Origin of the sequence: Staphylococcus sp. LKG4-2 (assembly GCF_050955665.1) — a bacterium.
GTDB classification, from domain to species: domain Bacteria; phylum Bacillota; class Bacilli; order Staphylococcales; family Staphylococcaceae; genus Staphylococcus; species Staphylococcus saprophyticus.
This window is the reverse complement of the sequence record NZ_CP194532.1, coordinates 2306857-2364527: the sequence shown is the minus strand read 5'-3', so window position 1 is coordinate 2364527 and position 57671 is coordinate 2306857. Positions and strand designations below refer to the sequence as shown.

Here is a 57671-nt window from a genome sequence, read left to right as displayed (position 1 = left end):
CAAAATAAAGCGAGTAGTGTGATAAAAATTAAAAATTTCCGCAAAGAAGTCACCTCTTGATGTTTTGATAACCCTATTATACTGCGGTGTAGCATTGCTTTTCTATAAAAAAATAGCGTCATTTACCAAAAGTTTAAAGTAAATAACGCTACGATACATTTTTAGAATAATCTCAATAAAATAATACCAATCATTATCGCAATGATGCCAATGATTTTTCGCGTAGTGATTTTATTAATGCGCGTACCTAATAAACCAAAATGATCAATGATTACACCCATTAGCATTTGACCTAACATAACGATAATCGTCGTTAGTGCAGCACCAAGATGTGGCATTAATATGATATTTGTAGTTACGAATACAACCCCCAGTATACCACCGATAAAATAGATTGGTTTGAGTTTACCTTGTTTTGCATCGACTGTCTTGAGTTTAAGACTTCTATTAAATATCAATGTAAGTATGAATAGGACAATGGTACCAACCGCGAATGAAATCAATGAGGCCATAACAGATGAGTGTATTTGTTGACCTAAAGCACTATTGATAGCTGTTTGGATTGGAGGACAAAAACCAAAGATAAATCCAATCACTAACCAGATATAAACGGGTGATGACTTATTTGTTTCAATGGGTGTTCTTTTTACATAGTTCATAAGTATGATGCCGAAAATTAAAACAATGATACCTAGTACTTTAAAGATAATAAAAGGTTCTTGATTTGCACCAAACCAGCCAAAGGTATCAATCATGACGCCCATAATAATTTGACCAGATACAGTCATAACAACGGTTAATGACGCGCCTAAACGAGGTAATAGCAATAGATTACCAGTAAGGAAAATAACACCAAGCATACCACCGACAAACCATATGTAACTGAAAGATTGATTATTGTAAAACTGTGCTGTAAATACATGAGGATTGGTAATAAGATTAATTAAAATTAAAAAAATAGTTCCGGTTGCAAATGAGATTGTAGACGCATAGAATGAAGATTTCGTATAAAGACTTAATCTAGAGTTGATTGAAGTTTGAAAAGGAACCACCATACCTGCGACAATCCCGATTATATATAAGAGGATCATTAAATCACGCTTTCTTTCAAGATATATATACATTATATAGGAAAGAGAAAAATATGCATACATTTAAATTCAATCAAGAAATATTTGTATATTACAGAAAATAATGTACACAATACACAAAATGTAATAAAATATGTATGTTGATAAATTTAGAATTTTAAAAATTAGCAAAATTAATCAATTTTAAATAACAGAAGTAATACAAGAAGTGAGTGACTATAGATAGTGAAACGGCTTTCCATAATTCGACTTTTAGATCAAGAAACTTTTTTCTTGGGTGTAGGTAGAAATGATAATATAAAAAAACATCAATTTTTAGAAGTGTTGAATTCAAGGCATTCTTATAAAAATTTAGCCCAAGTCGTCGAAGTATATGATCAGTATGCGATATGTAAAAAATTAGGTAAGAAAAAGATATTTTTTGGCGATACTGTTAGATTACGACCACATAGAGATTAAGCCACCTTCAAAAATAAAGGAGAACTAGTCCGTTCATGGATCAGTTCTCCTTTATTTTTAAAATCAATTATTAGATATCGACAATTCTGTAGGTGCTTATGAATACTGTTCTAAGCGTAGCATAACGTAACCAACTCATTACATTATGTATAAGTATATTCAAATACAAGGTTTATTGGTCTATTAACAATAATAGTTTAGTGAATTATCAATTTTCATAATAATGAAGAAAACGGCAATTTCTATTTGAATTAAATAGAAATTACCGTTGTTTTATTAATCTAAGATGTTTATGACCTATGCACCAGTTACTTTATAGCAATTGTAGGCGACCAACGTAATTAGATTTATAACTTACTTTCGTTCAAGTAAATGACATAGTCTGATTGTAGGGCATAGGTATCTACTTTAGCTAACTTTTTAAATCTTCTATATTTTGATTTAATAGTGTGACTAGGAAGTCCGTTATAAAAGTTTCTACCATTAAGTTAAATAGTTTAGTTTTCAAATATGAGTTTAGTAGATTTGTCTATAATCTGTGCTGAATGAATAGACGTTGGAATACCAGATTTAGGTCGTAAAATATCTAAATCTATGATTTTAGTCATACCTTCTTTAACTGCTGATTCGTTTACGAAGTGTTCAATTTTGGGTAATGGTAATTTGATTGCTTTATTTACTGCATCATTGAATATAAGCTCTAGGGTTTGTGACATTGTTTAGTGCCTCCTCATTTAGTTAATAGCTTCGGTCTTAATGACTTCTAGCTTGTCAAAACGTTCTCCAGTGATTTGTTCGATAATTGATTTAAAGCTTTTGAGTTGTTCTGGTGTCGCTTCAGTATTTAAATTAGTAAAGTGACGTTTGACCTGACTGGCTTTTCCATCTTTATCGTACAGTGTGCGTGACATTGTTACTGCAAGTTGACTAATTGTACTCATCTGTTTCAACCTCCTTTCACTATATATATCGAAATTAAATAGTGAATTGGCCAAAAATAATTTGAGAAATTTAAGTTAATCCCTTTCATGTGACATAAATATCATATATCATTAAATAAGAAACATTTATGGTTGAGAGGTGAATATATGAACCAAGTAGATCCAATTAGGGATATTAATGAGATAAAGGCAATGTATAAAGTACTTAGTTGTAAATCAAAACGTGATTATTTATTTTTTAAATTTGCGATACATACAGGTGTGAAACTGTCCGAATTATTAAACCTTTGTGTGAGTGATGTAAAAGGTGAAGAAAATAAAATTAAATATTATTGGCTTGAAGAACATGCATCGAATATTCATATTAGATTGCCAGATAAATTAAGAAATGAATTGGCACAATATATAGAAGAAGAGCATTTAGAGGATAGCCAATTATTATTTCAATCCAATAGAACATTGAAAGGTTTGTCACGTCAGCAGGCGTATAGAATTATACATGCTGCAGCAGTAGAACTAGGCATGTTACATATAGGTTTAACTACGCTTAGGAAAACATTTGCGTATCATGCGTATCAATCAGGTATTTCAATTTCTATTATTCAAAAGTATCTAGGTCATCAAACCACGTATGAAACGATGAAATTTATTGGTATTTCAACTAAAGCAAGTAAAACAACAATAGCTTTAAATTTATAAAATAATAACTAAAGGGGGGATACGATGAGTTTAGTATATCTACTAAGCACTTTAATATTAATAATGGTCATTCTATTATTTACACTGACAAATATAAAATTCCAGAAATATGCTGGACATATAGCACTTTTAGCACCCATAGTTGCTTCGGTTTACTTTTTGTATCAGCTACCATCTGTGATGCAAGGAAACTTTGTATCAGTTAAAATACCTTGGCTCACATTATTAGATATCAATATAGACTTTCGACTTGATGGTTTAAGTTTATTTTTTAGTTTATTAATTTCTCTTATTGGATTAGCCGTTGTTTATTATGCAACACAATACTTATCTAAAGAACATGATAATTTACCACGTTTTTATGTGTATTTATTATTATTTATGTTCAGTATGTTAGGCATTGTAACAGCTAACAATACAATTTTAATGTATGTATTCTGGGAATTAACAAGTGTTTCCTCATTTTTACTTATTGTTTATTGGTACAGTAAGGGTGATAGTCAGTTCGGTGCAATACAATCGTTTATGATTACAGTATTTGGTGGACTGGCATTATTGGCAGGTTTCATCATGATCTACATTGTAACTGGTACGAATTCAATCACTTCTATTATTGAACAGAGTGATAAAATTGCACAAAGTCATTTATTTATACCAATTATCATCCTGCTACTACTTGGCGCATTTACTAAATCTGCCCAATTTCCTTTCCATATATGGTTACCAAAAGCCATGGCAGCACCGACACCTGTGAGTGCGTATCTACATTCAGCTACTATGGTAAAAGCAGGTATCTTTTTACTATTTAGATTTACACCTGTATTAGGATTAAGTGATTTTTACATTTATAGTGTCACATTTGTTGGTTTAATTACGATGATTTTTGGTGCAGTGAATGCCACAAGACAATTTGATATGAAAGCAATATTAGCTTACTCAACCATTAGTCAATTAGGAATGATTGTTTCTATGGTAGGCCTTGGAGGTGGCTTTGCACAACATCCAACAGGTGAGTTGTCAAAAATTTATGGCATGATTTTATTTGCAGCACTATTCCATCTGATGAATCACGCATTATATAAAGGTGCCTTATTTATGGGCGTAGGTATTATCGACCATGAAACGGGTACAAGGGATATTCGCCGTTTATCTGGTTTGAAAAAAGTATTTCCAATCACACACATTGTGATGTTACTATCTGCTTTATCTATGGCAGGTATACCGTTTTTAAATGGCTTTTTAAGTAAAGAGATGTTCTTTGATGGATTAGTAAGTACATTTGAATTACCTCAATTTAATCTCACGCTTACAGTTATCATTACTGTAATCGGTGTGATCGCAAGTATATTCACATTGGTTTATGGTGTTTATATGATCAAAGAAGTATTCTGGGGAGACTATCAACAAGCAGACTTACCAAAAAAATCACCGCATGAACCATTTTTATTCACGCTACCTTCTGCAATTATGATGATTTTGTTACCGGTCATATTCTTTATTCCTAATCTATTTGGACATAATATCATTTTACCGGCATTACGAAGTATCACAATTGGAGAAAAAGTAGATCAAGTTGCACCGCATGTATCACAATGGCATGGCTTTAACTTACCGTTAATCTTAAGCTTAATTGTGATAGTAGTCGGATTTATCATGGCACTTAGAATTAATTGGAAAAAGTATGCAAATCAAGTGAAAGTAAAAACGATTACTGATTTATATTTAGGTTCATATAAACAATTTGAACATTATTCTGGTTATGGTATTCGCTCATTAATGAATAACCGTTTGAATCATTATATTACGATTACCTTGCTCATTTTTAGTATGGTTGTCATCTACGGTATGATTCAAGCTGGTTTCCCAGAAGTACATCAAATTCATGTAAGTGATTTCGGTCCGATAGAGGTCATTACGTTAATTGTTGTATTCGTCCTGGGTATTGCACTCACCTTTATTAGACAACGTTTAACTATGGTTGTCCTTAATGGGATTATTGGTTATTGTGTAACGATATTCTTTATCTTAATGAAAGCACCAGATTTAGCGTTAACGCAATTAGTAGTAGAAACAATAACAACAATTCTATTTATTGTTAGTTTCTCTAGACTGCCTAACGTACCACGTGCGAAAGTTAATAAAAAACGTGAAGCAGTCAAAATTATTGTTTCATTATTGATGGCAGTCATTGTTGTTACACTTGTATTTATTGCACAACAAGGTGATTCGATGCCAACAATTTCAACATTCTATCATGATGCATATAAATTAACAGGTGGTAAAAATATCGTGAATGCAATTCTTGGGGATTTTCGTGCCATAGATACATTGTTTGAAGGTATGGTACTCATTATTGCCGGATTAGGTATTTATACGCTACTTAACTTTAAAGAACGGAGGGGTCAAGATGAAAGAGAATGATGTTGTATTAAAAACCGTAACGAAGATCGTTGTGTTTATTTTGTTAACATTTGGATTCTACTTGTTTTTGGCAGGTCATAATAATCCAGGTGGCGGATTTATCGGCGGTCTCGTGTTTAGTTCAGCGTTTTTACTAATGTTCTTGGCTTTTGATGTTAAACAAGTATTAGTAGCGTTACCGCTTGATTTTAGAATTCTAATGATTTGTGGTTCATTACTATCATTTCTCACTGCTGTTGTACCTATGTTCTTTGGTAAACCGTTCCTTTACCAAACAGATGCTTATGTACAATTACCGTTATTAGGGGAAGTGCACTTAACGACAGTTACCGTATTTGAAGCGGGAATCGTATTAGCCGTTGTGGGTGTTGTTGTGACCGTTATGTTGTCTATCAGTGGTGGTCGTTCATGAATCTGATATTATTAATGGTCATTGGCTTCTTAATATTTATAGGGACGTATATGATATTATCAGTCAATTTAATCCGTATTGTTATAGGCATTTCGATTTATACACACGCAGGTAATTTAATTATTATGAGTATGGGTAATTATAGTAAAAATAAAGTGGAACCTTTAATAGGTGAAGGAAGTCAAAATTTTGTCGATCCTTTATTACAAGCCATTGTTTTAACGGCGATTGTTATTGGTTTTGCTATGACGGCTTTCCTTCTTGTATTAGTTTACAGAACCTATCGTGTGACAAAAGAAGATGAAATTGATGTATTGAGAGGTGATGACGACGATGCTAATGAGTAATTTATTGATTTTACCATTACTTCTGCCAGCTGTATGTGCTTTAGGCCTTGTGTTTATACGTACACACAGTAGATTATCTAGAATATTTTCTATCGGTACAATGGCAGTAACGACAGTTGTTTCATTGCTTCTACTAATTTATGTTATGTACCATAAGCCGATTGCTTTAGATTTTGGTGGTTGGCAAGCACCTTTTGGTATACAGTTTGTCGGTGACTCACTAAGTCTCTTATTGGTTACAACATCAAGTTTTGTTGTCACACTGATTATGGCATATGGATTTGGTAGAACTGAAAAACGTGCCATTCGTTATTATCTACCAAGTTTTATTTTGTTTTTAACAGTGGGTGTCATCGGTTCGTTCTTAACGGCAGATTTATTTAACATCTATGTTATGTTCGAAGTGATGTTACTAGCGTCATTTGTACTTATCACTTTGGGACAATCAGTTGAGCAGTTACGTGCAGCCATTATCTATGTAGTATTGAATATATTAGGTTCATGGTTACTCTTGCTCGGTGTTGGTTTGTTATACAAACTGACTGGTACACTAAACTTTACGCTTGTTGCACAAAGATTAAATGAAATGGATGATAAGAGTTCAATTGTCATTGTCTCTATGGTCTTCTTGATTGCATTCAGTGCCAAAGCAGCACTTGTGCTATTTATGTGGTTACCTAAGGCATATGCCGTATTAAATACTGAACTGGCTGCATTGTTTGCTGCTTTAATGACTAAAGTCGGTGCATATGCATTAATTCGTTTCTTCACATTAATATTTGATGAACATAGAGGTATTACACATCCATTATTAGTCTTTTTATCTTGTATTACGATGTTGATTGGTGCATTTGGTGTACTTGCTTATAGGGATATTAAGAAAATTGCTGCCTATCAAGTTATTCTATCGATTGGTTTCATAATTTTAGGATTAGGTACGAATACAATCGCTGGCGTAAACGGCGCGATCTTTTATTTAGCAAATGATATTGTAGTGAAAACATTGCTTTTCTTTATTATTGGTAGTTTGGTATACATTACTGGTCTTAGACAATATAAAAGTTTATATGGGCTTGCCAAACAAGAACCCTTCTTTGGTGTAGCTTTTGTAGTCATGATATTAGCAATCGGCGGCGTGCCACCATTTAGTGGTTTTCCAGGTAAAGTATTTATTTTTAAAGGTGCGATTGAAAATGGAAATTACATTGGTTTAGCATTAATGATTATAACGAGTTTAATTGCTATGTTTAGTTTATTTAGAATTTTCTTTGTGATGTACCTTGGTAATGAAAACAAAGGAGAGGCAATTGTATTTAATAAAATACCTACTTATCGTAAAAATTTAATCGGCGTACTGGTTGCTATGATCATCGTAATGGGCTTAGCCGCACCATTACTATTTAAAGTGACAGATAATGCGACACATTTAAATATGGATGATGGATTATATGAAAAAATGGTAAATCCTCATTTAATAAAGGGGGATAAATAATGAGACAAGTCTTACTTAATATTGTCATCGCATTTTTATGGGTATTATTTCAAGATGAAGACTCTTTTAAATTATCCACCTTCTTTGCAGGTTATCTCATTGGTATATTAGTTATCTATATTTTACACCGCTTTTTCGGCCAACAATTTTATTTAAAAAAAGTTTGGGTTGGTATTAAATTTTTAGCCGTGTATCTTTACCAATTAATAACATCAAGTATGACAATAATCAATTATATTTTATTTAAGACCAAAGATTTAAATCCAGGATTAGTGACTTATGAAACAACATTAGATAATGATTGGGAAGTCACATTCTTAACTATATTGATCATCATCACGCCAGGATCAACCGTAATTAGAATATCTAAAGAAAAGAAAAAGTTCTTTATACATGCAATTGACGTTTCCGACAAAGAGAAGCAAAAATTGTTGAAAAGTATTAGACAATATGAAGGACTCATATTGGAGGTGGCAGAATGATCGGCACACTAACAGATTTTTTCATAACAAGCGCACTGATTTTATTTGGTATTGCTTTATTATTAACTTTATTTAGATTAATTAAAGGACCGACCACTGCGGATAGAGTTGTCACATTCGATGCTGCTAGTGCTATATTGATGTCTATGGTTGGTTTGTTAAGTATTGTATTTGGAACTTTTTCGTTCTTGGATTCAATCTTACTTATCGCTATCATTTCATTCGTAAGTACGGTGTCAATTTCTAGATTTATAGAAGGGGGACACGTCTTCAATGCAAATAACAAGCGAAATCGTTAATCTAATCGCAGCAATTATGATTTTCTTAGGAAGTATCATTGCTTTAATAAGTTCTATTGGATTAATCAAATTCCAGGATGTTTTTTTACGAAGTCATGCAGCGACTAAAAGTTCTACGCTATCTGTATTATTAACGTTAGTGGGTGTTATCATATTCTTTATTTCTTCACAAGGCTATTTAAGTGTAAGACTAATATTAGCACTGGTGTTTATTAATTTAACATCTCCAGTTGGTGGACATTTGATTTCACGTGCCGCTTATCGAACTGGCGCTTATATGTATAGAAAAAGTGATGCACCAAGACAAACGAATATTTTACTGAGTTCCTCTGAAAACAATACGTTTGAGCAACTGAAACAACGTGCGCATGAACGTGAAGAACGAAGACGTAAAACTTATGAAAAAGAGCATGATTATTAATGAACGAATATAATCGCAGGAAGTAGGATGATGAGACCCGTTTCGGCTGGGTTTCCATGCTACTTCTTTTTTTGTTGTTAAGTACATGATGATAAAATATGATTGCTGCACAATGAATTTAATTGCTTAAATAAAAAGTTTTGTAGCAATAGAATGATATAAGAGTGAATAAATAAAAAATATGTATGAAATATTTTATTTTCAAGTGCAATACGTTTAAGTGATGGGGCATAAAATGATAAAATAAAATATATTTGTAATTGTGTTTATTTTTAAGTTCATTATCAAATTGGGGAATGAAATTAATTTGATAATTTGTGATTAAGAGTTTGGGACGCAATATATTCATGTAAAGACGATGTTATTTTTTGTTTCAACCTCAACAATTATGAAAGAATAATGACGTTTAAAAGAGGTGAAACCTTGCAAATATTTGAAACTATACTTATATTTTTAGCACTAGTCATATTAAGTTCATTCTTACACACTTTTCTTCCAAAAATACCTTTAGCTTTCATTCAAATTATATTAGGTATGCTATTGTATGTCACACCTATTCCAGTACAATTTAATTTTGATTCAGAATTATTTATGGTGGCTTTAATTGCTCCGTTACTTTTCGTAGAGGGTGTTAAAGTCTCTCGTGTTCATTTAAGGCGATATATTAAACCTGTGTTAATGATGGCATTAGGGTTGGTAGTGACAACTGTGATTGTAGTAGGTTTATTTGTGCATTGGATTTGGCCTGAGTTACCTATGGCAGCTGCTTTCGCACTCGCTGCAATATTGTGTCCAACGGATGCCGTTGCAGTCCAAGCAATCACGAATGGCAAAATACTTCCTAAAGGTTCTATGACAATTTTAGAGGGTGAGTCTTTATTAAATGATGCAGCAGGTATCATATCTTTTAAAATTGCCGTAGCAGCATTGATTACAGGTGGATTTTCAATGGTGAATGCAGTTGAACAATTTTTAATTTCTTCAATTGGTGGATTTATTGTTGGGTTATTAATTGGTGTCGCACTTGTTCGTTTCCGTGTGACGTTATCAAGACGTGGCATTGAAAATATTAATATGTTTACATTTATCCAACTTGTAACACCATTTATCACATATATCGTTGCCGAAATGTTCCATGCTTCTGGTATTATTGCAGCAGTTGTTGCAGGTTTAGTACATGGTTTTGAACGTGATCGAATTGCTCAAGCACGTACTAGGTTGCAGATGAGCTATAATCACACATGGAATATATTAGGATATGCATTAAATGGATTTGTGTTTTCTATCTTAGGATTTTTAATTCCTGAAGTTGTAGGGAGAATTATTGAGAACGAACCGCATAACTTAATATTCTTAATTACTGTGACATGTCTTATTGCATTAGCTATTTATCTGTTCAGATTTTTATGGGTTTTTGTTTTATATCCTTATTTTTATTTACCGGTGAGCCCGTTCCAAAAAATGATTTCACATAATGAGGATGATCAGAAAACTGCAGAAACCCCGCCAAAAAGAGGCATGTATGCGTTTATAATGACGTTGTGTGGGGTGCATGGTACGATTTCCTTAGCAATCGCACTGACATTGCCATATATGTTAGCAGATCATCATTCATTTATTTTTAGAGATGACCTATTATTTATTGCCTCAGGTATGGTTATTATCAGTTTAATTGTGGCACAGATGATTTTACCAGTCGTTACACCGAATGCTAAAAAACCTAAAATCGTTGGTATGAACTTTAAGCAGGCACGTGTTTATATTTTAGAAAAAGTTATCGATTCATTAAATCAGCAATCGTCAGTTACGTCTAGTTTCCAATATGGTAATGTTATAAAAGATTATCATGATAAGCTAGCATTTTTAAGAACGGTTGAAAATGAAGATGAAAATACTAAAGAGCTTCAGAGACTTCAAAAATTAGCATTTGATGTAGAAAATCAAACATTAAATGGTCTTGTTGAAAATGGCGATATTACTACAAACGTGTTGGATAACTACATGCGTTATACAGAACGAACACAAGTATATAAACAAGCTTCGTTATTACAACGTATCAAAGTTGAAGTAAGAGCAATGATTTTAAAGAGAAGAATACGTACGAAAGTGAAAACGAATGCGGCCTCTCCATTATCTGTTGTAGATAACTTACGTGAGATTTCCAACATTATGCGTACAGTACATTATCGTGTAGTGAGTCGATTAGGCAAAGAAACAACGGAAAACAATAAATTAGAAGTTGGTATGATTTGTGATAGTTATCTTATTCGTATCGATAATTTAACACCTTCCAATTTCTTTAATCCTAAAAATGAGAACTCTATCACGAAAATTAAATTAAGCGCATTAAAAGAGCAACGTCGTATTTTAAATCAACTTGTAGAAGATGAAGAAGTAAGTGAAGTAACAGCTTTAAAAATTCGTGAAGCAATTAATTATGATGAGATGATTATTGTAGATAGTTCAACGGATTGATAAGGTAATAAATAACACTAGATTCCATTTTGGAAGATAGTTATAAACTGCCAACAAAGTATCCAACTTTGTTGGCAGTTTTTTTTTGAACACTTTTAGCAGGTACTGTCTTAACCTGTAGTTTTTGGCTAGTATTTTCCCGTAAGAGTCAGTCGAATATGATATGTAAAAGATGAATACTTGAGCTAAAGCGCATGCATAAGTGCCACTAAGTCAATGACTAAGTGGCACTAAAAAACTCCATCAATGGGGGGAGGAGCCACCATTGATGGAGTGTAAGGGAGATGATTTAAGGCTTGAATACCACCATGCCGTACGTTTAATTAGGAGGGAAGTCGTACGACATGGGACTATTCACCTATGACTAGGTTAATAGCCCGCACCATCTATTCCATGCTGCCGTGTACAGTTTCTATATTCGATTTCATCATATTGTAATATGAATCACCTTTAGAACCTTCTTGTCCGATTGAATCGGTAAATACTTCACCGTATATATCTTTCTTCGTTTCTTCACTTAAACTTTGCATACTCTTCTTATCGACACTTGTCTCGACAAGTAAGTGTTTAAGTTGATTATCTTTCACGAATTCAATTGCTTGTTTCATTTGTTCAGGAGTACCTTGTTTTTCAGTATTAATTTCCCAAATATAACCTGGCTTAATGTCATATTGTTTAGAGAAATATTTAAAAGCACCTTCACTTGTAATCATTGCTCTGCGATCTTTTGGAATATCATTGAATTTTTCGTGACTCTCTTTATTTAATGATTCTAATTTAGCAATATAGTCTTTACTATGAGATTCGATATCTTCTTTGTGTTTTTCATCATGTTTTAATAAGGTATCACGTATCGTTTCAACATATTTAATCCCATTTTCTAAACTTAGCCATGCATGAGGATCTTGTTTAGATTCATCGCCTTCAGCACCATTTAAATAAAAAGGTTTTACTTTTTCAGATACTTTAACCACACTGTCATCTTTAGTTGATTTATTAGCTTGAGATAACGCTTTGTCGAACCAACCATTACCAGTTTCTAAATTTAAGCCATTATAGAAAACAATATCTGCATCTGTTAATGCTTTGATGTCTTTTGGTTTTACTTCATATTCATGAGGATCTTGACCAACAGGGACAATACTGTGAATTTCGACATTATCACCACCGGCATTTTTCACCATATCGTATAAAATAGAGTTAGTCGTAACGACTTTTAGTTTTTCATTTGAATTTGAGTTTGAATCACTTTTTCCATTACTACATGCTGCTAAAAATAATAGTAGGATAAGTGCAATCGATATTAACTTTTTCATATTTGTTGTCCTTTCTTATTGAAAATATTGAATTTGTTTAAAATGAATATCACAACATAAATTATAAATGCACAGAATACAATTGTGGCACCACTTGGAATGTTATAAACATAACTAATATACAAACCAACAATTGCACTAATCGTACTTATAATACTTGAAATAATCATCATAGTATGTAATTTTTTGGCGATTAAAAATGCTGCAGAAGCAGGTGTAATCAATAGTGCTACTACTAAGATAATGCCAACGGTTTGAATACTTGCGACAGTTACGAGAGATAATAACAACATTACAAAATAATGAAATACAGTTGTATTTAATCCGCTCATTCTACTGAAAACTGGATCAAATGTAGATACCATTAATGGTCTATAAAAAATGATGATTAACACCATTACAATGATACCTACAATAATAGTTGACCAAAATGTAGATTGTGTAACAGCAAGTAAATTACCGAATAATATATGATATAAATCAGTGGTACTGTTAATCAAACTGATTAAAATAACACCTGTGGCTAAAAATGCTGTAAAACTAATCCCAATGGCAGCATCTGGTTTGGTTTTACTATTTTTAGTAATGAAGCCAATGAAAATACTTGCAATCATACCTGTAATTAATGCACCAATAAACATTGGTATACCAAATAAAAATGATAATGCAACACCAGGTAATACGGCATGACTCATTGCATCACCCATAAGTGAAAGTCCCCTTAAAACAATAAGACAGCCAACAGTACCACATACAATCCCAACAACAATTGAAATGATTAGGGCGTTGCTCAAAAATTTATAGTCTAGCAAATGCTGTAAAAATTCCATAATAAGTTAAGTCCTTTCTAAAAAATTAAGTCGTTCCGCTTTGTACTGTGGCATTTAAAAACGTTTTGTTTAGATTTTCTGGTTGCATAGCGGTAATGCTATCCCCAAAATAGCGAATATTTCTATTTAATAGAATGACACGATCAAAGTATTCTTCGGTTTTAGATAGATCATGATGGACAATGAGTAATAATTTGCCTTCCTCTTTTAACTTGCGTAATTGATGCATAATGATTTGTTCACTATGGAAATCAATCCCTACAAAAGGTTCATCTAATAAGTACAAGGTACTTTCAGACATTAAAGCACGTGCTACAAGTACACGTTGTAATTGACCGCCACTTAATTCTGAAATTTGACGGTGACGCAAGTCTTCTAATTCCAAAGTTTGCATTAATTGATTTAAGCGCTGTTTCGTAGTTGGCGTCACCCACCTAAACCAACCGATATCTTTGTAAGCTCCTGATAAGACTACATGCTCCACATTTATAGGAAAATCTAAATCTATGTGCGCTTTTTGAGGGATATAAGTGACATGCTTCAAATTATTTTGTATGGAATCATCATTTAACTGAGCAGAACCTGTTGGTTTGAATTCACCAATCAGTGATTTAATAAATGAGGATTTTCCGGCACCATTAGGCCCCATAATACCTATGATTTCGCCCTGAATAGGTATGGATAAATTAATATCTTGAAGTACATGTTTATTCCCAAGTGTAAGATTTAAGTTTTCTACCTTTAACATTTTAAACCTCCTTAATAATATTTTTAGGCTAACCTAATTTAATTTATAATATACCATGAACTTTTAGCGTGTCAAGTTGATTCGTGATACAATAAGGTGAATGATTTGAGAGGTGAGATAATGCTAACTGAAGAAAAAGAAGACTATTTAAAAGCAATTTTAACGCATGATGGTGACCATTCTTTTGTTTCGAATAAGACGCTATCCCAATATTTAACTATTAAGCCACCATCTGTAAGTGAGATGGTTAATCGTTTGGAGAAGTCAGGGTATGTTGAAACAAAACCATATAAAGGTGTAAAGCTTTCAAAGGAAGGTTTAACATATACATTAGATATCATTAAACGTCATAGATTATTAGAATTATTTTTAATAAAAATTTTGCAATATAATTGGGAAGAGGTACATCAAGAAGCAGAAGTACTGGAACACAAAGTATCTCACTTATTTGTGGAGCGTTTAGATAAGTTATTAGATTATCCAATCACATGTCCACATGGCGGTATTATCCCGAGAGATAATCAATATAAAGAATTATATACAACCAATTTATTAGCGTTTGATACTGGTGATACAGTGACAATCAAACGTGTACGTGATAGAACGGACTTATTAATCTACTTATCAAGTAAAGATATATTGATTGATGAACGTATTGAAATCTTGAGTAAAGATGATACAAATAAAGTTATTATTGTAAAGAAAGATGAGCAAATTACAGTATTAAGTTATGACAATGCCGCGCATATATACGCTGAAATTTAAATTTACTAATAGCCGTGTATAACATAGTTGAAAAACATAAAAAAGCAACCGCCTAAAAATTGAGCGGTTGCTTTTTGCATGATAGAAACCATTTTACTGTCAGAATGAAAAATAGGATTGTAGTAGATGATAAATTGTAAATAGATTAATGGCAATCCATATTAAACTAAATAAGGCCGTTGGCAAATGCGTGAGTTCTTTGAGTGTCGTGCCATCCCATGAGACATTTTGAAGTGAAAATGTTAGCTTAAAAATCGTCCAAGATGATTGGAGTACTTCGCCAAGTAGCACACCTAAAATAAAATGATAGCTAATAGAGACGATATAAAGCATCATTTGTTGATTATCACTTTGGAATAAAAAATATAATAAAGCGATGAGTAATAAGACAATTAAAATAGGGACTAATTTTCTTGATGTTAATGCTAGAAAATAAATGAAAATGATTAAGTAAGCAGTAATAAATAAACTAGGGTATTGATTTTCTAGCGCTAAAAAACCTAAAAGCAACATTAATGGTGGCATGATGTAACCGCCAAATGTTGTGATAGCTTGACCTAACGATGATTTAGATTGAGTAATCGCAAATCCTTGTTGAGAAGTTTCTATACGTTCTGAAGGTTTAGCAACAATAACTAAATCTTTTGCTTTACCACCACTTATTTTATTGAATAAGATATGGCCAAATTCATGCGTTAGTACTGGGATATAATTTAAATAAATATCGAGTATCTGATTTACAGATTTATATCTGTAAGTATGAATGATGATATAAATTAATGCGATAATCAGAACCCAAATTAAGTTGAGTTGTATTGTAGAACTAAAAAATGCTTGTATTTTTGTCATAATGTAACCTCGGTTTAGAATTCCTACAATCTCTTTTATAATTGAGATTGTTATAGCATAAACTTAATTATAAAGTAATTTAATATAGAAAGCATTTGGACTTTTGACGTAGATTGTGGTTAAAGTTGAATATTAAAAGCATGCGCATATAACGTTTAGAGTTGAATTTATGCTTATGATAATAAATTTAGATCAGTATAGGTTACAAAATCGTTTAATTTATAGTCACGTGTACTTATTGAATATGTTACTATAACAATAATAAATTGATAAGATGTATTTGAGTGAGGAGATTCTAAATCATGATGGAAAACAACCATATAGATAAAATAGATGTGTTATCTGTCTATTTTGATAATGTGACATTATTGGAAATGCGCAACAATATTAAGCGATTTTTTCTGGCAGATGAAGGGGAAAATTTATTTATCGTTACTGCAAATCCTGAAATTGTGGACTATGCTACAGAAAACGAAGCATATCGTAAATTAATTAATAGTGCAGATTATGTTATTCCAGATGGAACTGGTATAGTCAAAGCGGCAAGTATACTGAAGACACCATTGAAGACGCGAGTACCTGGAATTGAATTAATGGAAGAATGTTTAAAAATTGCAAATGCTAATAACCAAAAAGTTTTTTTATTAGGTGCTAAAAATGATGTTGTGATGAAGGCAGAACAGAAACTTACTGAGAAATATCCTGATATAAACTTTGATTTTCATCATGGTTTCTTTGATTTAACAGATGAAATGGTGTTAAAACAAGTCACATCATTTAATCCGGATTATATCTTTGTTGGTATGGGTTATCCGAGACAAGAGCAATGGATAGAGCGACATGCACACCGTTTTAATAAAACGGTACTCATGGGTGTAGGTGGCTCAATTGAAGTGTTTAGTGGAACGAAAAAAAGAGCGCCTGTATTATTTAGAAAAATGAATTTAGAATGGGTATATCGCTTACTTATTGATTGGAAACGTATCGGTAGAATCAAAGCAATTCCCAAATTTTTGTATAAAGTATTTAAATTGAGATTAAAGAAATAACATTAGAAAGCACAGTGATTGTAATCTGTTATTCATAAAACAGGTTGTAGTTTTAAGTTAGTGTCATAAGCAAAAAGTGTTACTTGAGCTGAATTTTACTTAAGTACATATAAATTAGGAGTCCGAGACATAAGTTTATTGATGTCTCGGACTCCTATTTAAATTTAAGTCATTTATTTTACAACAAATCTTGAACTATCTAAGTCATTTCTGAATTTCTTTTGTTCTCCTTTAGAACGCTTTTTAAAGTCGTTTAAGAATTTTTCATATTCAGGGAGAACGTCATCTAATTCACCGAATTGTTTAAGTTTGCCTGCTTCAATCCAAGCAATTTTAGTACAGAATTCACGTACTTGTTTCATATTATGACTAACAAAGAATATCGTTTTACCTTGTTCTTTATATTCAAATATCTTATCTAAACATTTTTGCGCAAAGGTTTGGTCACCTACAGATAATGCTTCGTCGATGACGAGAATGTCAGGGTTAGTTGTGATGTTGATAGAGAAACCAAGCTTAGCACGCATACCACTTGAATATTTTTTTACAGGTTGATATATAAATTCTCCTAGTTCACTAAATTCAATGATTTCAGGTGTGAGCTTTTTAATTTGCTTACGCGTAAAGCCCATACAAAGCATTTTGAATTCAATGTTTTCGATACCTGTTAATTGACCATTTAATCCTGCATTAATCGCAATGACACTTACATCACCATCACGTTTGATATCGCCTTCAGTAGGAGACAGAGAGCCACCAATCATATTACTCAAAGTAGATTTACCCGAGCCATTTATACCTACTAAACCGATGACATCACCTTCATAAGCCGTTAATGACAAATCATTTAATGCATAGAACGTTTTATTTTTATGAAAAGGAACAATGACATCCTTTAAACGTTCTTTATTATTACGATAAATACGATATTCTTTAGTTACATGTTCAATGTTAACCGATACGTTCATATTTTTACCTTCCTTGTTTACAGTTAATACCATTATATTATACATTATATTAGTTGTTAAATTTATTAACCTATTGTAAAGTAAGTGAGTACAATTTAACATAATTATTACTTATACAGTTGTTAAATTTTACTGAATATACATTATAAAATCAACTATTAATGATAAAGTTAAAAAATAATATAGATACGAAACGCTTTTATCTGAATTTATAATAACTATTTTTCATTATTTTAATATATAACATGCTAACTTAATAACACTTTTCAAAATGAGTCATATGCGAATAGAATGAAAGTTGTTATGTAACGACATAAAGCGTATATTGGAATTGAATACAATAAATAGCGTCATGAATAAATGATGATAAGCAAATCGATTGAAAGTGTGGTTTATTTAAATGAATGCAGTGTGGATAGTATTTAGAGAGCATTTTAAAAATTTCTATCTTATACAAAGGCTTGCGCAGTTCCAAGTGAAAATTACGAATACGAATAATTATTTAGGTATGGCTTGGGAATTAATTAATCCAGCGATGCAAATTATGGTTTATTGGTTTGTCTTTGGTCTGGGGATTAGAAGTAATAATCCTATAGACGGCGTGCCATTTATTTATTGGTTACTCGTAGGTATAAGTATGTGGTTCTTTGTTAACCAAGGTATTTTAGAAGGAACAAAGTCAATAGCAACGAAGTATAATCATGTAGCGAAAATGAATTTTCCGTTATCCATCATCCCTTCCTATATTGTAATGAGTAGATTCTACGGTCATCTAGCATTACTCGTTGTTGTTATATTCATATGTATGTTAGCTGGCTATTATCCAACAATTTATACATTACAACTGTTTTTATACGTACCATTTGCACTAATCCTTACAACAGCGATTGCTTTGTTCACCTCTACATTAGGTGTACTCGTTAAAGATACGCAACAGGCAATTCAAGCTTTAATGAGAATGGTATTCTTTGCTTCATCTATTTTAATTGTACCGCCAGAAGGTATTGTAAAAGATGTAATGAAATTAAATCCGATTTATTATTTAGCAGAGGCATATCGTTCTGCTGTGTTACACAAAGAGTGGTACTTTATTACACATTGGGAATTAACGTTGTATAACATGTTTATTATTATACTTCTGTTTATACTCGGTTCAATACTTCATATGCGTTATCGAGATCATTTTGCAGATTTCATGTAAATAAGTAGATATTTAAAGTATAGAGAATGCTGAATCAATGAATTTAGCGCGTAATATATTGAAATCAAAGTCTGGGACATAATGATATGTCTCAGACTTTTTTACACTCAACATAATTGCTTACTACGCTTTAGAACTACTGTGATTTGCGTGAAATGAGCCGTATAAATGCACGAATATAAGTGCATGTAATCCTATTAAAATGTTGGCGGTTATTATAAAGGCGTTTCAACATTTGTATTAAGTATGAAATGCGAGGGATCTAAGGATTTGCATTGGTTCAATAAAATTGAGTATTTCAAATGGATAAAAAGGATTTTTCTATAATTTTCTATTTATGATAGATATAATATAAACAAGCGCATTGAAAAAATAATTGGCGGTGAACGTAGTGAGACAACTTATTAAAAAATTATATATGGGTATAATTCGCTTTTTGAATTTAATATATAAAAAGAAGAAAGTACAAAGTAAGCATATTGTTATCATGATGACATTTGCTGAAGACGTGTGTCCAATCGTTGAAGCATTATACCCAAAAGGGTACGCAATCACTGTGATTGGAAATGAAGCAAATCGTAAATATTTACAACAATTTGAAACAATAAACTTTTTACCAGCGGGTAATAAGCGTGTATTTAAACATATCAAAGCACTTAGTTCTGCAAAAGTCATCGTTATTGATACGTATTATTTAATGCTTGGAGGATTAAAGAAAAAACCGAATCAAACCATTATTCAAACATGGCATGCAGCAGGTGCATTGAAACAATTTGGATTAACGGATCATCAAGTGGATTTATCCAATGCTAAAATGGTGAGTCAGTATAGAAAAGTCTATAATGCGACAGATAAGTATTTGGTAGGCGGTGAGCCAATGGTTGAGTGTTTCAAAGCATCTTTTGAAGCGACAGACGACCAATTTTTAAGAACTGGACTACCAAGGTTGGTTCCTTATACAAGACTCGATGTAGTAAAAAGGCAGAATGAATTGAAAAAACAATATGGTATAGAAGGAAAGGTAGCAATATACGTCCCCACTTATCGTGAACATAAGCAAGCCAATCGTCAAATTGATAAAAGCCAATTTGAAGCAGCATTACCAGAGTATACGCTACTTAGCAAGTTACATCCTTCTATCGCAACAGAAGACCAAACAGCGATTAATTTACAATCAATGATGATTTTAGCGGATGTGATCATAAGTGATTATAGCTCATTAGCGATTGAAGCTAGTATTTTAGATAAGCCATCATTATTTTATGTCTATGATGAAGCACAGTATGAGGAAGAGCGAGGATTAAATACATTTTATAAAGCTATTCCTGAAGCATATAAAGCCTATACAGAAACAGAATTAATAGAAAAGCTAAAAGATCATGATGTACAATTAACCCCTTTATTTAATGATTGGCACGAGTATAATGCCAAAGACAGTTTGACTAAAGTTATTAATGAGATAGAGAAAATGGTGAAAATATGAAAATTTCAATTATCATTCCTGTATTTAATGCAGTGAATACAATTCGTAGAGCAATTGCATCTGTTGATACGAAACAAAATTATGAAATTATATGTATAAATGATGGCTCAACAGATGATAGTAAAATAGAACTCGAAAAACTTCAAAATGAATACAAGCATGTCATTATTATTAATCAAGAGAATCAAGGTGCGGCAGCTAGTAGAAATGTTGGGCTTGCTAATATGACAGGTGATGTATTTATGTTTTTAGATGCAGATGATGAATTTTTGCCAAGCAGAATTGATTTTATGGCAGATTATTATCAGCAAGATGACAATGTGGATATTGTAATTGGTCAAATTGGTCGTGAAAAAGATGGCGATTGGCAAACGATTTATTCGCATCAAGCTATTCAAAAAATTGATAAAGTCAATCTCGCACAATGTCCAGATATGATGCAATCTATCGGTCCGGGCGCTAAAATGTTTAACGCCAAATTTGCAGACTTACGCTTCGATGAAGATGTGGTGTTCTGTGAAGAACATACGTTTATTGTTAATGCATATATAAAAGCACATGATATTCAACTATTACCTGATATTGTGTATGGTTATAACGAGCAAGAAGGGTCCGTAACAGATCAACGTGCAGATCAATTTGCTTCGTATATGCAAGATGCAGTTAAAGTAAGAGCGCGTGTTATGGATACGTTATTACTTAGAGAATCAAGAATTTATTATAGCTACCGCATGGATGAGTTGATTGTCAGTTATTTATTGCAATCATATATTGAAAAGCATGACATAATAACACAACAATTATTAGATTTAGTTATTGCATACATGATGGAAATGCAGAAAACAGATTACGATGGTGCAGCGATGTTTAGAATTGTAAAAGTGATTGAGCAAGGCAGTAAAAAGTGGAATAAAACGCTGTATCAACAATGGAGAGATACATTGTTAAAGGTTGGTATTGGTAGACCGAATTATTATCGCTTTAAAGCGGAAATTTTACCCAAACGCGCTCGATTCAGAGGAAGAATGAAATTGAAACAAATTTTAAACCGATAAAAACAGTCGATATTCGTAAACTTGTATGGAATATGCTATAATTTTTTAAAATGTAAAATTTAAGTAAATTTTTTGTTAAGGAGTATAGTTTATGAAACGAGTAATTACCTATGGCACATATGATTTATTACATTATGGTCATATTGAATTGTTAAGAAGAGCAAGAGAAATGGGTGACTATTTAATAGTTGCTTTATCAACAGATGAGTTTAATCGCATTAAAAATAAAAAATCTTATTATAACTTTGAACAACGTAAAATGATGTTAGAATCCATACGTTATGTTGACCTTGTTATCCCAGAAAGTGGTTGGGGCCAAAAAGAAATTGACGTTGATCGCTATGAAGTGGATACTTTTGTAATGGGCCATGATTGGGAAGGCGAATTTGATTTCTTAAAAGACAAATGTGAAGTGATATATCTTAATCGTACAGAGGGTATATCTACAACTAAAATTAAAAAAGAATTATATGGTGATAGTGAAAAGTAAAATGTGCTATATAAATGGAACTTGTTTTGAAAAAATTAAATAACACATAAAAAGGTTGTTGAGGTGAACTGACTTCAACAACCTTTTTATGTGTAAAAAAATGGAAGTGGTACAGAAATCAAATTTTTTATTGAGATTTCGTAGTCCCGCTCCCATCGGGTAATATTATTTTTTATTACGTGATTTTTTTCTGAATAAGTCGATAATAAGATAAATAACAATGGCTATGGCTACAATGATTAAAATGGTACCTAATAATGTTAAGATTGGATGTTCATCCCAAGATGATTTTACAATTGTTGTTGCTTGATGTACAAGTGGTTTATTAACATTAACTGATGGTGGACCATATTTATCTGAAATAAATTCACGGTCATAGTCGATATGTGCTTTGTCATCTTCAATAACGACTTTGTAGTCGTTTTTATCGAAGTCTTTTGGTAATACATCGTAAAGATCTTTTTCAACAAAATACGTTTTACCGTTAATTTTTTGTTCGCCTTTTGATAATATTTTTGTATATTTATATTGATCAAAGGACATGTTCATCAATCCATTACCTATCATATTACGTTGTTTTTCGCCGCCAAGGTTTTTATAGTCGCCGGCGCCCATGATAACTTGATTAATTCGGAAACCATCACGTTTGGTTGTAATGGTATGGTTGTAATCGGCGATATCACTTGAACCTGTTTTTAATCCGTCAGTACCTTCTAGGCTCATATCGGCACCTTCAAGTGAATGGTTAAATGTATAATAAGTTACACCGTGTTGGGTTGGCGCAAGTTGTTTAGTAAAATCTAAAATTTTTGGTGTATCTTGTACAGCATGTTGTGATAAAATGCCAAAGTCTTTAGCAGTTGACGTATTATTGTCTTCGTTTTTGTATTTTTTAGGTGCGAAATCTTTTAATTGTTTATTTTCAGCACCAGTAGGGTTTACAAAATGCGTATCTTTCATGCCTAATGATTTTGCTTTTGAATTCATCTTGTCTGTAAAGTCTGAAAGATTCCCAGAAACTTCTTTAGCTAAAATAAGCGCAGCAGCATTACTAGAGTTAGACACCGTAATTTGTAATAACTCTTTGATCGTATATGTTTCACCTGGATAAAGTTTTGTATTACTTAGTTCAGGAAGTGTAGACATTCTATAGTGTTCATCTGTGATTTTAACCTTATCATTTAAAGACAAATCACCTTTATTTACTGCTTCGAGTGTTAAATACATGGTCATTAATTTAGTCATCGAAGCGGGATACCATGTTTTATTGATATTGTATTGATATAATAGTTGCCCTGTTTGCGAAACATTAATGGCGCCTTCTGGTTGATATGAATCTGTGACATTATAGCCATATTGATTAGCAGCCTGAGTTGGCGTAATGCTTTCAGCTTGTGCAAAAGGTGTTATAATTGTACCAACGAAGAGTACAGTTATAATAGTTAGTATAAACTTTCTCATAATGACATTCCCTCTTAATATATTCAGTTTTGGTGCAATAGAAATATTTTAGCATATTGTAAACTTATAATAAAATATAACCCTATTAGTTTAGGGTATTTGTGGAATGGAAAAGAGTTGTGTAAAATAGAATCAGTTGAATTGTAATTCATTTAATGAAATTTTTAAATATCTGCTCAATTATCGTATAAAAGAAATAAAAATTTTATGAAGAGGTAAAAAGCATGAAGCAAGAGAATCCATTATTCTACTTATTCAAAAAATTATCATGGCCGGTAGGGCTGATTATTATTGCCGTATTGATTTCTTCATTAGGTAGTATTACAGGACTACTCGTACCATTTTTCACAGGTAAGCTTGTGGACAAATTTTCATTTGAAAATATGAATTGGATGTTTGTCGCTGGATTCATTTCTATTTTTATAGTAAATGCATTATTGAGTGGGATTGGTTTATATTTACTAAGCAAAATTGGAGAAAAAATTATTTATGCCATTCGTTCTGTGTTATGGCGCCATATCATTCATTTGAAAATGCCATTCTTTGATCAAAACGAAAGTGGGCAATTAATGAGTCGTTTAACAGATGATACGAAAGTAATTAATGAATTTATTTCTCAGAAATTACCCAATCTCTTACCTTCTGTGTTAACGATCATTGGATCTATGATTATGTTATTTGTCATGGATTGGCAGATGACGTTATTAACATTTATTACGATACCTATTTTTGTATTGATTATGATACCACTCGGTAAAGTAATGCAAAACATTTCTAAAAAAACTCAGTCAGAAATCGCGAATTTCAGTGGTTTGTTAGGACGTGTTTTAACAGAAATGCGTTTAGTAAAGGTTTCTCATACTGAAGATTTAGAATTGGATAATGCACATAAAAATTTAAAAGAAATATACTTTTTAGGATTGAAACAGGCTAAAATTACTGCCATCATCCAACCGATATCAGGTGTGATTATGCTACTCACGATTGCCATTATATTAGGTTTTGGTGCAATCAGAATTTCGACAGGGGCAATAACAGCCGGTACGTTAATTGCCATGATATTTTATGTAATCCAACTGTCATCCCCATTAATTAATTTATCAACTTTAGTTACAGACTATAAAAAGGCAGTTGGTGCCAGTAGTCGTATCTATGAAATTATGGAAGAACCAACGGAACTTTTAAATGTTACTCAAGCATCAGAAATTAATGATGGCAGCTTAATATTTGAAAACGTTGATTTTAAGTATGGTACGAAACCCATACTTTCGGATGTTAATTTTGAAATACCTCCAAGTATAGTCACAGCATTTGTAGGTCCCTCAGGATCAGGTAAGAGTACAATCTTTAATATTATAGAGCGTATGTACGATATTGAAGATGGCGATATTACATATGGTGGTAATTCAATTTACGATATTGCATTAGGTCAATGGCGTGAAAAAATAGGCTATGTCATGCAATCCAATTCAATGATGAACGGTACTATTAAGGATAATATTTTATATGGTATTAATCGGGAAGTCACTGATGAAGAATTGATTCATTACGCGAAGTTAGCAAATTGTCATGAATTTATTGAAAAGTTTGAAGATGGTTACGATACGGTCGTCGGTGAACGTGGATTGAAACTATCAGGTGGCCAACGTCAACGTATCGATATTGCCCGAAGTTTTGTTAAAAATCCAGATATCTTATTACTTGATGAAGCTACTGCTAATTTAGATAGTGAGAGCGAACGGAAAATACAAGACGCATTAGAGGAATTAATGGAAAATCGTACGACGGTTGTTATCGCACATAGACTTTCTACTATTAAAAAAGCGGAGCAAATTATCTTTATTGATGCTGGGAAAGTAACAGGTAGAGGTACACATCAAGAACTAATTACTAATCATGAAAAATATCAACAATTTGTAAACACACAGAACTTAACAAAATAAAAAGAACAGAAACGGCTTCATTTGTTTATCAAATGAAGCCGTTTTCATAATTAAATACGAATATTTTAGGAAGTCAATGACTGATTTTTCGAAATAAAACGAACTATAAAATAGTTATTTTATAAAAAGTACATGCGTGCTATAATTATTAAGTAGATTCAAAGTAATGTCTTATGAAAGTATAACTCATTTATTATGATGATTGAACAAACTAAAAATTAGAAGAAAAAAGGATAAATGGAAAGTTGAAACTTAATAATTAATGCATGCGTTATTAAGGATGGAGACAATTTGTTTATTTATATTTTCAAAATACATAGCAACAGGTGTACTTTCAAACATACATTGATAACAATGATTTAAATTAGAAATGGTGGGTGTAGTGATGTTCTTAGTGATAAACATAATAGGATTGTTTGTATTTTTAGGGATTGCAGTCTTATTTTCTAGAAACAAAAAGCATATTCAATGGAAATCTATTGCTATTTTAGTATTAATAAATTTATTCTTAGCATGGTTTTTAATGTACTTTCCTTGGGGGAAAACAGCAGTACAATCGTTAGCGAATGGTATTTCTTGGGTGATTGATTCTGCACATGCTGGGACAGGCTTTGCATTTGCAAGTTGGGTGAAACCAGGTGCAATGGACATGGCAGTAAGTGCTTTATTCCCAATTTTATTAGTTGTACCATTATTCGATATTTTAATGTACTTTAATATATTACCAAAAGTCATTGGTGGTATAGGTTGGGTATTAGCGAAAGTTACAAGACAACCTAAGTTCGAGTCATTCTTCAGTATCGAAATGATGTTCTTAGGTAATACAGAAGCTTTAGCTGTTTCAAATGAACAATTGAAGCGTATGAAAGAAACACGTGTGTTAACTGTTGCAATGATGGCAATGAGTTCGATATCTGGCGCCATTGTTGGTGCATATGTCTCTATGGTTCCAGGTGATTTGGTACTAACTGCTATTCCATTAAATATTATTAATGCAATTATTGTTTCATCAATATTAAATCCAGTCACTCTTGAAGAAAAAGAAGATATTATTTACAGTATTCAAAATGATGAAGTGGAACGCCAACCGTTCTTCTCATTCTTAGGTGACTCTGTACTTAATGCTGGTAAATTGATTCTAATAATTGTGGCGTTTGTTATTAGTTTTGTAGCTTTATCAGACTTAATTGATCGATTAATTAACTTAATAACTGGCATCGTGGGAAGTTGGGCAGGTATTAAAGGTAGTTTCGGTCTAGATCAAATACTCGGTGCGTTCATGTATCCATTCGCACTACTATTAGGTTTACCATGGGGCGAAGCATGGATTGTAGCACAACAAATGGCTAAAAAAATTGTTACAAATGAGTTCGTTGTGATGGGGCAAATTAAAGACGTCGTTGATTCCTATTCACCACATAGACGTGCAGTAATCACAACATTTTTAATCTCATTTGCTAACTTCTCAACAATCGGTATGATTGTAGGTACTTTGAAAGGAATCGTGGATAAGAAAACATCCGATTTTGTCTCACAATATGTGCCAATGTTATTACTTGCTGGTATTTTAGTATCATTAATGACTGCAGGTTTCGTTGGATTATTTGCTTGGTAAGTTGAATGAGATTTCATTTTAAAATGCATAATAAATTCATATTGATGTGAAGCATGCGAAGTATACTTATATACAGGATTTAAAATGCTTATATGTTTTTTATCTCGAACCCATGTTGGAGTGTATAGGGAACTTAATTTTTTCTAAATTAGGTTTCTGTACACTCTTTTTTTATTGTTTAAAAGCGTGGCATCGTTTTGTTGAAGAAGTCCTATCACATAAGTACTGTATTGATAAGGCTAGGTATCAAAAAACACAATAAAAAACCAAGTAATTGAAGTGAGGAGACACATTCATCATTACTTGGTTTTTACGGGAAATGAATTAATTGTACATAATTAGTAAGGACTAGGTACTAAAAATATACTCGAGCAAAAATTGTTTTGTTTGTTACTATAAACAACACAAAGGAGATGGCTTCTTATTGGCTATCAATAAGAAGATAGATTTTATTATAGCAAACAGAGATGTATAAGTAAACAGAAATTTCAGAATTTTTAAACTTTAAAAAGTTGAGATATAAAGTATCGGCAGTATCATAGCGATTTAGGCCGATGAATTCGGCTTTTGCGACAATATAGATGTTGTGGTATTGACGATTATTTGCTAACATTCAATTGATTGAAGCAAATCGAAGGGGGTCGTGTGGGTGAATAAAACAGTACGTGATTTAATATTAGTCGTTTTTGGATCATTTATATTTTCAGCTGGCGTAAATACATTTATCATATCTGCTGATTTAGGTGAAGGAGGCGTAACTGGTATAGCGATTGTTCTGTACTATGCCTTTCACATTTCTCCAGGTATCACAAACTTTGTCTTTAACGCATTGCTAATTGCGATAGGCTATAAATTTTTAAGCAAGAGAAGTATGTACTTAACGATAGTTGCAACCATACTTATCTCTATATTCTTAGAGTTTACCGAAAGCTGGAAGATTGAAACCGGTAATATTTTAGTGAATGCAGTATTTGGCGGTACATGTGTCGGACTCGGTATCGGGATTATTGTACTTGCCGGTGGCACAACAGCGGGAACAACGATTTTAGCGCGCATTGCCAATAAATATTTAGATGTCAGTACACCGTATGCATTGCTATTCTTTGACTTGATTGTCGTAGCGATTTCATTATCGGTTATTCCAATTTCTAGCGCACTCGTAACAGTGATTTCGCTATACATTGGTACCAAAGTGATGGATTATGTAATAGAAGGTTTGAATACGAAAAAAGCAATGACCATTATTTCAAGCCAGCCAGATGAAATTGCTAAAGTAATAGATGAGCAAGTAGGACGTGGACTTACCATTTTAAATGGACGTGGCTATTTTTCTAAACAAGAAAAAGATATCTTGTATGTTGTAATAACTAAGACACAGGTCACACGTGCAAAACGCTTAATTAGAAAAATAGATAGCGACGCCTTTTTAGTGATACATGATGTACGAGATGTATATGGTAATGGTTTTTTAATCGACGAACATTAAAAATAAATCAATTCACTTTTAGCCTTTAATTTATGAAGTAATTCATAACTAAAGGCTATTTATTTTGCTTAAAAAGCTCCCCTGGAAACGCACTTATAAGCAACTGAAAATAAAAAGTATATAGATATAAACAGATTATAAAGTAAAGAAATACTATAAAAACATTTGATAGTCAATAGGTTTAAAAAATGATATAATGACATCTATGATAATGATTATCATTTAAAAAATATGGAAAATTTATAAGTCAATAGATAAAATTTATAAGGGAATAAACAGGCTATGATGCCTACTGCTATAGGAAGAAGGGGAATTATGAATCGCTTAAAAGGAGAACAGGTCACTATAGGTTATGGAGATAATGTCATCGTCAATAATTTAGATGTACACATACCAGATGGAAAAATTACTTCTATTATAGGACCAAACGGTTGTGGGAAATCAACATTACTTAAAGCGTTATCACGGTTATTACCGGTTAAAAATGGAGAAATTAAGTTAGATGGTGAAAACATACATTCACATTCTACGAAAGAAATTGCAAAGAAAATAGCGATTTTACCTCAATCGCCAGAAGTTGCTGATGGATTGACAGTCGGTGAGCTTGTATCATACGGTCGCTTTCCGCATCAAAAAGGCTTTGGTCGTCTGTCTGCAGAAGACAAAAAGGAAATTGATTGGGCAATGCGCGTAACTGGTACGTATGATTTTAAATTGCGTTCTATCAATGACTTGAGTGGTGGACAACGTCAACGTGTATGGATAGCTATGGCTTTAGCTCAACGTACGGATATTATTTTCTTAGACGAACCAACAACATATCTAGATATTTCTCACCAATTAGAAATCTTGGAATTGATTACGCAATTAAATAAAGAACAGGGTTGTACAATTATCATGGTTTTACATGATATAAACCAGGCTGTCCGTTTTTCAGATCATTTAATCACTATGAAAAATGGCGATATTATTGCGACTGGTGAGACTGAAGAAGTATTAACGAAAGATATTTTAGAAAAAGTGTTTAATATTGATGTAGAGATTAGTACAGACCCAAGAACTGGAAAACCTATGCTAGTAACATACGATTTATGCAGAAAAAGTTATTCTGAGGTTTAGGGGTAATTTATGACTACAAAGAGAAAAGGGAAGTTGAATTTTACAACGACATTTATTATAGCAGTGCTACTATTGATTGTTGCCTTGATTACTTCAATCTTATTTGGTGATGCTAAAATTCATTTATCGACTATTTTTGAAGCAATATTTAACTATAATCCTAAAAATCAACAACATAATATCATAAGTGAAATACGCATACCACGAGATATAGGTGCAATCTTAGTTGGTGTTGCATTGGGTACTTCAGGTGCAGTCATTCAAGGTGTTACTAAAAATGGTTTGGCTGACCCGAGTTTAATTGGTCTGAATTCGGGTGCTTCATTCATGCTTGCGCTCACTTTTGCATTCTATCCGACAGCACCATTTATCGTTATGATGTTTGCTGGATTCATAGGTGCATTAATGGGTGGCTTTATTGTGCTCATGATTGGTAGGTCAAGAAGTGATGGGTTTAATCCTATGCGTATTATATTAGCAGGTGCAGCCGTCAGTGCGCTATTGACTGCATTAAGTCAAGGTGTCGCATTGTTATTTAGATTAAATCAAAGTTTAACGTTTTGGAGTGCCGGTGGTGTTTCAGGTACGACTTGGAATCAATTAATGTGGGCAGCGCCATTTATTTTAATTGCACTTGTCATTATCATTTCAATGAGTAAGCAATTAACAATATTAAATTTAGGCGAAACCCTTGCTAAAGGCCTTGGTCAAAATGTAGCATTCACGCGCGCAATTACGTTGATTTTATCTATGATTATGGCAGGTATAGCCGTAGCGATGGTTGGTCAAATAGCATTTGTCGGTTTAATGGTACCGCATATAGTGAGATATTTAGTAGGAACAGATTATGCTCGTGTTATTCCACTTACGGCAGTTGTTGGTGGCTTGTTACTACTTGTTGCGGATACAGTTGCACGTATGTTAGGAGAAGCTCCAGTTGGTGCAATTATTTCCTTTATTGGTGTACCTTACTTCTTATACTTAGTTAAAAGAGGGGGACGCTTCTCATGATAGATCCAAGATTAAAACATAAACAATGGATCACAATGGTGATTCTAACTATCTTAGTATTGTTGGCATGTGCTTGGAGTATGACTTCAGGTGAGTATAAGATGTCAGTTGGCACGTTTTTCAAGACGCTAATTGGTCAAGGAGCCTATACAGATACCTTAATACTCATGGAGTTTAGATTACCACGAATGATTATTACAATTTTAGCAGGCGCAGCATTAGCTATGAGTGGGGCTATTATACAAAGTGTAACTAAGAACCCATTAGCGGAACCGGGTATTCTTGGAATCAATGCAGGTAGTGGCTTTGTTATTGCGTTATTTATAGTTGTAGGTCAGGTTGATGCAGCCAATTTTGTTTACGTCCTCCCTATTATAAGTATGATCGGTGGCGTACTGACTGCGCTCATTATATTTTCATTCAGTTATAACAAAGGTGAAGGTATTACGCCTGCAAGTATGGTGCTAGTTGGTGTTGGTATGGCCTCAGCACTAAGCGGTGGTTCATTAACATTAATGTCTACATTCGATGAAGATCAATCAGAGTTTATTGCTTCATGGCTTGCTGGTAATATTTGGGGAGATGAGTGGGCATTTGTTATTGCCTTCTTACCATGGATTATTGTACTTATACCATTTTTACTATTTAAAGCGAATGTCTTAAACTTATTGAATACACATCAGCATATTGCACAAGGTGTCGGTGTGAAAATCGGTAGAGAACGTATTATCCTTCTACTTGTCGCAGTCTTACTTTCATCTGCCGCAGTATCGGTTGCAGGTGCAATAGGTTTTATAGGATTATTAGGGCCTCATATTGCTAAATCAATTGTCGGACCAAGACACCAGTTGTTCTTACCAATTTCTATATTAATTGGTGCTTTCTTACTTGTCTTGGCAGATACTTTAGGACAAGTTATCTTACAGCCATCTGGTATTCCAGCAGGAATTGTTGTTGCAATTATCGGAGCACCTTATTTCTTATACTTAATGTACAAAACAAAATCAGTTTAATAGATGAAATATTGAGACGAATACTTGTTGAAGTTGATACAAGTATTCGTTTTTTTATGCTCAATTTTAGAAGGTAACCATAATGTTGGAAAAATTAGAAGAATCAACACTTATATGTTAGCGTTTATATTTGTGAGTGGGGTATACTAAGAATAAATAGATAAATGAGGAGGTCGTCGTTATGAAAAAATTGATTAAAGAAAAAACACATTTTTTAAATGATATGTTAGATGGACTTTCAATCACAAATAAAGAAATTGAGATTATTTCAGATACCGTTGTTGTTAGAAAACATAAAAAAGAAAAAGGTGTAGCGATTGTTTCTGGAGGTGGTAGTGGCCATGAACCAGCACATGCGGGTTACGTAGCACAAGGCATGTTGGATGCTGCAGTTTGTGGCGAAGTCTTTACATCACCAACACCTGATAAAATATTAAGTGCGATTAAAGCTGTAGACAATGGTGATGGCGTATTATTAGTAGTGAAAAACTATGCTGGTGACGTTATGAATTTTGAAATGGCACAAGAAATGGCTGAAATGGAAGACATTCACGTAGAAACAGTGGTTGTGAAAGATGATATTGCAGTAAGCGACGAAGAAAAACGTAGAGGTGTTGCGGGTACAGTACTCGTTCATAAATATGCGGGACACTTAGCAGAGAATGGCGTAGTATTATCAGATATCAAAGAAAAGATAGAGCATTTTTTACCAAATATTAAAACGATTGGTATGGCCATTACAGCGCCCATGGTACCAACAACAGGTCAATTTGGTTTTGACATAGCAGAGGATGAAATGGAAATAGGCATCGGTATACATGGTGAGAAAGGTCTATCAAGGGAAAAAATAGAAACCGTAGATAACATTGTAGAACGTTTATTAAATGAATTGTTCAAAGAAGTACAATCAGATGATTTGATCGTAATGGTCAATGGCATGGGCGCCACGCCGCTTTCAGAGCTTAATATAGTGGCAAAATACGTTGCTGAATATATGGACAAAAACGATAAAACGGTTGCTCAATGGTTAGTAGGCGATTATATGACAGCTTTAGATATGCAAGGATTTTCGTTAACGCTAGTACCGAATTCAGAAGCAATCCTAACTGCGATCAATACGCCAACCTCAAGTCATTATTTTAATTAAAATATCTTAAAACATAAACTGAAGGAGTGGAAGCATGAATATCTCTGAACTCAAAGCACGGTTATTAGAATTAGTAGAAGTATTTGAAGAAAAAGAAACACTACTTACGGATTTAGATAGAGCTATTGGTGATGGGGATCATGGTGTTAACATGGTAAGAGGCTTTAAAGCTTTACCTGATAATATTGATGACAGCTCTATGCAAAGTTTATTAAAGTCTACTGGAATGACTTTAATGTCTCATATCGGTGGTGCTTCAGGCCCTTTGTATGGCTTCAGCTTTGTAAAAATGTCTCAAGTGGTCAATGAAGAAATTGATCAAGACAATTTAAAAGCACTATTAAATTCATTTTCAGAAGCGATTGCGCAAAGAGGCAAAGTAGAATTAAATGAAAAAACCATGTTTGACGTTATCGAACGTGCTAATCAAGCCATACAACAAGGTGAAAACTTGACGCTTGATGTATTGCAATCATATGCTGATATGACAAAAGATATTGAAGCTACAAAAGGACGTGCTTCCTATTTCAAGGAAGATTCGAAAGGACACGTTGACCCAGGCGCACAGAGTAGTGTTTACATTTTAAATGCATTGATTGGAGATGAATCATAATGACTCAAATCGTAATCATTAGTCATAGTAAAGCAATTGCGGCTGGTACAAAAGATTTATTAAAACAAATGGCACCGGGTGTGACAGTAATTGATCAAGGTGGTGTAGGCGATGATATCGGCACGTCATATGACCATATACAAGCGTTAATTAATCAAGTAGATGATGATACGTTATGTTTTTATGATATCGGGTCTGCAGAAATGAACTTAGATTTAGCAATTGAGATGTATGAAGGGCAACACCGAGTAGAGGAAGTTGATGCACCTATTGTTGAAGGGAGTTTTACTGCAGCAGTTAAATTATCAGTTGGTGGATCTATTGATGAGACCATAGAAGCGTTAAATAAAACATTTGGCTAATGCGCATAGCTATTGTTAAAAACTATAAAAAGTAAGTTAAATATGAAGGTAGCAACTAATTTGACAAAAAACTTCTTTTTTAAATGAATATAGAGATAGATTATGGTAGAATAAAAGCTAACTGTTATAGAAATCTGGATACCTAGGAGGACATTGCCATGAAAGATTTAATACAAAAGCATGTCTTAAACGGCGAATTTGAGTCAGTCAAACGTTTAATGTCCCAGTCAGATTTTATGGAATTTGAAGAAGCTTATATTTCAAGTGCTCATGAAGTGGAAAATATTATGTTTTATACATGTATTTTAGATATGATGAAAGAAGAAGAAACGGCAGAAATGCACGATTTAGCGTTTCTCTTATTAGTCTATCCATTAAGTGAACTCCATGGGGCTTTGGATTCTGCATTTTATCACGCAGAAGCATCCATAAAAATCACTGAGGGCAAAGAAGTAAAAAGCTTGTTACAAATGTTATTATTATATGCAGTTCCGGAACCAGTCATTTCTGATAAAAAAGCATTCGATGTATCACGTCAAATACTTAAATTAGATCCTACGAATAGTGTTGCGCGTAATGTGCTTAAAGAAACTGCTAAACGTATGGATAATGTGGTTGTTGAATTTAACGAGTTAAATCGTTTTAAAAATGCCCATTAATGAGTTAGTTAATTTAGGTGAAGTATTAAAAATATTAGATTTTGACAAATAATCCAATCTATTTTAAATAGAACCAAGTAAACTACATTTATCTGTAATGTGTTTCACTTGGTTCTTTGTGTTAAAAATAATGTATAGTGTGAAATTTTATGGTGTGCTGTTGCAAAATTTATTCAGTAAGTTATAATAACTCAATGTGTTAACTATGAGGAGGTTAAATTTACATGGGGTTGAATAAAGAAGCGGTAAAAATTGGATTCGCTTATGTTGGTATCGTTGTAGGTGCCGGCTTTTCAACAGGACAGGAAGTAATGCAATTCTTCTCACCATATGGCTTATGGTCATACATCGGTGTTATACTTTCGGGTCTGATTTTAGGATTTATAGGTAGACAAGTTGCGAAAATCGGAACTGCTTTTGATGCACAAAATCATGAGTCTACTTTAGATTACTTATTTGGAAATAAGTTCAGTAAAATTGTCGATTACTTATTAATATTTTTCTTATTTGGTATTTCAGTCACAATGCTTGCTGGCGCAGGATCAACGTTTGAAGAAAGTTTTGGCGTACCAACATGGTTGGGTGCATTGATAATGGTTATTGTAATTTATATCACTTTATTAATGGACTTTAACAAAATTGTACGTGCTTTAGGCGTAGTCACACCATTCTTAATAATTTTAGTTGTTATTATTGCTGCGTATTACTTATTTAATGGAAGTATTTCGTTTGGTGAAGTCAATGACGCAGTCCCAGATGCAAGTCTCGTAAAAGGTATCTTATATGGTATCAACTATGGTGGTTTAGCATTTGCAGTTGGGTTTAGTACGATTGTTGCAATTGGTGGCGATGCTTCGAGACGTAGAGTTTCAGGCGCAGGTGCATTATTTGGTGGTATCGTTTATACGATATTATTAGCACTTATCAACTTTGCATTACAATCAGAATTTACAAAAATCGAAGATGCATCTATTCCAATGTTAACGTTAGCTAATGATATCCATCCTTGGATTGGTTTAGTGTTATCTATCATTATGTTAGCGGTAATGTATAACACAATTCTTGGTTTAATGTACTCATTTGCGGCAAGATTTACAGAACCATATAGTAAAAAATATCACATATTTATCGTGGTTATGGTAATTGTTGCATTCGCATTAAGCTTTGTAGGTTTCGCTGGTCTTATCAACTTCTTATATCCAATTATGGGTGTTGTAGGTTTAGTTGTTGTAATAGGCGTACTTGTGAAATACTATAGTAGAAAACGTCAGAACAAGAAATTTATTGCTTAAATAAAAAGATATATTAAATAATTATCATTAGGGAAGGGACTTTATTTCTACTTCCCATTGAGTAAAAGTCTGAGGCATCTTACTTATTGATGTCTCAGACTTTTTCATTCATCTATATTTGTTAGCCAATTCACACTACTGTATGAATTATGGTACAATGCTTCCGAAAGGAAAGGTCATGCATGAAGAAAAATTACAAGTGGACGATAATTACTGTGATTGTATTTATTGTGGTAGCGTTAGTTACTGCGTTGTTGTTAAAACAGCAGTATGATCGACAGCATTCTAGAGAAATAAAAGAAAAAGTACAAATTAATAATAGAAATGTCAATGCATTTACCAATATAACTTATAGTACAGGCGTACCAAACAGTAGATTAGATATTTTAACGCCTACTGATTTAGATAAAGATAATAAATTGCCGGTCGTATTTTGGATGCATGGTGGTGGTTTTATAGCAGGGGATAAACAATATAAGAATCCATTACTATCAAAAATTGCTGAACAGGGATATATTGTAGTAAATATTAACTATGCACTTGCACCTGACTATAAATATCCAACGCAACTTCATCAAATTGACCAAGCGGTACAATTTATTAAAAAAAATAAACATGAGTTACCTATGGATTTTGATCAAGTGATTTTTGGTGGTGATTCAGCAGGTGCTCAGCTATCAAGTCAATATACTGCGATGCAAACGAATAAATCTCTAAGAGATAATATGGGATTTGAACAGCAATTTGAACCAGATAAAATAAAAGCAGCAATCTTCTTTGGAGGCTTTTACGATATGAAAACTGTTAAAGCCACTGAATTTCCAAGGATACAACTGTTTATGGAAAGTTATACTGGTAAGAGAGACTGGGAGACACAGTTTAAATATATTAGTGAAATGTCCACGATTAATCAAGTTACAAAAGACTATCCGCCTACATTTTTATCAGTAGGTGATGCAGATCCGTTTTATAGTCAAAACATTGAGTTTTATAAAAAATTAAAATCTAAAGGCATACCTACAGATAAACTATTTTATGATGGAACGCACAATTTAAGACATCAATATCAATTCCATTTAGAGTTACCAGAATCGAAACAAAATATGAAAAAAGTGCAAAGTTTCTTAAGTAGAAATACAAGTTCTTCAGGTGTAGAAACTGAAGTGGATGAAGAAACATCGAATCCTAATGGTATCGAATTAAATCCATATTAATAAATTAATGCATCATATACATTGGTATGTATGTTGAAGATTTAAGTGTAAATCTAAAGAGCTTGCCAATGACTATGCTCAAAAAAGCTAATCCGTTTATCGGATTAGCTTTTTATTTTAATAACTTACAATATTTACGATTTATCATACGATTCGAGTAGCTCATTTATTGTGTATGCACTTTGCCACATATATCAATACGTTATAAATTACTATATAACATGAGTTAGAGTACAACAGACAAGACAATTAGTAATTAGATAATACGTTCTACTTAACTAAAAAAGATGACCAAGTTCCATTCTTTCAGGTTAATCTAACAGAGAATGATAAAAAACTGACACCTACGCGCATTACTGCTGCTACAATGTGAAATTGAGACAATAATAGTGAAGTTAGTTTACTGTTTGACATGTTTTTCATTTACAATAAACTTATATATAAGCGACGTTTAGATAAATAGTTGAGAGGTAAATTAAAGTAGTAACTTCGACATGACATATTTGTTAAAGTATTTACCATCTATATACAATTTGTCACGCAATTCACCATCAATTTGGTATCCTGCAGTTTTAAATAAATCTACTGCTGTTTCATTTTCAGGAACGACCGAAGCTTCAATACGACGGATATGATGATTTAAACACCATGCTTCAACAGAGTTAATTAATGATTGACCGAGCCCTTTCTCTCGATAATGTCTGATAACGCCCATAGAAAATATAGCTTCGTGGCGCGTGCGTTCAAAATTACCTGTCGTAACAATAGCAAAGCCAACGAGTTCATCGTTATTCTCTGCTACGTAAATGGCGTTAGAAGGTGATGTGATGTAATGTTCCAAGTTTGCAATGGCGTCATTGTTAGACGGTGCATATTCCCCAGGATTATATATTAAGTAATCAGATTCATCATAAATTGTCGTTAATAACTTTACAAATGGATCTATATCATTGATACCAATTTCACGTATTTGATGAACCATGTATGAACACTCCTTATATCTATTTTGCTAATACTCAGTTATAGTATAACTTAACATCATTAGCATGATATTACTAGGTATTATTTAAATAGAGTCAAACTAATAAAAAGGAAGTATGCTTATGAAGCCCAATATTTTACTCGCTGGTGTCACAGGTTATATAGGGAAAACCTTGATTCATTCTATAAAAGATGAAGGCAATCTATATACATTATCCAAATATCCTAAAGAGAAAGATTTCCAAGAAGTGATATGGTTGAAAAAAGATATTTATAATTATGATGATGTATTAAATGCGATGGAAGACATGGATATTGCCATTTATTATTTGGATCCAACCAAACATTCAGCTAAATTAACACAAGCAACAGCAAGAGATTTAAACTTAATTGCTTCTGACAATTTTGGAAGGGCGGCTGCTGAGAACGGTATAGGTAAAATTATTTATATTAGCGGTAGTCGATTTGATCATGAAACCATTCAACGTTTGTCAGCATACGGTGTACCAGTAGAACAAACGGAAGCGATCGTTTCACGCCCACATGTGGCAGTTGAATTACAAGTCTCTAAATATGATGATGTACGCAGTGCGTTGAGTATTCAATTACCGATGAATTGGACATTAGACCAAATGGTTGAATATTATTTTAATTGGTTAAATGAAACAAAAGGAACGATGCTGCATGCGTACAAAGACAAGGATAATTATGTAATCTACATAAAAGATAAGCAGAAACCTGTGTTAGTACTTCATAAAATGCAAGTCGAATCTGATATGATTGTGCTACATTTAGTAAGTGGTTCTATTGTTAAGGCCAATGTAATAAAGCAAGGTAAGCTGGAGTTCCGTATGCTGAAAGGGACACAAACTGTCTTAGTGCATCTATATGACTATATACCTAAATTAGTTTGGCCTGTGTATTACTTATTTCAATCGCCGTTCCAAGGTTTAATGCTGCGTGGCTTTGAAATCGATTGTCGAATTAAGCATTTTAATGGACGAATCCAGTCAGGTGAAGATATAAAATATACAAAATAAAAAGGTGATTTTATGGATATACTATTAGTAGAAGATGATATGACATTATTTAAAGAATTAAGTGAAGAGTTGGAACAATGGGATTTCAATGTAAATGGTATAGATGATTTTAATGATGTGATGACTAAATTTGAATCTGTTAATCCCGCAATCGTCATTATGGATGTTAAATTACCCAAATATGATGGATTTTATTGGACAAGAAAAATTAGGGAAGTCTCTAATACACCCATTTTATTTTTATCATCTAGGGATAATCCAATGGATCAAGTGATGAGTATGGAACTTGGCGCGGATGATTATGTTCAAAAACCATTTAATACCAATGTATTAATAGCGAAACTTCAAGCCATATACAGACGTGTCTATCAATTTAGCTTAGATGAAAAGCGTGTGCTATCATGGCAAGATGCGATATTAGACTTATCAAAAGATAGTATAAATAAAGAGGATCATCAAATATATTTATCTAAAACGGAAATGATTATATTAGAAATGCTTGTGAAAAAACAAGATCAAATTGTTACGAGAGATACACTCATCACTGCGTTGTGGGATGATGAAGCTTTTGTTAGTGACAATACATTAACCGTTAATGTGAATAGATTAAGAAAGAAATTAGCAGATATAGATATGAATGATGCCATTGAAACGAAAATTGGCAAAGGATATATGGCGCATGGCTAATTTAAAATGGTTTTTTATCTTTTTACGCTCGCGCATATATTGGATACTATGGCTATTATTTCTGCATTTCATTTTCTTAGGTATTGCTTATTTAGATTATGATATTAGTGTATATAGCATTTTATATATTATTATTTTAAATATAGGCCTATCGGTGTTGTTCTTAATATTTACTTATTTAAAAGAAGTGAAATTTTATAAGCATCTTGACGAAAATATAGAACCAGAAGCTTTGAAGCATAAATCATTAGCAGACACACCGTTTCAACAAGAAATGGTGAATTACTTATATGGACAAATTACGAATCAAAAAGCATTAGTTACACATCAAAAGCAACAAATTCAATCTACGGAAGCGGCGTTGACTGATTTTGTACATGATATTAAGACACCTGTAACAGCAATGAAACTGTTAATAGAAAAAGAACAAGATTTATCTAGGAAGCACGCCTTACTTTATGAATGGTCGCGTATCAATGATATGTTAGATAGACAGTTATTTTTAACACGACTTGAATATCAGAATAAAGATATGTATTTCGAACATGTGCCATTGAAACGCCTTGTAATAGAAGAAATACAGATTACAAGATACATCAGTCAGTCTAAAGGCATTGGTTATGACTTAGATTTTGAGGATACATTGAATGTATATACAGATACAAAGTGGTGTCGCATGATGATTAGACAAGTGTTATCTAACGCTGTTAAATATAGTGAAGAAAGTATGATACATATACGTGCATTAAAAGAAAGTAGACACGTTGTACTCGAAATTAAAGATGAAGGCAAAGGTATCAGTGAAAAGGATTTACCTAGAATTTTTGATAAAGGATTTACGTCTACTTCAAATAGAAATAATACGATATCATCAGGTTTAGGTTTATATTTGGTTAATCACGTTAAAGAAAAACTGAGCATATGCGTGCGTATTCATTCAGAACTAGATAAAGGAACAGTAGTTAAATTTATTTTCCCGAATCAAAATGAAATTGTAGCAAAATTATCACAAAATATATAAGCGTTACTTATGAGACTAGATTGACATCAAATTTTAAAAAAAGAATTTCATCTTATACTGTAGCAATATCAGATTGCGTTGCTTATATATAATCTAGAGGCATTGTCGGCAAATGACTATATTTGTCGACAATTTTTTATTGAAAGCATCATTGTGTACAAATGAAGTGTTAACAGAAACTATGAAATCATTTGTGTATTTATAAAAGTAATTGTTGAATCCGAAAAGTAAATGTGCAATTATATCTAATGTGAGTTTTATTTAAAAATCTCATTAGATACAATGCGATATTATAAAGCATAAGTACAAATCATCATTTTTGATAGAGATGTATTCTGTATTCATAATGTATGAAAATCATTTTATTAAATTAATGAAAATGAAATGTTAAGAATTTGTAAATTTAATTGTAGTATTGTAAATTTTGTGCTATTTTCAAATAAGGATAAATCAACATTTGTGAGATTTTTTAAACTAATATAAGCAAATGCTCATTTACATATAATTAACAAATGCTGTTATACTGGCAAAAAATGAGCAAATTGTAAATCTTGCCAATCTTAATTTGTCTTAAAGGATTTTAAATTTTTTTAAATTTATTGAAGGTGATTGAGGACAATCGCTGTAAATGGAGGATTTTTTGAATGTTTAACAAGAAAAAAGATAAGTTCATGGTGAAACTTGAAGAAATGGTTTTCAACTTAGACAGAGCAGCAATTGAATTTGGGAAAATGGAGTTTAATACGCATTTAGACCTTAAAGTATACTCAGACAATATTAAAACGTATGAATCACACGGCGATGAATTAATGCATCAAGTGATTTCAGACTTAAACCAAACTTTTATTACACCAATTGAACGTGAGGATATCCTCTCTTTATGTAACGCTATTGATGATGTTTTAGATGCAATTGAAGAAACATCAGGTATGTTCGAAATGTATTCTATTGAATATACAGATGAATACATGGCTGAATTTGTAGATAATATCCAAAAAGCAATCGCAGAAATGAAATTAGCTGTTGGTTTGCTTGTAGAGAAAAAATTATCGCATATGCGTATCCATTCTATTAACATAAAAGAATTTGAAACAAATTGTGACGGTATTTTACGTCAATCAATTAAACACATATTTAATAGTGAAACAGATCCAATCACCCTTATTAAAATAAAAGAAATATATGAAAGCATGGAAGAGATTGCAGATAAATGTCAAGCCGTAGCAAATAATTTTGAAACAATAATCATGAAAAATAGCTAAGGAGTCCTAACTTATGGAATATATTTTGATCATCACAGTAGCTATCGTTATTTTTTCACTTATATTTGACTTTATCAATGGTTTCCATGATACAGCCAATGCTGTTGCTACTGCTGTTTCTACTCGTGCCTTAACGCCTAGAACTGCGATACTTTTAGCATCAGTGATGAATTTTATTGGTGCTTTAACTTTCACTGGGGTTGCAGGGACAATTACGAAAGATATTGTAGACCCATTTAAATTAGAAAATGGTCTTATTGTCGTATTAGCAGCCATTATCGCAGCTATTTTATGGAATTTAATCACATGGTATTATGGTATACCAAGTTCGTCATCACACGCATTAATTGGTTCTATTGCTGGCGCAGCAATTGCTTCGCAAGGTTCATTTGCAGTATTACATTATGAAGGATTCACGAAAATCATCGTTGTTTTACTTGTATCACCGATTATTGCATTTTGTGTTGGTTTTATCATGTATTCAATCGTAAAAGTTGTATTTAAAAATGCAAATCTTACAAAGTCTAATCGTAACTTTAGATTTTTCCAAATTTTCACAGCATCACTACAATCATTTTCTCATGGTACAAATGATGCGCAAAAATCAATGGGGATTATTACATTGGCTTTAATAGTTGCTAATATTCAAACAGGTACAAGCGTTGAACCGCAATTATGGGTTAAAGTTGCCTGTGCTACTGCAATGGGACTAGGTACAGCTGTTGGTGGTTGGAAAATTATCAAAACAGTTGGTGGTAATATTATGAAAATACGTCCAGCTAATGGTGCAGCTGCAGATTTATCATCTGCATTAACAATATTTGTTGCATCATCATTACATTTCCCATTATCCACAACACATGTTGTATCTTCATCTATTCTAGGTGTTGGTTCATCTAACCGTATTAAAGGTGTGAAATGGAATACAGCACAACGTATGATTATCACATGGGTAATTACATTACCAATTTCTGCACTTGTTGCAGCAATTATTTACTACATTATAAATATTTTCTTATAGATAGTAATTTTCTTACACTATAGGCACTTGTTGATTGGTATTTACATACATTAGATAGATATCAATTGATTTACTAAAAGAACGAGCGAAAACCAATTGTTTAACAATTGTGTTTATCTGCTCGTTCTTTTTATTTATACAGCGATAGGGCGCATAGGTGGGAATATTAATAATAAATAAGAGGAGAAAAAAACGGGAGTGGGACAGAAATCAAATTTTCTAATAGAGATTTCGTATTCCTACCTCGGCAAGGATGACTAGGATTGAAAAAAGCTTGATATAAGCGAATTTTTAATTCAGTCATCTACTGCCTAAATGAAAAAGAGCCTGTGACATCTATTTATGTCCCAGACTCGCTTGAATATATATTTAGTGAATGTAGTTATAGCTTGAAGCTTGTGAAGCTGGGATTGTACGGTAATCAACTGTACCTGGTGGTGTATTATAGTTCATTTCTGAAATTAAAATACTACCATCTGGGTTAACACGTTCAACATAAGCTACGTGACCTACAGGTCCTTCGTAATTTTGCATAATTGAACCTGCTGTAGGTGCATTATTAACTGTATAACCATCTGCTGATGCATTATTAGCCCAGTGATCAGCGTTCCACCAGTAAGTACTGATTGGTTGACCAGTTTCCGCTCTACGGTTAAATACATGCCAAGTACATTGTCCCCAGTCATATAGGTTAGCATCACTTGCTGTAGAACCACCTGTATTTGAACTTGGTGTTTCTGTAGCAGTTCCACCTGAACCACCTGTTCCTGTAGTACCTGGAATTGTTAGTGTTTGATTAGGATGTATTAAATATCCATTTAAATTATTAGCTGCGATGATTTCATCAACTGACACACCATATTGATTTGCAATAATGTTTAGTGATTCACCAGATTGAACTGTATGTGATGAACCATTTGAAGTGTTATTTGATGTAGATCCACTTTCTTGTGAGCTACTTCCACCAATTTCAATAACTTGTCCCGGGAATACCATGTTGTTATTGATGTCATTGCTTTGTTTGATTTCGTCTACTGAAACACCATATTGTTGTGAAATTGACCAAAGTGACTCACCAGATTTTACTGTATGTTGTGTTGACGCATCGGCTTCATGATTGGCGATAACGGCTGCCGCGCCTGAAGCTACTGTAACTGCAAATGCTAACTTTTTCAAAAGAACTCCTCCTTCAATTCCTATATATCTAACCGTAAATATGTATTAAATATATTCGTTAGTGTTTTTAATCTGAATTCACGTTCCATACTAACAAAAATCATTTGCTTTGTGTACGTTGTTATCAAGATGTAATATTATTAAAATTTCGTAATGCCATGTTTATATGAAATAAATACTTTTACTGCGCCATTTACAAGTCTTTCTGTTATTTCAAGTAAGATGATATTTATTTCAAATGTAACATAAGCGGATATAAAAAAGTCTATAAATAATAAATTTTAAAAATATTGTATATTCAATGTTTGTTTATTTGAAAAAACGTGAACATTAAAGTATTACGCATTATTTTTGTGGAAAATTTAAAAAGTACATGCTATTAATATAGACGTTTAATGTTATGATTAAACGCATATATTTTATTTATTTATAGTAGCTTTTGGAATTGAGGAGTGATTGCGTTGGCTGAAACAGCACAACATGTAAATAACCAGCAAAAAAAGACTAAAGAACAATCAAAATCACATGCATACGGAAAAGTTTGGCTCTTTTTTGTATATTATTGGATTATTTTTGGAATAGGTTGTTATTTTGGACAATACCTACCAATGTCATGGAGACAACCACTTTCTTTTGTACTGCTCGGTTTAGTATTAATAACTTTAATTTTTAATAGAGCGCGTAAGTATGGGCTTGTGATTTCTCATATCTATGCCATTATACTTGGGTTGCTATCCTATGCAACGTTTACGGCGTATTTACAGAATTTAGGGCCAGAGGTTTTTTATAAGAATATTATATTAGCCATATCTGCCTTTATTGTATTTGGATTGATTGGATTTTTCGTTATTGGAAATGCAGCGAGCATGGGTAAATACCTTTTTGTAACACTCATTGCATTAATTGTTGCAAGTTTAATAGGTATGTTTATCCAGAATCCAATTTTCCATACAATTATTACAGTTGTAGGATTATTGCTATTTTTACTCTATACGTTATATGACTTTAACCGCATGAAACGGGGTCAGTTCTCACCGAGAGAAATGGGTTTCAACTTGTTTATTAACTTACTTCATATTATAAAATATGTATTAAGACTTGCCAACAGAATGAGAAAATAGTTAAATAAAGTATATATATAATCCAAAAAATATTATTACACCCTTAAAATTACTTTCTACAGTAATTTATAAGGGTGTTTTTTTAAAATCTAGTGTAATTTTAAATTTTGTGAACTATTTAAAAGTTTAATAATACTATAGCTGTATTTTAAAATTTAGTTCGATTAATACAAAAAAATGTTGACAAAATTAATTATTTTATTCAAAATTACCTAAAGACTAAAAGTATGTTAATTGAAATATTTGGGGTATGACGTGATTAAGCTAGAATTAATAGTGAAGTGAGCGTTTAATGCATAGCCTATGACAATATTCGAAAGAGGTTAAATTATGAAAGCGCAATGCTTAAATATTATTTCTAAGCACAAGTATCCTACTAAGCGCGTGACAGACGGTATATTATTATTATTTCCTTTAAAGGATGCCGTTGAAGTACAGCATTTTATAACAAATGTAGAAGTTGAAGAAGATTTTCTTATCGTGAATAATACAGAAATATTTAGAATCAAAAGAAACGAAATGTCGCTATTATTATATATTTCTAGTGATTGGTTTCATGAACGAGGATATTCATTTTTTGAGTATCAATATACATCTAAGTTGATACAATCTTCGAGCAAATTATTTGAAGCTTTATTAAATTTAGCAAAGCATCATTTAGATCAAACACTGACAAATGAACTATATGAAACTTATATGTATAAAATCGTTGATATTATTGCGACAGAAGCTAAGATTGATGTTAATTATTTAAAACAACAAACAGATTATTCATTTTATGGTATTACAGGTGAAATGTTAGATTACGTAAATACACATTTACATAAAAGACTAACATTGAAAGCAATTGCCAATAAAGTGTTTATATCACAATCAAATATATCAAGCCAATTTTATAATACATTAGGCATGCGATTTAAAACTTATGTAGACACGTTAAAATTATCAGTATCAATCGGTCCATTATTAGACGGGGAACTTACGATTTCTGAAATTTCAGATGCTTATGGTTTTAGTAGTTCTGCGAGTTATAGTAAAAAATTTAAACATTATTTTGGATATTCACCTAAAGAATATCGACAACTTACAAAATCAGATAAAGTCTTTAATATTGTAACAAAAGACGATGAGCAAAACTTTGAGGAAACGCAACAAATCATTGCCAAAAAATTACAGAAACTAAATGTCCAAAATAATTATATTTGTTTAGATATCAATGAAATGGCAGAATCTAACAACGATGCAATCGTCATTCAAATCCATTCTTTAGAAGAATTTCGTAATTTATTTGATAACCAAAGTATGCGCTATATCTTTGAAGGCTCACAAAAAGTATTAGTTTATTGCATGATAGATGTTGAATCATTACGAGGTGCTTTTACAACAGATGTGGATTGCGGTTTTATAAAATTTGTGTTGAATATAAATGTTAATATAGCATTTCAAATTCAAACAGATGAAGAAGTGAATATTTATATAGATGAGATCTATAGTCAATACAAATCATATGTACAATCACATCCTGAGTTGTTAGAAGATAGCATGCACTCGGTCAGCTACGTCTTTGATCTTTCAACGATGCCCCTTAAAGAAATATATCGCAATATCATTAAAATACAACGTTATAGAAAAAATGTGAAATTTGGTGTTGATATTACACATTTATTCAATCAGCCAGAAGCGTTTAAAAATATGGAGCCTCAATTGAAGCGCATTGGATTTGATTACTATTTTATTGATAATCATAAATTATCATCATCTTATCTTAATGAAGATCATGAAGAGTTACTTACCAAAGAAGTGTTTAAATTCAGTAATATTAAAAAAATAATGAGTGAAATGCAGTTAGAAGAAAGAAAATATTATCTTTTAAATGTTCATAATAATTTTTTATTAAATGATGATCATATGGAGTTAATAGAAAGTCCGCCATTATTGATGAGTATGTTTAAGAAAGCGCGTGGAAACTTCTTTGGTGTCGGTATAGATTTAGTTAAACAAGAGGATAAGAAACATGCATTGTATTTATATGATAGAAATGGATTCCGTTCTATTCTAGGTAATATATATGAAAGATTAATGGAAAAGAGTAAATCTAGCGTGAAAGAATATGATTATTATACGGTAGCACATCACCCACACAAAATCACAATTTTTGTGGGTGACTGGCGTGTAGTTGAGAGTGAAAATACTTTAGATCACGAAGAACAAAACATCCAAATTCATATCAACTTTAAGGATATGATGTTGCGACGTGCTTATGTTATTTTTTATGAAACTATAAGCAACGTGTACGGTAATATTAATTACGCGATTCCTGAGCACTTACGTAACCATTATCAATGGTCAAATGAATGTATTAAGAAAATAGATGAATATAATAAACCTGAATTCAGTGTGTTTGAGCATCATTTTGAAGAAGAAACTTTGACATTAAATTTAGATTATAATACAGTGCACATTATTGATATATATATAAATGATCAACACATAATAAAATTTATAAAATGCAATATTGAAAAAGCGTTATGAAACTTAATTTATTATTGTTCGCAATTTTGACAAACCTATAATTACAAATGATAAGGACAAGCAATTACATTTTATGGATAATTATATTGTATTGCTTACTAGCATTTGGAGGTGTAACAACAATGAATGAAGAGAAAAAAGCGCAATTTTTAAATGTTTATAAAAAGTATAAACGTGTGATGCATTACGTTGAAGAAACCTATAAGTTAACAATGAATGATGTAGCTATCTTAGAACTTATACGACATAACTGTAGGAATCAAAATATGCTAATGCAACCATTTTTAAAAATTGCAACAACGGAATTAGAGTTGAGTAGAACGAAGGTGCTTGCATCTATCCGTCGCTTAATCGATCAAGACAGAGTAAGTAAAATACGTTCAACAGAAGATGAACGTAAAGTCTACTTATTTATGAATGACGACAACGCAGAAAAATATGAGACTCTACTTGATGATATTGAAGCATATGTAAAATAATCATTCATTATTAACACGAAATTTTTATATGAAAATAGAATATAAATATAACGACGAGCCTGAGACATAAATAGATGTCTTGGGCTCGTTTTCAATTAGGGAGTAGATGGCTATATTGAAAATGCAATGTTCTCACTTGTTTAAAGAAAAGATGTTTCTATTTTTATAGAATAGCGTCGTCTTTATGCATAAGCTAAAACATAGATATGACACGTAAAAATGCTTGTGAGACATATGCGTGAGCGTTAGCCCAGGTAAACCCACGCCTGTTTTTTAGTATATAAGGTGAATAAACAAAATGGATGTTATGGGCTTACATCTATATTCTCTGTGGAAATTATTGTATAATATAACATGTTAATCAATGTAGTTATTGAGAAAGTGAGATGGAAATATGGGACGTAAATGGAATAATATTAAGGAAAAAAAGGCCGAAAAGGATAAAAATACAAGTAGAATTTATGCTAAATTTGGTAAAGAAATTTATGTGGCTGCTAAATCTGGAGAACCAGATCCTGAGTCAAACCAAGCATTGCGTCTAACTTTAGAACGCGCGAAGACATATTCAGTGCCTAACCATATTATTGAAAAAGCGATTGAAAAAGCAAAAGGTTCTGGTGAAGAGAACTACGACGAACTACGATACGAGGGATTCGGTCCAAGTGGTTCAATGATTATCGTAGATGCTTTGACTGATAATGTGAATAGAACAGCATCTGATGTTCGTGCAGCTTTTGGTAAAAACGGTGGCAACATGGGTGTCTCTGGTTCGGTTGCGTATATGTTTGAATACACGGCAGTCTTTGGTATAGAAGATAAATCAGCGGATGATATATTGGAAGCATTAATGGAACAAGATATAGATGTGAGAGATGTTATAGATGAGAATGGATTAACGATTGTCTATGCTGAACCGGATCAATTCGCTCAGGTGCAAGATGCATTACGTGAAACAGGCGTTGATACATTTAAAGTAGCTGAATTTGAAATGTTACCACAAACAGATATTGAGTTATCAGCAGAAGACCAAGAAACATTTGAAACATTAGTAGAAGCGTTAGAAGATTTAGACGATGTACAAAATGTATTCCATAATGTGGATTTGAAGTAGTATGGAACAAACAGTACAACGTTGGATTTCACAATTAGAATTGCAACCGCATCCAGAAGGTGGCTATTATAAAGAAGTTATCAAAGGTAACCATGATAAAGACATGGATAGAGCAGCTTACACAAGTATTTATTTTTTGCTAACTTATCATAATATTTCACATTTTCATCGTATCGATGCTGATGAAATTTGGTATCATCATGAGGGTGATTCACTCACAATTCACATGATTTCTCCGAATGGCCAATATGAAAAGGTGACATTAGGTAAGCATATTGAAGCGGGTGACGTATTACAATACGTCGTTCCTAAAGGTACGATTTTTGCATCTAGTGTAGAAGATGAAAATGCATATGCTTTGGTTGGCTGTATGTGTCAACCAGGCTTTGAATTTGAACATTTTGAATTGCTTAGTAAAGAGTGGCTAGATAAACATTATCCAGAATTAACAGAGATAAATGAACGCTATGCTTTAAAGGCAGATGAAATAGAAAAAAATAATAAATAAGTGAAAAAGTCTAGGACATAAATAGATGCCCCAGACTCTTTTTTGAATTAAGCTGTAGATGATTGAATTGAAAATGTAATGTCTCATTTATTTAAAGAAACGTTGCTTCATTAATAAGCTACGCATTTCTTTTGAAATTCAAGAAATGCGTAGCTTAATTTATGATATATCTAAGATCACATCGCCATAAAATGGGTTGTTTTAATATGCAATCTCTTCATTTACCGTATTTGGGTAAGACAAGATATTTAAAATTATTTCGCAGTGCCAAAGACTTCATTTGCAATTTCGACAACGTAAGCTAATTTTTTCCATTGCGCGTCTTCAGTCAATTTATTTCCTTCTTCTGTAGAAGCAAAGCCACATTGTGGGCTTAAGCATATTTGATCTAAAGTAATGTATTTTTGTGCTTCTTCAATACGCTTAAGAATCGTTGCTTTATCTTCTAAATCACCATTTTTTGATGTAAATAATCCTAACACTGCTGCAGATTTGTCTTTAGGGAAGAAACGTAAAGGTTCAAAGTCACCAGAACGTTCATCATCATATTCTAAGAAAAATCCACCAAGTTGTTCTTGGAATAAATAAGGTGCTACAGGTTCATAGCCACCTGAAATTGCCCAAGTAGATTGATAGTTACCACGGCAAATGTGTGTGGTAATGAGTAAATCTTCTGGTAAATCTTTAACAGCTTCATTGACAACTTGATAGGCAAGTTGACGTGCAGCTTCTTTTTCTTCTTCAGTTCGATCACGACCACGCGTCTTTTGTGTACCTGAAGTTAGGTTTGCCCAATAAACATCGTCTAATTGAATGTAACGTGCGCCTAATTCGTAAAATTTAAGTAGGCTATCATGATAGGCTTTTGCGACGTCATGCGCAAAGTCTTCGATATCTGGATAAATCTCTTCATTTAAAATATTAGGATGAAATAATTGATTAGGGCTTGGTATAGAGACTTTAGATGTAGCACGTCCATCTACTTTGTCATGTAAAAATTTGAAATGCTCAAAGTGAGGATGATCTGGATTGAATTGTACTTTGCTAATGATTTTAACATTGTGATTTCGTGTCTCTACACCTTCGAATTCTAAACCACGGTCTGAGGTATAACCTTCTACGCCATTTAAATTTTCTAGGAAATCGAAATGCCACCAACTTCTGCGAAACTCTCCATCAGTGATACTATGTAATCCAATTTCAAGTTGTTTTTCAATGATGTGCTCAATTTCCTCATCTTCAACTTGTTTCAATGCCTGTGCATCGATAATGTTGTTTTGGTAATCCTGGCGTGCTTGTTTTAAGCGTTCAGGACGTAATAAACTACCGACATGATCGGCTCTAAATGGTCTTTGAATAACTGCCATGGTTCTATCTCCTTTATTTATAGAATTTTCAGAAAAATATAGATAAAATTTAACAGAATTCATAAAGATTGTCAATTTCGCTTTTACGCTATGAAGTATAGTACAATAATAATAATCAAATTTTCTGCAGTGCAAATTGAATGCTGACAATATAATTCATGAGATGACATAAAGAAGACAGTTTTATATAATAATGTTAAGGAGTTGGTGACAGTGAAAGTAAAATATATCGATAAGCGTCACTGGCGTCGCATCATTGATAGAGAATATACTGAGGTCAAGGTGAACAATAATAAGTTCAAAGGAATCATTGGTTTGGTCACAATGAATAAAGTACGAGAACCATTAGAGGTTTCAGTTGTAGGTCAAAATATTATTGTTGCTGATGATAACTATCAATGGTTACAAATCTTACCTGAGAAAAAGCGCTATAGTATTACAGTGATGTTAGATGACAAGGGCAATCCGTTGGAATATTATTTTGATATAAATATAAAAAATGTTACACAAAAAGGTAATGCACGCACAATTGATTTATGTCTGGATGTACTTGTATTACCCAATGGCGAATATGAACTTGTAGACCAAGACGATTTAGAACGCGCTTTAGAGTCAGGGCAAATTACGAGAAAGCAGTATCACGAAGCTTATGTGATTGCACATCAATTAATGATTAAAATTGATGCTGATTTTCAATCGATGCAAGATAAGATTATGTATTGCTTTTATAAAATTAAACAAAAGGCAAAGCAACATAAGCAAGGTGTTACAAAAACGCAAGCACAGCATAAACCGAAAGATCATAAAGCTAAAACACACAAGCATAAGCCCTCGCACAAACAAGAAAAACACATCAAACAGGCGAAAAATGAAAGAACTGAAACAAAACCTCAGCATAAAAAAGGTACATTTGAACAATGGAGTCAGAAGTCTTCATCTAGATCCAAAGAAAATTAGAAACTGATTAATATGCATAACAAACTTAATCGCTCATTATGCAGTATGTAGTCCTTTGAAAAATAGGATAGGAGTCATTAAAAAAACGTGTTATAGTGAACCATACACATAGAATAAAGGACATTTGAAACATAACTTGAATGTCTTTTATTTATTTTAATTGCTGAACTATAGTGAAAGTAGCGAGGACGAACTGAAAAGGTGATTGTGGTTAGTATGAAATGAAATATTGAGATAAAACGTGCGTATTGAAGTATGAGTCAGTTTGTTTACAGGTTACATTATGGGCATAATGGAAAACATGTTGTAATGAAATGGAAGCGGCTACAGAAACGTGCATAAAAAATAGGGGGATAATTATGAAGATAGACGATTATCGCTTGTTAACTACGCTTGATGAAACTAAAACACTTAGGAAAGCAGCAGAAATATTATATATTTCTCAACCTGCAGTCACGCAACGTCTAAAGGCCATTGAGAATGCTTTTGGCGTAAATGTATTTATTCGAACAAAGAAACAATTGATTACGACTACTGAAGGCGCAATGATTATTGAGCATGCTAGAGAGATGCTTAATAGAGAGCGTCTATTCTTAGACAAAATGCAAGCGCATATTGGCGAAGTAAATGGTACGATATCGATTGGTTGTTCATCTTTAATTGGACAAACATTATTGCCAGAAGTTTTAAACTTATATACACGACAATTTCCAAACGTAGAAATTCAAGTTCAAGTAGGTTCAAGTGAACAGATAAAAGCAAATCATAGAGATTACCATGTCATGATTATTCGTGGTAATAAAATGATGAATTTAAGTAATACGCATCTTTTCAATGATGAACATTTCTTTATTCATCCCAAAAATCGCAATGATGAAGTAGATAAGATGCCATTTATTGAATTTCAAGCTGATCCAATTTATATTAATCAGATAAAAGAATGGTATGGTAGTCAAATAGGTCAAGATTATCATGCGATGATTACTGTTGACCAAGTTGCTACATGTAAAGAAATGTTATTGAATGGTGTAGGCGTTACGATTTTACCTGAAATTATGATGAAACATCTCGATCGAGAGCAATTTGAATTCCAACGTGTAAATATTGATGAAAAACCATTGATTCGTTCAACATTTTTAAGCTACGATGCGAGTATGAAGCAATTACCTCAAGTAGAATCATTTATCAATTTAATGATGGAATATGTTGAATCATAAACGACAAACCATCTCAACTTTCTTATAGTTAGAAATATTTCCATATTGGAATACTCACTTTCACGCTGTTGAACATATTATTTATAGAATAGAGGTTGGCTATATGTTTAGTGCCTTATTACATATCAAGAATTACAAATTATTTGTAATTAATATGATGCTATTGGGAATGGGAATTGCGATTACCGTACCTTATTTAGTGTTATTTGCTACAAATGATTTAGGAATGACGTCCTCTCAATACGGGTTATTATTAGCTTTAGCAGCAATAAGTCAATTTATTGTAAATACTATTGTGGCACGATTTTCAGATACGCGAAATATAAATAGGAAATTGATTATTGTTGCTGCCCTGTTTATGGGGGCTGTAAGTTTTTCTATTTATTTTTATATTCATGAAATTTGGATTTTTATAGCGATGTATGCGATTTTTCAAGGGTGTTTTGCACCTGCAATGCCACAAATGTATGCCTCGGCAAGAGAATCAATTAATGCCTCCGCGTCTAAAAATAAAGCCAAATTTGCAAATGCTGTCTTGAGATCAATGTTTTCATTTGGATTTTTATTTGGTCCTTTAATAGGTGCTTTGCTATTAAGCGCAAATGGTTATTCAGGGCTGTTTGGGGGCACCATTACAATTATAATCTTCACTTTACTACTGCAAGTTTTCTTTTTTAAAGATATTAAAACGGAACACACAGTTTCCGATGTGAACCATGTAGAAGCAGCTGCACCAAATATGTTAAAAGATAAAGTATTATTAGTTCCATTTTTAGCGTTTATCTTATTGCATATTGGGCAATGGATGTATACGTTGAATATGCCATTGTTCGTTACAAACTATTTAAATGAACCTGAAGGGTTTGTCGGCGGTTTGGCAAGTTTATGTGCAGGATTAGAAGTACCATTTATGGTATTACTCGGTATTTTATCTGCTAAATTAACAACGCGCACACTATTAATATTAGGCGGTTTATTTGGTGGATTATTTTACTTTAGCATTGGGGTATTCGAAAGCCTTGTAATGATGTTTGTTGGCCAAGTATTCTTAGCCATATTTTTAGCAATTTTACTTGGGCTAGGTATTAGCTATTTCCAAGATATATTACCAGATTTTCCGGGTTATGCGTCGACATTATTTGCTAATGCGATGGTTATTGGTCAATTATGTGGGAATTTATTAGGTGGTATCATGAGTCAATGGGTTGGTTTAGGCAATGTATTTTATGTCTCAGCAGCTTCAATATTTGTTGGCATGATACTGATTTTCTTTACTAAAGATCAAAAATTTACAGAAGAAAGTATGGAGTAGATAATCATGACAGTAATTTTATGGCTATGTATTATAGCAGCATTTGTTTTAGCATTTATTGGATTAATTAAACCCATTATTCCTTCAGTATTAGTGTTATGGGTCGGTTTTTTAATTTATCAATTTGGTTTTCATAATGGCAACTTATCATGGGTATTTTATGTTTCTATGATATTATTCACGGTATTTATTCTTGTTGCTGATTTTATTATGAATAAATACTTTGTAAATAAATTTGGTGGTTCAAAGTTAAGTGAACTGGTTGCACTTGTCGGTGTCATCGTTGGTTGTTTTGTCTTTCCACCTTTTGGCATTATTATAGTTCCATTTGTTGCAGTGCTTGTTGTAGAAATGATTCAAGAGCCTAACTTAACTAAAGCGCTAAAAGCGAGCTTTGGTTCGGTCGTTGCCTTTTTAGCAAGCTCAGTAGCACAGGCAATCATTATGATTATTATGGTGATTTGGTTCTTTGTAGATACCTTACTTATAAACTAAATCAGTATACCTTCGTGTTGATGGTTCATTTTTAAAATAACTTTTATAAGATGTTATTTTAGATTTGAATGATCAACATTTTTTATATGTGCGATTAATTTTAACTACACATATAATGTAAGCGGATTTATATAAAAAAAGTAAAAATTAAGCAATACCCTTGTTTTAAGCAATCGCATTTTAGTATAATCACAATCATGTTTAAAAAATACGTAATGGGAGGTAAGTCGAAAATGAAATATCCTATAGCGATATGGATGCTTGCAATTGGTGCGTTTGCAATTGGCATGACAGAGTTTGTTATTATGGGGTTATTGCCTAATATTGCACGAGATTTTGACGTGACGGTGAGTCAAGCAGGACAATTGATCACTGGTTATGCATTGGGTGTAGCAATCGGTGGACCTATCATAGTTATGTTGACAATAAAATGGAATAGAAAATATTTGTTGATTGTATTGATGGGAATATTTATTATAGGGAATCTTACAGCATCGTTTAGTCCTAATTATGGGTTTATGATGACAAGTCGAATTATTACCTCTTTAGCACATGGTTCGTTCTTTGGTATTGGTTCTATACTTGCGGCAAGTATGGTAAGACCTGAAAAGCGTGCGAGCGCAATGGCACTTATGTTTATGGGATTAAGTATGAGTAATATATTAGGCGTACCTTTTGGTACGTTAATTGGTCAAAACTTTGGTTGGCCTATGACGTTTATTATTATTTCGATTATTGGGGCACTTGCACTGATTGGCATCATTATTTTTGTTCCTATGCAACGTGAAACGATTAAGTCATCTGTCTTAAATGAATTACAAATTTTAAAAGAAAAGCGTTTATGGCTAACACTTGCAGTGACATTGTTTGGTTTTAGTAGTGTGTTTGCATACTTTACTTATATTTCTACTGTGCTCATAGATGTCTCCAATGTACAAGAAAACTTAATCTCTTATCTTTTAATTATATTTGGTATAGGGGTTACTCTTGGTAATGTCGTTGGTGGTAAGCTGGCAGATTGGAATTTAAATAAAGCTTTAAAAATCATTTTTATCGTCTTTATTCTATATTTCATCTTATTATACTTCGTTCAAATGAATAGTATTTTAATGGTAGCAGGCATCTTCTTCTTTGGTTTGATTGGCTTTAGTATGAGCCCGTCATTACAATTTAAGAGTACTTTAATCTCTCAAGATGCACCAACACTTGCAAGTACGTTGAATCAATCTGCATTTAATTTAGGTAATGCTTTAGGTGCCTTCATAGGAGGCGTCGTGGTTACGAATTTACCTATAGCATCATTAAGTTTAATAGCACCTTTATTAACGGTTATTGGACTCATTTTCTTATTAGTGAGTATTCGTGTTGAGAAAAAAGAAGACTAAATATTTAATATAGACATATTAAATAATAGATAAAAGTAGGGCGATGAAATCATATTTTAAATAAGATTTCGTTGTCCTACTTTTTTATCACTATGCACTGTTTATAAAGAAGTGTTTGCATCTTTATTGATAAAGTGATGATCGATATAGAGTGAAACTGGAATAACGATAAAAGAAATAATGATAAAAGTCCAATTACTAATTAAGAGATAAGGGCCTATCGCTAAAAAAGATTGTGGAACAAAAAATACATAGAAAGTTGCAAATAATAAAAGGATAATGCTGATATAAGTACCAATCCATGTCCAATGTGATTTAGTAAAACATTGCATTTGCACAGTTTTAAATATTACCCAAATAAATAAGAAAATGATAATAAAACCGACAATTAATATAAGAGGGAAGGTATAAATATATAAACGTTTTGCGCCAATGAAAAATCCAATAAAACCTTTTAAAAAACAAAAAATACCTATAAATAATAAGATATGTTGAAATATATATTTGAATATATTAGTTATAGTTTCATTAGGTAACTTTTTGATTTCGTTTTTAGCATGCGCTTTAGGATCATGATTAAAGAAATCCATTGCGAGGGTGCCTTCCTTTTCGGCCTGTAATAACTGATGTAAAATGCGGTTTAACATTTTTTCAGATGCATGTGGATTTACGCTTAAATCAGCTCGTACATAAGTCATATAATTTTCAAACGTTTCTCTATCTGTATTATTTAATCTAAGTGATTTCACATTATTTTCACGCATTAATTTA

The 57671-nt window shown here is 32.5% G+C and carries 57 protein-coding genes (2 of these 57 only partly in view); 43 read left to right on the top strand and 14 right to left on the bottom strand.

Going from position 1 to position 57671, the window contains the following annotated elements; all coding sequences use genetic code 11:
- Together ACM6UH_RS11635 and ACM6UH_RS11630 are read right to left on the bottom strand one after the other, a co-directional pair.
- Positions 1 to 53: the start of an efflux RND transporter periplasmic adaptor subunit gene (locus ACM6UH_RS11635; RefSeq protein WP_231097715.1), read on the bottom strand. Its footprint begins 889 nt before the window's first position; the window shows 53 of its 942 coding nt (coding positions 1-53); the start codon lies at positions 51 to 53; the stop codon falls past the left edge of the window.
- Positions 54 to 161: 108 nt separating this feature from the next.
- On the bottom strand, positions 162 to 1091 hold the full coding sequence (locus tag ACM6UH_RS11630; protein ID WP_433911965.1) for a DMT family transporter: 930 nt from the start codon (positions 1089 to 1091) through the stop codon (positions 162 to 164).
- A 225-nt stretch (positions 1092 to 1316) separates the two neighbouring features.
- Here ACM6UH_RS11630 and ACM6UH_RS11625 point away from each other — a divergent pair, with 225 nt between their 5' ends.
- Positions 1317 to 1550, top strand: coding sequence for a hypothetical protein (locus ACM6UH_RS11625; RefSeq protein WP_011303740.1), 234 nt, complete (start codon positions 1317 to 1319; stop codon positions 1548 to 1550).
- Between the two features lie 497 nt (positions 1551 to 2047).
- Here ACM6UH_RS11625 and ACM6UH_RS11620 read toward each other — a convergent pair whose 3' ends face one another.
- Together ACM6UH_RS11620 and sroA are read right to left on the bottom strand one after the other, a co-directional pair.
- Positions 2048 to 2266 (bottom strand): DUF2922 domain-containing protein, encoded by a 219-nt coding sequence (locus ACM6UH_RS11620; RefSeq protein ID WP_011303739.1) that lies wholly within the window; start codon positions 2264 to 2266, stop codon positions 2048 to 2050.
- 18 nt (positions 2267 to 2284) lie between these two features.
- The gene (gene sroA / locus ACM6UH_RS11615) at positions 2285 to 2491 is read right to left on the bottom strand and encodes a sigS mRNA-stabilizing protein SroA (protein ID WP_002484039.1); all 207 of its coding nucleotides are present in this window, start codon (positions 2489 to 2491) and stop codon (positions 2285 to 2287) included.
- A 147-nt stretch (positions 2492 to 2638) separates the two neighbouring features.
- Between sroA and ACM6UH_RS11610 the strand changes: the two genes are divergently transcribed.
- The 9 genes from ACM6UH_RS11610 to ACM6UH_RS11570 all read left to right on the top strand — a co-directional run bounded on the left by ACM6UH_RS11610 (position 2639) and on the right by ACM6UH_RS11570 (position 11539).
- A complete protein-coding gene (locus ACM6UH_RS11610) occupies positions 2639 to 3190 on the top strand; it encodes a tyrosine-type recombinase/integrase (RefSeq protein WP_002484038.1) in 552 nt (183 codons plus the stop codon).
- Positions 3191 to 3214: 24 nt separating this feature from the next.
- On the top strand, positions 3215 to 5611 hold the full coding sequence (locus tag ACM6UH_RS11605) for a DUF4040 family protein (protein WP_048787182.1): 2397 nt from the start codon (positions 3215 to 3217) through the stop codon (positions 5609 to 5611).
- A complete protein-coding gene (gene mnhB2 / locus ACM6UH_RS11600) occupies positions 5598 to 6023 on the top strand; it encodes a Na+/H+ antiporter Mnh2 subunit B (RefSeq protein ID WP_011303737.1) in 426 nt (141 codons plus the stop codon). The genes ACM6UH_RS11605 and mnhB2 overlap by 14 nt, the downstream gene beginning before the upstream one ends.
- Positions 6020 to 6370, top strand: coding sequence for a Na+/H+ antiporter Mnh2 subunit C (gene mnhC2 / locus ACM6UH_RS11595; protein WP_011303736.1), 351 nt, complete (start codon positions 6020 to 6022; stop codon positions 6368 to 6370). The genes mnhB2 and mnhC2 overlap by 4 nt, the downstream gene beginning before the upstream one ends.
- On the top strand, positions 6363 to 7862 hold the full coding sequence (gene mnhD2 / locus ACM6UH_RS11590; protein WP_433912016.1) for a Na+/H+ antiporter Mnh2 subunit D: 1500 nt from the start codon (positions 6363 to 6365) through the stop codon (positions 7860 to 7862). The genes mnhC2 and mnhD2 overlap by 8 nt, the downstream gene beginning before the upstream one ends.
- A complete protein-coding gene (mnhE2, locus tag ACM6UH_RS11585; RefSeq protein WP_011303734.1) occupies positions 7862 to 8344 on the top strand; it encodes a Na+/H+ antiporter Mnh2 subunit E in 483 nt (160 codons plus the stop codon). Before mnhD2 ends, mnhE2 begins: the two co-directional genes overlap by 1 nt.
- Positions 8341 to 8643, top strand: coding sequence for a Na+/H+ antiporter Mnh2 subunit F (mnhF2, locus tag ACM6UH_RS11580; RefSeq protein ID WP_002484032.1), 303 nt, complete (start codon positions 8341 to 8343; stop codon positions 8641 to 8643). The genes mnhE2 and mnhF2 overlap by 4 nt, the downstream gene beginning before the upstream one ends.
- The gene (locus ACM6UH_RS11575; RefSeq protein ID WP_011303733.1) at positions 8618 to 9064 is read left to right on the top strand and encodes a Na+/H+ antiporter subunit G; all 447 of its coding nucleotides are present in this window, start codon (positions 8618 to 8620) and stop codon (positions 9062 to 9064) included. Before mnhF2 ends, ACM6UH_RS11575 begins: the two co-directional genes overlap by 26 nt.
- Positions 9065 to 9487: 423 nt before the next feature.
- The gene (locus ACM6UH_RS11570; RefSeq protein ID WP_048787181.1) at positions 9488 to 11539 is read left to right on the top strand and encodes a cation:proton antiporter; all 2052 of its coding nucleotides are present in this window, start codon (positions 9488 to 9490) and stop codon (positions 11537 to 11539) included.
- 386 nt (positions 11540 to 11925) lie between these two features.
- On the opposite strand, the gene mntC is transcribed toward ACM6UH_RS11570, so the two are convergent.
- Genes mntC through ACM6UH_RS11555 form a run of 3 tightly spaced genes read right to left on the bottom strand, consistent with a single transcriptional unit; the run spans position 11926 to position 14433 of the window.
- Positions 11926 to 12855 (bottom strand): manganese ABC transporter substrate-binding lipoprotein MntC, encoded by a 930-nt coding sequence (gene mntC / locus ACM6UH_RS11565; RefSeq protein WP_047502817.1) that lies wholly within the window; start codon positions 12853 to 12855, stop codon positions 11926 to 11928.
- On the bottom strand, positions 12852 to 13688 hold the full coding sequence (locus ACM6UH_RS11560; RefSeq protein ID WP_100217406.1) for a metal ABC transporter permease: 837 nt from the start codon (positions 13686 to 13688) through the stop codon (positions 12852 to 12854). The genes mntC and ACM6UH_RS11560 overlap by 4 nt, the downstream gene beginning before the upstream one ends.
- A 22-nt stretch (positions 13689 to 13710) precedes the next feature.
- Complete coding sequence (locus ACM6UH_RS11555; protein WP_011303729.1) at positions 13711 to 14433, bottom strand: metal ABC transporter ATP-binding protein; 723 nt, start codon at positions 14431 to 14433, stop codon at positions 13711 to 13713.
- 120 nt (positions 14434 to 14553) lie between these two features.
- Between ACM6UH_RS11555 and ACM6UH_RS11550 the strand changes: the two genes are divergently transcribed.
- Positions 14554 to 15198 (top strand): metal-dependent transcriptional regulator, encoded by a 645-nt coding sequence (locus ACM6UH_RS11550; RefSeq protein WP_011303728.1) that lies wholly within the window; start codon positions 14554 to 14556, stop codon positions 15196 to 15198.
- 99 nt (positions 15199 to 15297) lie between these two features.
- On the opposite strand, the gene ACM6UH_RS11545 is transcribed toward ACM6UH_RS11550, so the two are convergent.
- The gene (locus tag ACM6UH_RS11545; protein WP_011303727.1) at positions 15298 to 16047 is read right to left on the bottom strand and encodes a M50 family metallopeptidase; all 750 of its coding nucleotides are present in this window, start codon (positions 16045 to 16047) and stop codon (positions 15298 to 15300) included.
- Between the two features lie 302 nt (positions 16048 to 16349).
- Here ACM6UH_RS11545 and tarA point away from each other — a divergent pair, with 302 nt between their 5' ends.
- Positions 16350 to 17096, top strand: a complete 747-nt coding sequence (gene tarA, locus ACM6UH_RS11540) for an N-acetylglucosaminyldiphosphoundecaprenol N-acetyl-beta-D-mannosaminyltransferase TarA (RefSeq protein WP_011303726.1) — start codon at positions 16350 to 16352, stop codon at positions 17094 to 17096.
- A gap of 173 nt (positions 17097 to 17269) precedes the next feature.
- Here the strand turns inward: tarA and tagH are convergent, their stop codons facing one another.
- Positions 17270 to 18064: a teichoic acids export ABC transporter ATP-binding subunit TagH gene (gene tagH / locus ACM6UH_RS11535; RefSeq protein WP_011303725.1), complete on the bottom strand. Its 795-nt coding sequence runs from the start codon at positions 18062 to 18064 to the stop codon at positions 17270 to 17272.
- A 400-nt stretch (positions 18065 to 18464) separates the two neighbouring features.
- Here tagH and ACM6UH_RS11530 point away from each other — a divergent pair, with 400 nt between their 5' ends.
- The 4 genes from ACM6UH_RS11530 to tagD all read left to right on the top strand — a co-directional run bounded on the left by ACM6UH_RS11530 (position 18465) and on the right by tagD (position 22293).
- Complete coding sequence (locus ACM6UH_RS11530; protein WP_002484022.1) at positions 18465 to 19265, top strand: ABC transporter permease; 801 nt, start codon at positions 18465 to 18467, stop codon at positions 19263 to 19265.
- A 391-nt stretch (positions 19266 to 19656) separates the two neighbouring features.
- Positions 19657 to 20748 carry a teichoic acid glycerol-phosphate primase TarB gene (gene tarB / locus ACM6UH_RS11525; protein ID WP_047502814.1) on the top strand — a complete coding sequence of 364 codons (1092 nt, stop codon included), beginning with the start codon at positions 19657 to 19659 and terminating at the stop codon, positions 20746 to 20748.
- Positions 20745 to 21803 carry a glycosyltransferase family 2 protein gene (locus ACM6UH_RS11520; protein WP_048787180.1) on the top strand — a complete coding sequence of 353 codons (1059 nt, stop codon included), beginning with the start codon at positions 20745 to 20747 and terminating at the stop codon, positions 21801 to 21803. The genes tarB and ACM6UH_RS11520 overlap by 4 nt, the downstream gene beginning before the upstream one ends.
- 91 nt (positions 21804 to 21894) lie before the next feature.
- Positions 21895 to 22293, top strand: a complete 399-nt coding sequence (gene tagD / locus ACM6UH_RS11515; protein ID WP_002484019.1) for a glycerol-3-phosphate cytidylyltransferase — start codon at positions 21895 to 21897, stop codon at positions 22291 to 22293.
- Between the two features lie 165 nt (positions 22294 to 22458).
- On the opposite strand, the gene pbp4 is transcribed toward tagD, so the two are convergent.
- Positions 22459 to 23754, bottom strand: coding sequence for a penicillin-binding protein PBP4 (gene pbp4 / locus ACM6UH_RS11510; protein WP_011303721.1), 1296 nt, complete (start codon positions 23752 to 23754; stop codon positions 22459 to 22461).
- A 224-nt stretch (positions 23755 to 23978) separates the two neighbouring features.
- On the opposite strand from pbp4, the gene ACM6UH_RS11505 reads away from it, so the two are divergent.
- From ACM6UH_RS11505 to ACM6UH_RS11450, 12 genes are all read left to right on the top strand, one after another.
- Positions 23979 to 25697: an ABC transporter ATP-binding protein gene (locus ACM6UH_RS11505; protein WP_048787179.1), complete on the top strand. Its 1719-nt coding sequence runs from the start codon at positions 23979 to 23981 to the stop codon at positions 25695 to 25697.
- A gap of 385 nt (positions 25698 to 26082) precedes the next feature.
- Entirely contained in the window at positions 26083 to 27312 is a 1230-nt protein-coding gene (locus ACM6UH_RS11500) for a NupC/NupG family nucleoside CNT transporter (protein WP_011303719.1), read from the top strand.
- 649 nt (positions 27313 to 27961) lie between these two features.
- Positions 27962 to 28798, top strand: a complete 837-nt coding sequence (locus ACM6UH_RS11495; RefSeq protein WP_047502808.1) for a YitT family protein — start codon at positions 27962 to 27964, stop codon at positions 28796 to 28798.
- 315 nt (positions 28799 to 29113) lie between these two features.
- On the top strand, positions 29114 to 29917 hold the full coding sequence (locus ACM6UH_RS11490; RefSeq protein ID WP_002484014.1) for an ABC transporter ATP-binding protein: 804 nt from the start codon (positions 29114 to 29116) through the stop codon (positions 29915 to 29917).
- 9 nt (positions 29918 to 29926) lie between these two features.
- A complete protein-coding gene (locus ACM6UH_RS11485) occupies positions 29927 to 30928 on the top strand; it encodes a FecCD family ABC transporter permease (protein WP_047502805.1) in 1002 nt (333 codons plus the stop codon).
- The gene (locus tag ACM6UH_RS11480) at positions 30925 to 31941 is read left to right on the top strand and encodes a FecCD family ABC transporter permease (RefSeq protein ID WP_011303717.1); all 1017 of its coding nucleotides are present in this window, start codon (positions 30925 to 30927) and stop codon (positions 31939 to 31941) included. The genes ACM6UH_RS11485 and ACM6UH_RS11480 overlap by 4 nt, the downstream gene beginning before the upstream one ends.
- Positions 31942 to 32122: 181 nt before the next feature.
- Positions 32123 to 33088 carry a dihydroxyacetone kinase subunit DhaK gene (dhaK, locus tag ACM6UH_RS11475; protein ID WP_047502802.1) on the top strand — a complete coding sequence of 322 codons (966 nt, stop codon included), beginning with the start codon at positions 32123 to 32125 and terminating at the stop codon, positions 33086 to 33088.
- 34 nt (positions 33089 to 33122) lie between these two features.
- On the top strand, positions 33123 to 33701 hold the full coding sequence (dhaL, locus tag ACM6UH_RS11470) for a dihydroxyacetone kinase subunit DhaL (RefSeq protein WP_002484010.1): 579 nt from the start codon (positions 33123 to 33125) through the stop codon (positions 33699 to 33701).
- Positions 33701 to 34063 carry a dihydroxyacetone kinase phosphoryl donor subunit DhaM gene (dhaM, locus tag ACM6UH_RS11465; protein WP_048787312.1) on the top strand — a complete coding sequence of 121 codons (363 nt, stop codon included), beginning with the start codon at positions 33701 to 33703 and terminating at the stop codon, positions 34061 to 34063. The genes dhaL and dhaM overlap by 1 nt, the downstream gene beginning before the upstream one ends.
- 158 nt (positions 34064 to 34221) lie before the next feature.
- A complete protein-coding gene (locus ACM6UH_RS11460) occupies positions 34222 to 34722 on the top strand; it encodes a hypothetical protein (RefSeq protein WP_048787311.1) in 501 nt (166 codons plus the stop codon).
- Between the two features lie 224 nt (positions 34723 to 34946).
- Positions 34947 to 36014 carry a YkvI family membrane protein gene (locus ACM6UH_RS11455; protein WP_011303713.1) on the top strand — a complete coding sequence of 356 codons (1068 nt, stop codon included), beginning with the start codon at positions 34947 to 34949 and terminating at the stop codon, positions 36012 to 36014.
- Positions 36015 to 36196: 182 nt separating this feature from the next.
- On the top strand, positions 36197 to 37228 hold the full coding sequence (locus ACM6UH_RS11450) for an alpha/beta hydrolase (protein ID WP_011303712.1): 1032 nt from the start codon (positions 36197 to 36199) through the stop codon (positions 37226 to 37228).
- Between the two features lie 475 nt (positions 37229 to 37703).
- Here the strand turns inward: ACM6UH_RS11450 and ACM6UH_RS11445 are convergent, their stop codons facing one another.
- Positions 37704 to 38210 carry a GNAT family N-acetyltransferase gene (locus ACM6UH_RS11445; protein ID WP_011303711.1) on the bottom strand — a complete coding sequence of 169 codons (507 nt, stop codon included), beginning with the start codon at positions 38208 to 38210 and terminating at the stop codon, positions 37704 to 37706.
- Positions 38211 to 38331: 121 nt separating this feature from the next.
- Between ACM6UH_RS11445 and ACM6UH_RS11440 the strand changes: the two genes are divergently transcribed.
- The 5 genes from ACM6UH_RS11440 to ACM6UH_RS11420 all read left to right on the top strand — a co-directional run bounded on the left by ACM6UH_RS11440 (position 38332) and on the right by ACM6UH_RS11420 (position 43240).
- A complete protein-coding gene (locus ACM6UH_RS11440) occupies positions 38332 to 39249 on the top strand; it encodes an NAD-dependent epimerase/dehydratase family protein (protein ID WP_011303710.1) in 918 nt (305 codons plus the stop codon).
- 12 nt (positions 39250 to 39261) lie between these two features.
- Positions 39262 to 39936, top strand: a complete 675-nt coding sequence (locus ACM6UH_RS11435) for a response regulator transcription factor (protein ID WP_048787079.1) — start codon at positions 39262 to 39264, stop codon at positions 39934 to 39936.
- Positions 39929 to 40957, top strand: coding sequence for a sensor histidine kinase (locus tag ACM6UH_RS11430; RefSeq protein ID WP_041784838.1), 1029 nt, complete (start codon positions 39929 to 39931; stop codon positions 40955 to 40957). Before ACM6UH_RS11435 ends, ACM6UH_RS11430 begins: the two co-directional genes overlap by 8 nt.
- Before the next feature lie 644 nt (positions 40958 to 41601).
- A complete protein-coding gene (locus ACM6UH_RS11425) occupies positions 41602 to 42219 on the top strand; it encodes a DUF47 domain-containing protein (RefSeq protein ID WP_011303707.1) in 618 nt (205 codons plus the stop codon).
- Between the two features lie 13 nt (positions 42220 to 42232).
- Positions 42233 to 43240 (top strand): inorganic phosphate transporter, encoded by a 1008-nt coding sequence (locus tag ACM6UH_RS11420; RefSeq protein WP_011303706.1) that lies wholly within the window; start codon positions 42233 to 42235, stop codon positions 43238 to 43240.
- 369 nt (positions 43241 to 43609) lie between these two features.
- On the opposite strand, the gene ACM6UH_RS11415 is transcribed toward ACM6UH_RS11420, so the two are convergent.
- Positions 43610 to 44416 carry a LysM peptidoglycan-binding domain-containing protein gene (locus ACM6UH_RS11415; RefSeq protein WP_011303705.1) on the bottom strand — a complete coding sequence of 269 codons (807 nt, stop codon included), beginning with the start codon at positions 44414 to 44416 and terminating at the stop codon, positions 43610 to 43612.
- A gap of 461 nt (positions 44417 to 44877) precedes the next feature.
- On the opposite strand from ACM6UH_RS11415, the gene ACM6UH_RS11410 reads away from it, so the two are divergent.
- From ACM6UH_RS11410 to ACM6UH_RS11390, 5 genes are all read left to right on the top strand, one after another.
- Positions 44878 to 45537 (top strand): Bax inhibitor-1/YccA family protein, encoded by a 660-nt coding sequence (locus tag ACM6UH_RS11410; protein ID WP_011303704.1) that lies wholly within the window; start codon positions 44878 to 44880, stop codon positions 45535 to 45537.
- A 330-nt stretch (positions 45538 to 45867) separates the two neighbouring features.
- Entirely contained in the window at positions 45868 to 48069 is a 2202-nt protein-coding gene (locus ACM6UH_RS11405) for an AraC family transcriptional regulator (RefSeq protein ID WP_048787334.1), read from the top strand.
- Positions 48070 to 48191: 122 nt separating this feature from the next.
- On the top strand, positions 48192 to 48548 hold the full coding sequence (locus ACM6UH_RS11400; protein ID WP_047502788.1) for a transcriptional regulator, SarA/Rot family: 357 nt from the start codon (positions 48192 to 48194) through the stop codon (positions 48546 to 48548).
- Positions 48549 to 48942: 394 nt separating this feature from the next.
- Positions 48943 to 49659 (top strand): YebC/PmpR family DNA-binding transcriptional regulator, encoded by a 717-nt coding sequence (locus tag ACM6UH_RS11395; protein WP_047502786.1) that lies wholly within the window; start codon positions 48943 to 48945, stop codon positions 49657 to 49659.
- A 1-nt stretch (position 49660) separates the two neighbouring features.
- Positions 49661 to 50167, top strand: a complete 507-nt coding sequence (locus ACM6UH_RS11390; RefSeq protein WP_047502782.1) for a cupin domain-containing protein — start codon at positions 49661 to 49663, stop codon at positions 50165 to 50167.
- Between the two features lie 254 nt (positions 50168 to 50421).
- Here ACM6UH_RS11390 and ACM6UH_RS11385 read toward each other — a convergent pair whose 3' ends face one another.
- On the bottom strand, positions 50422 to 51534 hold the full coding sequence (locus ACM6UH_RS11385) for a 5-methyltetrahydropteroyltriglutamate--homocysteine S-methyltransferase (RefSeq protein WP_011303699.1): 1113 nt from the start codon (positions 51532 to 51534) through the stop codon (positions 50422 to 50424).
- A 213-nt stretch (positions 51535 to 51747) separates the two neighbouring features.
- Between ACM6UH_RS11385 and ACM6UH_RS11380 the strand changes: the two genes are divergently transcribed.
- The 5 genes from ACM6UH_RS11380 to ACM6UH_RS11360 all read left to right on the top strand — a co-directional run bounded on the left by ACM6UH_RS11380 (position 51748) and on the right by ACM6UH_RS11360 (position 56900).
- On the top strand, positions 51748 to 52491 hold the full coding sequence (locus ACM6UH_RS11380) for a DUF402 domain-containing protein (RefSeq protein WP_047502778.1): 744 nt from the start codon (positions 51748 to 51750) through the stop codon (positions 52489 to 52491).
- Between the two features lie 359 nt (positions 52492 to 52850).
- Positions 52851 to 53708, top strand: a complete 858-nt coding sequence (locus ACM6UH_RS11375) for a LysR family transcriptional regulator (RefSeq protein WP_002483989.1) — start codon at positions 52851 to 52853, stop codon at positions 53706 to 53708.
- Positions 53709 to 53811: 103 nt separating this feature from the next.
- Complete coding sequence (locus ACM6UH_RS11370) at positions 53812 to 55020, top strand: sugar efflux transporter (RefSeq protein ID WP_011303697.1); 1209 nt, start codon at positions 53812 to 53814, stop codon at positions 55018 to 55020.
- A 6-nt stretch (positions 55021 to 55026) separates the two neighbouring features.
- The gene (locus ACM6UH_RS11365; RefSeq protein ID WP_047502775.1) at positions 55027 to 55515 is read left to right on the top strand and encodes a DUF456 domain-containing protein; all 489 of its coding nucleotides are present in this window, start codon (positions 55027 to 55029) and stop codon (positions 55513 to 55515) included.
- 233 nt (positions 55516 to 55748) lie between these two features.
- On the top strand, positions 55749 to 56900 hold the full coding sequence (locus ACM6UH_RS11360) for an MFS transporter (protein WP_047502772.1): 1152 nt from the start codon (positions 55749 to 55751) through the stop codon (positions 56898 to 56900).
- Positions 56901 to 57001: 101 nt separating this feature from the next.
- Here the strand turns inward: ACM6UH_RS11360 and ACM6UH_RS11355 are convergent, their stop codons facing one another.
- Positions 57002 to 57671: the 3' portion of a DUF1129 family protein gene (locus tag ACM6UH_RS11355; RefSeq protein ID WP_047502769.1), read on the bottom strand. It continues 14 nt past the right edge of the window; the window shows 670 of its 684 coding nt (coding positions 15-684); its start codon lies off the right edge, out of view; the stop codon is at positions 57002 to 57004.

Bases quoted from the DNA above. Each gene is read 5' to 3' on its own strand.
- mnhC2 (WP_011303736.1), top strand. From the start codon at position 6,020: ATGAATCTGATATTATTAATGGTCATTGGCTTCTTAATATTTATAGGG.
- ACM6UH_RS11505 (WP_048787179.1), top strand. From the start codon at position 23,979: ATGAAGCAAGAGAATCCATTATTCTACTTATTCAAAAAATTATCATGG.
- ACM6UH_RS11360 (WP_047502772.1), top strand. From the start codon at position 55,749: ATGAAATATCCTATAGCGATATGGATGCTTGCAATTGGTGCGTTTGCA.
- ACM6UH_RS11395 (WP_047502786.1), top strand. From the start codon at position 48,943: ATGGGACGTAAATGGAATAATATTAAGGAAAAAAAGGCCGAAAAGGAT.
- ACM6UH_RS11550 (WP_011303728.1), top strand. From the start codon at position 14,554: ATGCTAACTGAAGAAAAAGAAGACTATTTAAAAGCAATTTTAACGCAT.
- ACM6UH_RS11440 (WP_011303710.1), top strand. From the start codon at position 38,332: ATGAAGCCCAATATTTTACTCGCTGGTGTCACAGGTTATATAGGGAAA.
- ACM6UH_RS11485 (WP_047502805.1), top strand. From the start codon at position 29,927: ATGACTACAAAGAGAAAAGGGAAGTTGAATTTTACAACGACATTTATT.
- ACM6UH_RS11400 (WP_047502788.1), top strand. From the start codon at position 48,192: ATGAATGAAGAGAAAAAAGCGCAATTTTTAAATGTTTATAAAAAGTAT.
- ACM6UH_RS11480 (WP_011303717.1), top strand. From the start codon at position 30,925: ATGATAGATCCAAGATTAAAACATAAACAATGGATCACAATGGTGATT.
- sroA (WP_002484039.1), bottom strand. From the start codon at position 2,491: ATGAGTACAATTAGTCAACTTGCAGTAACAATGTCACGCACACTGTAC.
- ACM6UH_RS11545 (WP_011303727.1), bottom strand. From the start codon at position 16,047: ATGACAAAAATACAAGCATTTTTTAGTTCTACAATACAACTCAACTTA.
- ACM6UH_RS11430 (WP_041784838.1), top strand. From the start codon at position 39,929: ATGGCTAATTTAAAATGGTTTTTTATCTTTTTACGCTCGCGCATATAT.
- dhaM (WP_048787312.1), top strand. From the start codon at position 33,701: ATGACTCAAATCGTAATCATTAGTCATAGTAAAGCAATTGCGGCTGGT.
- ACM6UH_RS11575 (WP_011303733.1), top strand. From the start codon at position 8,618: ATGCAAATAACAAGCGAAATCGTTAATCTAATCGCAGCAATTATGATT.
- dhaK (WP_047502802.1), top strand. From the start codon at position 32,123: ATGAAAAAATTGATTAAAGAAAAAACACATTTTTTAAATGATATGTTA.
- ACM6UH_RS11390 (WP_047502782.1), top strand. From the start codon at position 49,661: ATGGAACAAACAGTACAACGTTGGATTTCACAATTAGAATTGCAACCG.
- mnhB2 (WP_011303737.1), top strand. From the start codon at position 5,598: ATGAAAGAGAATGATGTTGTATTAAAAACCGTAACGAAGATCGTTGTG.
- ACM6UH_RS11630 (WP_433911965.1), bottom strand. From the start codon at position 1,091: ATGATCCTCTTATATATAATCGGGATTGTCGCAGGTATGGTGGTTCCT.
- ACM6UH_RS11450 (WP_011303712.1), top strand. From the start codon at position 36,197: ATGAAGAAAAATTACAAGTGGACGATAATTACTGTGATTGTATTTATT.
- ACM6UH_RS11605 (WP_048787182.1), top strand. From the start codon at position 3,215: ATGAGTTTAGTATATCTACTAAGCACTTTAATATTAATAATGGTCATT.
- ACM6UH_RS11520 (WP_048787180.1), top strand. From the start codon at position 20,745: ATGAAAATTTCAATTATCATTCCTGTATTTAATGCAGTGAATACAATT.
- ACM6UH_RS11460 (WP_048787311.1), top strand. From the start codon at position 34,222: ATGAAAGATTTAATACAAAAGCATGTCTTAAACGGCGAATTTGAGTCA.
- ACM6UH_RS11500 (WP_011303719.1), top strand. From the start codon at position 26,083: ATGTTCTTAGTGATAAACATAATAGGATTGTTTGTATTTTTAGGGATT.
- ACM6UH_RS11620 (WP_011303739.1), bottom strand. From the start codon at position 2,266: ATGTCACAAACCCTAGAGCTTATATTCAATGATGCAGTAAATAAAGCA.
- ACM6UH_RS11365 (WP_047502775.1), top strand. From the start codon at position 55,027: ATGACAGTAATTTTATGGCTATGTATTATAGCAGCATTTGTTTTAGCA.
- tagH (WP_011303725.1), bottom strand. From the start codon at position 18,064: ATGAACGTATCGGTTAACATTGAACATGTAACTAAAGAATATCGTATT.
- mnhF2 (WP_002484032.1), top strand. From the start codon at position 8,341: ATGATCGGCACACTAACAGATTTTTTCATAACAAGCGCACTGATTTTA.
- ACM6UH_RS11420 (WP_011303706.1), top strand. From the start codon at position 42,233: ATGGAATATATTTTGATCATCACAGTAGCTATCGTTATTTTTTCACTT.
- ACM6UH_RS11375 (WP_002483989.1), top strand. From the start codon at position 52,851: ATGAAGATAGACGATTATCGCTTGTTAACTACGCTTGATGAAACTAAA.
- ACM6UH_RS11455 (WP_011303713.1), top strand. From the start codon at position 34,947: ATGGGGTTGAATAAAGAAGCGGTAAAAATTGGATTCGCTTATGTTGGT.
- ACM6UH_RS11555 (WP_011303729.1), bottom strand. From the start codon at position 14,433: ATGTTAAAGGTAGAAAACTTAAATCTTACACTTGGGAATAAACATGTA.
- mntC (WP_047502817.1), bottom strand. From the start codon at position 12,855: ATGAAAAAGTTAATATCGATTGCACTTATCCTACTATTATTTTTAGCA.
- ACM6UH_RS11490 (WP_002484014.1), top strand. From the start codon at position 29,114: ATGAATCGCTTAAAAGGAGAACAGGTCACTATAGGTTATGGAGATAAT.
- ACM6UH_RS11425 (WP_011303707.1), top strand. From the start codon at position 41,602: ATGTTTAACAAGAAAAAAGATAAGTTCATGGTGAAACTTGAAGAAATG.
- tarA (WP_011303726.1), top strand. From the start codon at position 16,350: ATGATGGAAAACAACCATATAGATAAAATAGATGTGTTATCTGTCTAT.
- ACM6UH_RS11445 (WP_011303711.1), bottom strand. From the start codon at position 38,210: ATGGTTCATCAAATACGTGAAATTGGTATCAATGATATAGATCCATTT.
- ACM6UH_RS11405 (WP_048787334.1), top strand. From the start codon at position 45,868: ATGAAAGCGCAATGCTTAAATATTATTTCTAAGCACAAGTATCCTACT.
- ACM6UH_RS11435 (WP_048787079.1), top strand. From the start codon at position 39,262: ATGGATATACTATTAGTAGAAGATGATATGACATTATTTAAAGAATTA.
- ACM6UH_RS11610 (WP_002484038.1), top strand. From the start codon at position 2,639: ATGAACCAAGTAGATCCAATTAGGGATATTAATGAGATAAAGGCAATG.
- ACM6UH_RS11370 (WP_011303697.1), top strand. From the start codon at position 53,812: ATGTTTAGTGCCTTATTACATATCAAGAATTACAAATTATTTGTAATT.
- tagD (WP_002484019.1), top strand. From the start codon at position 21,895: ATGAAACGAGTAATTACCTATGGCACATATGATTTATTACATTATGGT.
- mnhE2 (WP_011303734.1), top strand. From the start codon at position 7,862: ATGAGACAAGTCTTACTTAATATTGTCATCGCATTTTTATGGGTATTA.
- pbp4 (WP_011303721.1), bottom strand. From the start codon at position 23,754: ATGAGAAAGTTTATACTAACTATTATAACTGTACTCTTCGTTGGTACA.
- ACM6UH_RS11385 (WP_011303699.1), bottom strand. From the start codon at position 51,534: ATGGCAGTTATTCAAAGACCATTTAGAGCCGATCATGTCGGTAGTTTA.
- dhaL (WP_002484010.1), top strand. From the start codon at position 33,123: ATGAATATCTCTGAACTCAAAGCACGGTTATTAGAATTAGTAGAAGTA.
- ACM6UH_RS11530 (WP_002484022.1), top strand. From the start codon at position 18,465: ATGAATGCAGTGTGGATAGTATTTAGAGAGCATTTTAAAAATTTCTAT.
- mnhD2 (WP_433912016.1), top strand. From the start codon at position 6,363: ATGAGTAATTTATTGATTTTACCATTACTTCTGCCAGCTGTATGTGCT.